The sequence below is a fragment of the Pseudoduganella flava genome, from assembly GCF_007830495.1.
GTDB lineage: Bacteria > Pseudomonadota > Gammaproteobacteria > Burkholderiales > Burkholderiaceae_D > Rugamonas > Rugamonas flava.
The window spans coordinates 229,980-285,583 of record NZ_VLKW01000010.1 but is presented as its reverse complement, the minus strand read 5'-3'; the positions used below and the strand labels follow the sequence as shown (position 1 = coordinate 285,583).

At 66.9% G+C, this 55,604-nt stretch carries 53 protein-coding genes (2 of these 53 cut by a window edge); 31 read left to right on the top strand and 22 right to left on the bottom strand.

Features of this window, described 5'->3' with window-relative positions; all coding sequences use genetic code 11:
- The 11 genes from IP92_RS23335 to IP92_RS23290 all read right to left on the bottom strand — a co-directional run.
- Positions 1-690, bottom strand: partial view of a prepilin-type N-terminal cleavage/methylation domain-containing protein gene (locus IP92_RS23335; RefSeq protein ID WP_145879739.1) — the 5' portion only. Its footprint begins 24 nt before the window's first position; 690 of the gene's 714 nt are visible here — the first part of the coding sequence; it begins with the start codon at positions 688-690; its stop codon lies beyond the left edge, outside the window.
- Between the two features lie 3 nt (positions 691-693).
- Entirely contained in the window at positions 694-1,428 is a 735-nt protein-coding gene (locus IP92_RS23330; protein ID WP_145879737.1) for a hypothetical protein, read from the bottom strand.
- Positions 1,403-1,831: a hypothetical protein gene (locus IP92_RS30000; RefSeq protein WP_158206875.1), complete on the bottom strand. Its 429-nt coding sequence runs from the start codon at positions 1,829-1,831 to the stop codon at positions 1,403-1,405. Before IP92_RS30000 ends, IP92_RS23330 begins: the two co-directional genes overlap by 26 nt.
- Positions 1,828-2,538, bottom strand: a complete 711-nt coding sequence (locus tag IP92_RS23325) for a hypothetical protein (protein WP_145879735.1) — start codon at positions 2,536-2,538, stop codon at positions 1,828-1,830. Before IP92_RS23325 ends, IP92_RS30000 begins: the two co-directional genes overlap by 4 nt.
- Positions 2,526-4,079, bottom strand: coding sequence for a hypothetical protein (locus tag IP92_RS23320; RefSeq protein WP_145879733.1), 1,554 nt, complete (start codon positions 4,077-4,079; stop codon positions 2,526-2,528). Before IP92_RS23320 ends, IP92_RS23325 begins: the two co-directional genes overlap by 13 nt.
- Position 4,080: 1 nt before the next feature.
- Positions 4,081-5,286 carry a type II secretion system F family protein gene (locus IP92_RS23315; protein ID WP_145879731.1) on the bottom strand — a complete coding sequence of 402 codons (1,206 nt, stop codon included), beginning with the start codon at positions 5,284-5,286 and terminating at the stop codon, positions 4,081-4,083.
- A gap of 1 nt (position 5,287) precedes the next feature.
- A complete protein-coding gene (locus tag IP92_RS23310; protein ID WP_145879729.1) occupies positions 5,288-6,982 on the bottom strand; it encodes a GspE/PulE family protein in 1,695 nt (564 codons plus the stop codon).
- A gap of 5 nt (positions 6,983-6,987) precedes the next feature.
- Positions 6,988-8,814: a tetratricopeptide repeat protein gene (locus IP92_RS23305; protein WP_145879728.1), complete on the bottom strand. Its 1,827-nt coding sequence runs from the start codon at positions 8,812-8,814 to the stop codon at positions 6,988-6,990.
- On the bottom strand, positions 8,811-10,676 hold the full coding sequence (mshL, locus tag IP92_RS23300) for a pilus (MSHA type) biogenesis protein MshL (protein ID WP_145879725.1): 1,866 nt from the start codon (positions 10,674-10,676) through the stop codon (positions 8,811-8,813). Before mshL (IP92_RS23300) ends, IP92_RS23305 begins: the two co-directional genes overlap by 4 nt.
- Before the next feature lie 149 nt (positions 10,677-10,825).
- Positions 10,826-11,734, bottom strand: a complete 909-nt coding sequence (locus tag IP92_RS23295) for an ExeA family protein (RefSeq protein WP_145879723.1) — start codon at positions 11,732-11,734, stop codon at positions 10,826-10,828.
- A gap of 1 nt (position 11,735) precedes the next feature.
- Positions 11,736-12,470 (bottom strand): ABC transporter ATP-binding protein, encoded by a 735-nt coding sequence (locus IP92_RS23290; RefSeq protein ID WP_229418935.1) that lies wholly within the window; start codon positions 12,468-12,470, stop codon positions 11,736-11,738.
- A gap of 118 nt (positions 12,471-12,588) precedes the next feature.
- On the opposite strand from IP92_RS23290, the gene IP92_RS23285 reads away from it, so the two are divergent.
- The 16 genes from IP92_RS23285 to IP92_RS23210 all read left to right on the top strand — a co-directional run bounded on the left by IP92_RS23285 (position 12,589) and on the right by IP92_RS23210 (position 28,775).
- Positions 12,589-14,292 (top strand): GspE/PulE family protein, encoded by a 1,704-nt coding sequence (locus IP92_RS23285; protein ID WP_145879721.1) that lies wholly within the window; start codon positions 12,589-12,591, stop codon positions 14,290-14,292.
- A complete protein-coding gene (locus tag IP92_RS23280; RefSeq protein WP_145879719.1) occupies positions 14,292-15,524 on the top strand; it encodes a type II secretion system F family protein in 1,233 nt (410 codons plus the stop codon). Before IP92_RS23285 ends, IP92_RS23280 begins: the two co-directional genes overlap by 1 nt.
- Positions 15,521-16,018: a type II secretion system protein gene (locus tag IP92_RS23275; RefSeq protein ID WP_145879717.1), complete on the top strand. Its 498-nt coding sequence runs from the start codon at positions 15,521-15,523 to the stop codon at positions 16,016-16,018. The genes IP92_RS23280 and IP92_RS23275 overlap by 4 nt, the downstream gene beginning before the upstream one ends.
- 71 nt (positions 16,019-16,089) lie before the next feature.
- Positions 16,090-16,521, top strand: coding sequence for a type II secretion system protein (locus IP92_RS30740; protein ID WP_145879715.1), 432 nt, complete (start codon positions 16,090-16,092; stop codon positions 16,519-16,521).
- A 27-nt stretch (positions 16,522-16,548) separates the two neighbouring features.
- On the top strand, positions 16,549-17,106 hold the full coding sequence (locus IP92_RS23265; protein WP_145879713.1) for a prepilin-type N-terminal cleavage/methylation domain-containing protein: 558 nt from the start codon (positions 16,549-16,551) through the stop codon (positions 17,104-17,106).
- On the top strand, positions 17,103-17,648 hold the full coding sequence (locus IP92_RS23260) for a type II secretion system protein (RefSeq protein WP_145879712.1): 546 nt from the start codon (positions 17,103-17,105) through the stop codon (positions 17,646-17,648). The genes IP92_RS23265 and IP92_RS23260 overlap by 4 nt, the downstream gene beginning before the upstream one ends.
- Before the next feature lies 1 nt (position 17,649).
- Positions 17,650-18,501, top strand: coding sequence for a prepilin-type N-terminal cleavage/methylation domain-containing protein (locus IP92_RS23255; RefSeq protein WP_145879709.1), 852 nt, complete (start codon positions 17,650-17,652; stop codon positions 18,499-18,501).
- A complete protein-coding gene (locus IP92_RS23250) occupies positions 18,498-18,959 on the top strand; it encodes an agglutinin biogenesis protein MshP (RefSeq protein ID WP_229418934.1) in 462 nt (153 codons plus the stop codon). The genes IP92_RS23255 and IP92_RS23250 overlap by 4 nt, the downstream gene beginning before the upstream one ends.
- A gap of 12 nt (positions 18,960-18,971) precedes the next feature.
- Positions 18,972-22,133 carry a DUF6701 domain-containing protein gene (locus tag IP92_RS23245; RefSeq protein WP_229418933.1) on the top strand — a complete coding sequence of 1,054 codons (3,162 nt, stop codon included), beginning with the start codon at positions 18,972-18,974 and terminating at the stop codon, positions 22,131-22,133.
- A gap of 132 nt (positions 22,134-22,265) precedes the next feature.
- On the top strand, positions 22,266-23,207 hold the full coding sequence (locus IP92_RS23240; RefSeq protein WP_145879705.1) for a type IV pilus biogenesis protein PilM: 942 nt from the start codon (positions 22,266-22,268) through the stop codon (positions 23,205-23,207).
- Complete coding sequence (locus IP92_RS23235; protein WP_145879703.1) at positions 23,204-23,911, top strand: PilN family protein; 708 nt, start codon at positions 23,204-23,206, stop codon at positions 23,909-23,911. Before IP92_RS23240 ends, IP92_RS23235 begins: the two co-directional genes overlap by 4 nt.
- Positions 23,908-24,699 (top strand): type II secretion system protein M, encoded by a 792-nt coding sequence (locus IP92_RS23230; RefSeq protein ID WP_145879701.1) that lies wholly within the window; start codon positions 23,908-23,910, stop codon positions 24,697-24,699. Before IP92_RS23235 ends, IP92_RS23230 begins: the two co-directional genes overlap by 4 nt.
- Positions 24,684-25,052, top strand: a complete 369-nt coding sequence (locus tag IP92_RS23225) for an MSHA biogenesis protein MshK (RefSeq protein ID WP_229418932.1) — start codon at positions 24,684-24,686, stop codon at positions 25,050-25,052. The genes IP92_RS23230 and IP92_RS23225 overlap by 16 nt, the downstream gene beginning before the upstream one ends.
- A gap of 17 nt (positions 25,053-25,069) precedes the next feature.
- Positions 25,070-26,839 carry a pilus (MSHA type) biogenesis protein MshL gene (mshL, locus tag IP92_RS23220; RefSeq protein ID WP_145879699.1) on the top strand — a complete coding sequence of 590 codons (1,770 nt, stop codon included), beginning with the start codon at positions 25,070-25,072 and terminating at the stop codon, positions 26,837-26,839.
- A complete protein-coding gene (locus IP92_RS23215) occupies positions 26,839-27,732 on the top strand; it encodes an ExeA family protein (protein ID WP_145879696.1) in 894 nt (297 codons plus the stop codon). The genes mshL (IP92_RS23220) and IP92_RS23215 overlap by 1 nt, the downstream gene beginning before the upstream one ends.
- Entirely contained in the window at positions 27,729-28,775 is a 1,047-nt protein-coding gene (locus IP92_RS23210) for a tetratricopeptide repeat protein (RefSeq protein ID WP_145879694.1), read from the top strand. The genes IP92_RS23215 and IP92_RS23210 overlap by 4 nt, the downstream gene beginning before the upstream one ends.
- Positions 28,776-28,796: 21 nt before the next feature.
- Here IP92_RS23210 and IP92_RS23205 read toward each other — a convergent pair whose 3' ends face one another.
- The 3 genes from IP92_RS23205 to IP92_RS23195 are packed head-to-tail and all read right to left on the bottom strand — an operon-like array spanning position 28,797 to position 31,329.
- Entirely contained in the window at positions 28,797-29,633 is an 837-nt protein-coding gene (locus IP92_RS23205) for an HD-GYP domain-containing protein (RefSeq protein WP_145879692.1), read from the bottom strand.
- The gene (locus IP92_RS23200; RefSeq protein WP_145879690.1) at positions 29,634-30,821 is read right to left on the bottom strand and encodes a pyridoxal phosphate-dependent aminotransferase; all 1,188 of its coding nucleotides are present in this window, start codon (positions 30,819-30,821) and stop codon (positions 29,634-29,636) included.
- Between the two features lie 25 nt (positions 30,822-30,846).
- Positions 30,847-31,329 (bottom strand): putative toxin-antitoxin system toxin component, PIN family, encoded by a 483-nt coding sequence (locus IP92_RS23195; RefSeq protein ID WP_145879688.1) that lies wholly within the window; start codon positions 31,327-31,329, stop codon positions 30,847-30,849.
- Between the two features lie 38 nt (positions 31,330-31,367).
- On the opposite strand from IP92_RS23195, the gene yaaA reads away from it, so the two are divergent.
- The gene (gene yaaA / locus IP92_RS23190; protein ID WP_145879686.1) at positions 31,368-32,135 is read left to right on the top strand and encodes a peroxide stress protein YaaA; all 768 of its coding nucleotides are present in this window, start codon (positions 31,368-31,370) and stop codon (positions 32,133-32,135) included.
- Positions 32,136-32,606: 471 nt separating this feature from the next.
- Here yaaA and IP92_RS23185 read toward each other — a convergent pair whose 3' ends face one another.
- The gene (locus tag IP92_RS23185) at positions 32,607-33,410 is read right to left on the bottom strand and encodes an outer membrane protein assembly factor BamD (RefSeq protein ID WP_145879683.1); all 804 of its coding nucleotides are present in this window, start codon (positions 33,408-33,410) and stop codon (positions 32,607-32,609) included.
- A gap of 64 nt (positions 33,411-33,474) precedes the next feature.
- Here IP92_RS23185 and IP92_RS23180 point away from each other — a divergent pair, with 64 nt between their 5' ends.
- Together IP92_RS23180 and pgeF are read left to right on the top strand one after the other, a co-directional pair.
- Positions 33,475-34,569 carry an RluA family pseudouridine synthase gene (locus IP92_RS23180; protein ID WP_371860965.1) on the top strand — a complete coding sequence of 365 codons (1,095 nt, stop codon included), beginning with the start codon at positions 33,475-33,477 and terminating at the stop codon, positions 34,567-34,569.
- Positions 34,566-35,357 (top strand): peptidoglycan editing factor PgeF, encoded by a 792-nt coding sequence (gene pgeF, locus IP92_RS23175; protein WP_145879678.1) that lies wholly within the window; start codon positions 34,566-34,568, stop codon positions 35,355-35,357. The genes IP92_RS23180 and pgeF overlap by 4 nt, the downstream gene beginning before the upstream one ends.
- Before the next feature lie 2 nt (positions 35,358-35,359).
- On the opposite strand, the gene IP92_RS23170 is transcribed toward pgeF, so the two are convergent.
- Entirely contained in the window at positions 35,360-35,551 is a 192-nt protein-coding gene (locus IP92_RS23170; protein WP_145879676.1) for a hypothetical protein, read from the bottom strand.
- Positions 35,552-35,598: 47 nt separating this feature from the next.
- Here IP92_RS23170 and phaC point away from each other — a divergent pair, with 47 nt between their 5' ends.
- Both phaC and phaR read left to right on the top strand, forming a co-directional pair.
- On the top strand, positions 35,599-37,362 hold the full coding sequence (gene phaC, locus IP92_RS23165) for a class I poly(R)-hydroxyalkanoic acid synthase (protein WP_145879673.1): 1,764 nt from the start codon (positions 35,599-35,601) through the stop codon (positions 37,360-37,362).
- Positions 37,363-37,590: 228 nt separating this feature from the next.
- A complete protein-coding gene (gene phaR, locus IP92_RS23160; RefSeq protein ID WP_145879671.1) occupies positions 37,591-38,151 on the top strand; it encodes a polyhydroxyalkanoate synthesis repressor PhaR in 561 nt (186 codons plus the stop codon).
- A 4-nt stretch (positions 38,152-38,155) separates the two neighbouring features.
- Here phaR and IP92_RS23155 read toward each other — a convergent pair whose 3' ends face one another.
- Positions 38,156-39,064 carry a LysR family transcriptional regulator gene (locus tag IP92_RS23155; protein WP_145879668.1) on the bottom strand — a complete coding sequence of 303 codons (909 nt, stop codon included), beginning with the start codon at positions 39,062-39,064 and terminating at the stop codon, positions 38,156-38,158.
- A gap of 85 nt (positions 39,065-39,149) precedes the next feature.
- On the opposite strand from IP92_RS23155, the gene IP92_RS23150 reads away from it, so the two are divergent.
- From IP92_RS23150 to IP92_RS23120, 7 genes are all read left to right on the top strand, one after another.
- A complete protein-coding gene (locus IP92_RS23150) occupies positions 39,150-39,926 on the top strand; it encodes an NAD(P)H-dependent oxidoreductase (RefSeq protein ID WP_145879665.1) in 777 nt (258 codons plus the stop codon).
- 373 nt (positions 39,927-40,299) lie between these two features.
- On the top strand, positions 40,300-41,685 hold the full coding sequence (locus IP92_RS23145) for a GH1 family beta-glucosidase (RefSeq protein ID WP_229418931.1): 1,386 nt from the start codon (positions 40,300-40,302) through the stop codon (positions 41,683-41,685).
- Between the two features lie 81 nt (positions 41,686-41,766).
- Positions 41,767-43,044: an ABC transporter substrate-binding protein gene (locus tag IP92_RS23140; protein ID WP_145879663.1), complete on the top strand. Its 1,278-nt coding sequence runs from the start codon at positions 41,767-41,769 to the stop codon at positions 43,042-43,044.
- Positions 43,038-43,937, top strand: a complete 900-nt coding sequence (locus IP92_RS23135) for a carbohydrate ABC transporter permease (RefSeq protein WP_145879661.1) — start codon at positions 43,038-43,040, stop codon at positions 43,935-43,937. Before IP92_RS23140 ends, IP92_RS23135 begins: the two co-directional genes overlap by 7 nt.
- A complete protein-coding gene (locus IP92_RS23130; protein ID WP_145879659.1) occupies positions 43,934-44,845 on the top strand; it encodes a carbohydrate ABC transporter permease in 912 nt (303 codons plus the stop codon). Before IP92_RS23135 ends, IP92_RS23130 begins: the two co-directional genes overlap by 4 nt.
- 4 nt (positions 44,846-44,849) lie before the next feature.
- Positions 44,850-45,917: an ABC transporter ATP-binding protein gene (locus tag IP92_RS23125; protein ID WP_145879657.1), complete on the top strand. Its 1,068-nt coding sequence runs from the start codon at positions 44,850-44,852 to the stop codon at positions 45,915-45,917.
- A gap of 110 nt (positions 45,918-46,027) precedes the next feature.
- Complete coding sequence (locus IP92_RS23120) at positions 46,028-48,472, top strand: TonB-dependent receptor (protein WP_145879655.1); 2,445 nt, start codon at positions 46,028-46,030, stop codon at positions 48,470-48,472.
- 254 nt (positions 48,473-48,726) lie between these two features.
- Here IP92_RS23120 and IP92_RS23115 read toward each other — a convergent pair whose 3' ends face one another.
- Complete coding sequence (locus IP92_RS23115; RefSeq protein ID WP_145879652.1) at positions 48,727-49,752, bottom strand: substrate-binding domain-containing protein; 1,026 nt, start codon at positions 49,750-49,752, stop codon at positions 48,727-48,729.
- A gap of 91 nt (positions 49,753-49,843) precedes the next feature.
- On the opposite strand from IP92_RS23115, the gene rimO reads away from it, so the two are divergent.
- From rimO to IP92_RS23100, 3 genes are all read left to right on the top strand, one after another.
- Entirely contained in the window at positions 49,844-51,244 is a 1,401-nt protein-coding gene (gene rimO / locus IP92_RS23110; protein WP_145879651.1) for a 30S ribosomal protein S12 methylthiotransferase RimO, read from the top strand.
- A gap of 192 nt (positions 51,245-51,436) precedes the next feature.
- A complete protein-coding gene (locus IP92_RS23105; protein ID WP_145879648.1) occupies positions 51,437-52,606 on the top strand; it encodes a cystathionine beta-lyase in 1,170 nt (389 codons plus the stop codon).
- Positions 52,607-52,746: 140 nt separating this feature from the next.
- Positions 52,747-54,150 (top strand): hypothetical protein, encoded by a 1,404-nt coding sequence (locus IP92_RS23100; RefSeq protein ID WP_199271866.1) that lies wholly within the window; start codon positions 52,747-52,749, stop codon positions 54,148-54,150.
- 48 nt (positions 54,151-54,198) lie between these two features.
- Here the strand turns inward: IP92_RS23100 and IP92_RS23095 are convergent, their stop codons facing one another.
- The 4 genes from IP92_RS23095 to IP92_RS23080 form a co-directional block, all read right to left on the bottom strand.
- Entirely contained in the window at positions 54,199-54,555 is a 357-nt protein-coding gene (locus IP92_RS23095) for a DUF4870 family protein (RefSeq protein WP_145879646.1), read from the bottom strand.
- Between the two features lie 77 nt (positions 54,556-54,632).
- Positions 54,633-54,980: a GFA family protein gene (locus tag IP92_RS23090; RefSeq protein WP_145879644.1), complete on the bottom strand. Its 348-nt coding sequence runs from the start codon at positions 54,978-54,980 to the stop codon at positions 54,633-54,635.
- 94 nt (positions 54,981-55,074) lie between these two features.
- Positions 55,075-55,305, bottom strand: a complete 231-nt coding sequence (locus IP92_RS23085; protein WP_145879643.1) for a hypothetical protein — start codon at positions 55,303-55,305, stop codon at positions 55,075-55,077.
- A 2-nt stretch (positions 55,306-55,307) separates the two neighbouring features.
- Positions 55,308-55,604, bottom strand: partial view of a c-type cytochrome gene (locus tag IP92_RS23080; protein WP_145879641.1) — the 3' portion only. The gene runs 78 nt beyond the window's last position; only the last 297 of its 375 coding nucleotides appear in the window; its start codon lies off the right edge, out of view; its stop codon occupies positions 55,308-55,310.

Here is a 55,604-nt window from a genome sequence, read left to right as displayed (position 1 = left end):
CATCCGGTTGAACAGGATGTTCGGCGACACCCACACCACGTCGTCATCGAACGCGCCGCCCGGCAGCGCGGCGTTGTCGCTGCCGCCGCGCGCGATGAACGCGGTGCCGATGGGGTTCAGGTTGGCCTTCTCGTCGGCATTGCCGGTGCCCGCATCGGCGAGCCGCACGCCGAGGTCGGAGAATCCGCCATAGCCGTTCTTCCCGGTCGAGATGATCACGGCCGGGATGTCGTTCGGCGCCGTCGCGGCCACCAGGTTGCCGGCCGCATCGCGCGTGGCCACCGTGATGTCGCGCGGTGTCGACAGGCGGAACGGCGCGGCGCTGTCGGCGAAGTCCGGCGTCACGCTGTACAGGAAGATGCGGCCCCACGAATCCAGTTTCGCCGTGCCGAGCGTGGCCCATGGCAAGAAGCCGGTGCGGCGCTCGTTCGTGCAGCGGTCGCCCGCGCGGTCTTCCAGGCCGTTCGCGGCCGAGATGGCCGGGCAGGGCAGGTGGCCGTTGCGCACCGCGTAGCCGACCAGCGCCTCGCGCGCCTCGTCGAGCGCCTTGCGCGTGTCGGCAGAGCGGCGCTGTTCCAGCTGCGTCGACAACGGCGTGATCAGGCCGCCGATCAACAGGCCCACGACGATCAGCACGATCGCGATCTCGACCAGCGTGAAGCCGCGTTGGGTAAAGGGGCTTGCTTTCATCGTCTACGGCAGCACGCGCGCCGCCGCCATCCTTTCGTACAGGGTGTCCAGGGAAATATAGACCACGAGGTCGTCGAACGGCCCGCCCGGCACGGCCGGGTCGGTGCTCGCGGGGCGGCGGATGAAACCCGTCGTGGCCACGTCGTTGCCCTGTTCATCGGTGTTGTTGACGGAGCCGTTCGCCTGCGGCAGGCCGGCCGTGTTGGTGCCCAGGTTGTCGCGGCCTTGCGAATACACGACGGCGGGTGCGCACTGCGTGTAGACCAGGCACTCGGTGTATCCCGCTTCGTAGCGCAGCGCGCCGTTGCCGTCGCGCGTCTGCACGCGCTTCGTCGCAACGGAAAACAGCCGCTGGATCGGCGCCGCCGTGTAGCGCGGCGTGACGCTGTAGCGCAGCCGCTTGCCCCAGCTGTCCGCACCGTCGACGGCCAAGGTGACCCACGGCAGGAAGCCGCTGCACGCCGCTTCGTCGGTACACGGCGTGTCCCGTTCGCGCCCGTCCGTGGCGGAGATCGCGGGCCGCGGCAGCCGGCCATGGGTGGCCGCGAAGCCGACCAGCGCGTCCGTCGCCTCGGCCAGCACGGCCAGCGTGCGCTGCTCGCGGGCCCGCTCCAGCGTATTGCCGCCGAACGCCGAGATCAGCAGCGCGGCAAACACCGTGCTGGCCACGGCCAGCAGCAACAGCAGCACGGCGCCGCGCTGGCGGCGCGGGTCAACGCAAATCCGAGATCGTGCCATCGTCGGGGGAATAGCTCTGGCCCGGCTTCATCAGCAGCCGCCGGCCTGCCACGTCGACGGGCACCGGGGCGCCGGCCCGGTAGCGGCCCAGCCGGGTGTCGCGCGCTTCGCCGTCCAGCCAGACGGTGGCGCTGCCGTTGCTGCGGCGCACGACGCCGGACAGGCGCACCGGTGCCGGCGGCGGTGCCGGTGGCGGCGCGGCGGCAGGGGCGGTGGCAGTGGCGGCGGCCGGCGGCGCCGCTGCCGCACCGTTGGGCACCGGCGCACCGCTGTAGCGCTGCTGGTCGAGCTGCGCGCGCTCGGCGGACGTGGTGAACAACCGGCCGAACGCCAGCGGGTCCTGCGCCGCCGCCGGCAGGGCAACGGCGGCGGCAACGCATGCAACCAGTGCCGGTATCCTCATCGCACACCTCCCGTGCGGCGCGCGCCAGGCGTCAATGTCAGCCAGTTCAGCGTACAGTCGGCAGACAGCGCAGCCGGCAGCGCGGCCGGCGACGCGGCGGCGCTGCCGCCCCCTTGCCCCGCCTGGGCCGCGGCCGTGCGGCGCAGCGCGCACTGCTGCACCGTGAACACGCCCTGCTGGCGCAGGTCGCCGAGGAAGTTGAACAGGTCCATCTCGTGCAGCAGGTCCATGTGCAGGGTCATGCGGCTGCCGCGCAGCTGGTAGTCGCCCGTCGCGAGGCGGCCTTCGATCTTGTACGGCTGCTGCGGCTCGATCTCGTAGGTCAGCGGCAGCAGGCGGCGCCGTTCCTGGATCAGGCGGATCGCCTCGACCCAGTCGAGCCGGTTCTCGACGCCGACGAAATGGCGCCGCTGCAGTTCGACGAACAGCGGCTGGTAGGCGCGGATCTCCTGCTTTTCCGATTCCACGTAGACGTAGCTGCGGCGCGCCGCGTCGCGCGCGTCGCGCGCCCGTGCCTCGTCGTTGCGGGCCGCGACGAGCTGCCAGTAGCTCGCCACCGCGCAGGCGATGCTGAGGGTGGCCGCGACGGCAAACGTGATCACGGCGGGCCGCACCAGCGCGAAGTCGCGCACCCAGTAGGGCAGCGGCACGCGCGCCGGCACCGGCGTGGCGGGGCGGCTGGCGGAGTTCGGGGTCAGGGCGTCCATGTGATGTCCAGCGTGAATTTATTGCGATCCTGCCCGCCGCTGGGCGCGCCCACGGTGCCGGACAGCTTGACGTTCGGGCGGATGTCGAACGGCAGCTGCACGATCTCGACCGACGTGCGGGGCATCGCGGCCAGGCGCTGCGCGAACGCGTTCATGTCGCCCAGCACCTTGCGGTAATCCTCGGGCCCCGACACCACTTCGGCCTGCAGCCGCAGCGTCTGCGGCGGCGACTTGGGAATGCCCAGCGCCAGCGACGACGTCGGCGCGACCAGCGCGGGGCCGCCCACCGTGCCCGTTGCCTGCGCGGGCGCCCCGGGAATCACGGCGCGCCAGTCGAGCTGCGTCAGGCGGATCTCCGGCGACTGTTCCAGCGCGCTGCTGACCATGCCCATCATCTGCAGCGGCCATGGCCCCTGGCGGGCCACCATCTGGTCGATCGACACCGCCGCGCGCATGTTGACGGTGCGCTCGCCCGTCGACGGCATGCTCGACATGCTGTTGCGGTAGTTGGCGCGATAATAGGCCGTCTCGGAGCGCAGCGCCTCGGCATTGCCGTGCGCCAGCGCGTAGCCGGCCAGGTTGACGACCGACCAGGCCAGGCCGGCCACGGCCAGCACGGCGCTGGACGCGTACAGCGACAGCCGGGCGCGCCACAGCTTGTAGTAATTGCCCGCGACCAGGGTCGGATAATGGCTCTGCGGCGCATGCCGCGCCAGCATCGCCAGCAGCAAGTCCTCGGCCGCGCCGGGCGTCGTCTTCAGGCCCAGCGCCGGCGCCACCGTATCGAGCGGCACCACGCGGTAGATCGTGTCGGCGCCGCTCTGGCAACGCGCGGCCAGTTCATCGGCGCGCTCGGCGTCGGCCAGCACCAGCACATGCAGCACATCGCCCCGTTCCAGCAGCCGCACGCTGGTCAGGAATTGCTGGGTCTTGCGCGTCTCGGCGGGAATCGCCCGCACCAGGTCCTCGCCCGGCGTGGCCTGCACGAGGCGCGAGAATTTCAGCGCACCGCCCTGGAAATAGGTCTGGCGCAGGCCGGCCGTGTCGCGCGTCACGAGCAGCATGTGCGGCCGCTTCACTTCCAGGCGCTGCACCAGTTCGCGGCCCAGCACCGCGCACGAATAGATGCCTGCCAGCGGCGTCTGCATCAGTTCCATCGCGTCGACCCAGGCCGTCAGCAGCAGGGGATTCGTCAGCGCCGTGAACAGCACCACGTCGTCGCGCCGGCCTTCGTCGGCGCGGCCCTGCACGAGCGCCGTGCGGTACGGCGTGTCGCGGTAGTGCTGCGCGAGGCGCCGTTCGCGCAGCTTGCGGCCCGCGCGGCCCGGCACGTGCGGCAGCAGCAGCCGCGTGAAGTCCTCTTCGATCAGGTCCGTCAGCAGGAACGCGGGGCGGCTGCCGTGGCGGTCCAGGTATTCGAGGAAGTCGTCGAGCCCCGTGCGGGTGGCGGGGAACGCGTCCGGGCCGGACAGCACGCCGCGCTCCCACTGGTAGGCGAGGAGCTGGTCGCTGGCAAGGTAGAAGAGCTGTTTCGCGAGCATGTCAGATCCTGATCGCCGTGATCGTGTCGTAGATGGGGCCCAGCACGGACAGCATGATCCAGCCCAGCAGCAGGCCCAGCACCACCGTCATCGCCGGCTCGATCATCGCCTGCACCCGCTCGATCTGCTCGCGCACTTCGCGATTGTAGAAGTAGGCCACGTTGCGCAGCGCGCCATCGAGCGCGCCGGTCGCCTCGCCGACCTTCAGCATCCGTACCACCAGCGGCGGGAAGATGCCGGTATTGCCGAACGCCGATGTGACGCTGTGGCCTTCCGAGATCAGTTGCGCGGCACGGCGCAGCGCCGCGGCGACGACGCGGTTGCCGGCGATGCCTTCGGACAGCCGGATGCATTCGAGGATCGTGATGCCGGACGAGTACATCATCGCGAAGAACGTGGCGAAGCGGGCCAGGATGATCTTGTGCAGCACGGGCCCGACGGGCCAGATGCGCAGCTTGACACGATCGAACTGGAAGGCGCTGCGCTCGCTGCGGCGCAGCCACCAGCGGCCGCCGAAATACACGGCGAAGGGCAGCGCCAGCAGCACGTACCAGTAGCCGATGAAGACGTTCGACACGGCGATCAGCGCGCGCGTGTGCAGCGGCAGTTCCTGGCCCATGTTGCGGATGAAGCTCGTCAGCTGCGGCACCAGGTAGATCATCAGGAAGAACGTCACGGCCGTGACGACGACCAGCACGACGGAAGGATACGTGATGATCTTCTTCGTCTGCGCGGCCAGTTCGTCCTGCCATTTCAGGCTGTCGGCCAGGTTGCGGAACACCTCGTTGACCTTGCCGCTTTGCTCGCCGGCCTTGACGAGGCTCGTGAAGGTCTGGTCGAACGCTTCCGGGTAGTTCGCCAGCGCATCGGACAGCGGCACGCCGCCCTCGATGTTCTCGATCAGGTCCGTGATGATCTCGCGAAAGCGCGGGTGGTCCATCGAATCGCGCAAGTCGTTCAGCGCATCGAGGATCGGCACGCCGGCGCTGGCCATCTGCTCCATGTGGAAGCAGAAGTTGATCAGGTCGCGCCGGTCGATCGAGCGGCGGCCGAACGCGATCACCTTCTGGCGCGACTGCCGATAGTCGATCAGGTCAAGGTCCATCCTGGACAGGCGCAGCTCCAGGTCCGGCACGTTCAACGCATCCATATTGCCGGGCACGATCTGGCCCTGGGTATCCATCGCGCGGTAGATGTACTGCGGCATGTCAGGCCAGCCTGTCCGTCAGGTCGACGACGCGGGAAATCTCCTCGAGCGTCGTGACGCCCTGCAGCACGCGCCGCATGCCGTCGTCCACCAGCGAGCGGAAGCCGGCCGCGCGGGCTGCTTCGCGCAATTCGCGCACGGCGGCGCGGCGCGCCACCAGCTCGTCCAGGTCGGCGTTCATCCGCAGCAGTTCCATGATCGCCACGCGGCCCCGGTAACCCTGGTGCGCGCAGCGCTCGCAGCCGACCGCGCGGTAGATCGCCGCTGGCGGATCCTCGGCGCCGAGGCCGAGCAGCCGGCGTTCCAGGTCGTCCGCCGTGAACGGCTCGCGGCAGTGGGCGCACAGCCGGCGCACCAGGCGCTGCGCGATGATGCCGATGATGTTCCCGGCCAGGACGTCGGCAATGACGCCGATGTCGAGCAGGCGGGGGATCGCGCCGACGGCCGAATTGGTGTGCAGCGTCGAATACACCTGGTGGCCCGTCATCGCGGCGGCCAGCGCCATGTCGGCCGTCTCCTTGTCGCGGATCTCGCCAACGAGGATCACGTCCGGGTCCTGGCGCAGGATCGAGCGGATGCCGTCCGCGAAGCCCAGCTTGGCCGACTCGTTGACGGACGTCTGGCGGATCTGGTTCATCGGGTACTCGACCGGGTCTTCCAGCGTCATGATGTTGACGCCTTCCGTGTTGATGTGGTTCAGGATCGAGTACAGCGTTGTCGTCTTGCCGCTGCCCGTCGGCCCCGTCACGAGGATCAGGCCGTCCGGGCGGGCGATCATCAGCTTCAGCAGGTCGAGGTCCGGCTCCGCCAGGCCCAGGCCATCGAGCGGCACGATGCCCTTCTGGCGATCCAGCACGCGCAGCACGAAGTTCTCGCCGTGCGTCGTCGGCTGGGCGCTGGCGCGGAAGTCGATCTGCCGGCCGGAGAATTTGATCGAGATGCGGCCGTCCTGCGGTGCGCGGGTCTCGGCGATGTTCATGTTGCTGATCACCTTCAGCCGCACGGCCATCGCCGGCCAGTACGACTTGTGCAGGCTGCGGATCTGGCGCAGGATGCCGTCGATGCGGTAGCGGATGCGCAGGAAGCTGTGCTCCGGCTCGAAGTGGATGTCCGAGGCGCCGTTCTGCACGGCGTCCGCCAGCAGCGCGTCGATCAGCCGCACCATCGGGTGGCTATATTCATCCGCGGTGCCCGTGTACGACACCTCGCCCGTCTCGATCTCGTGCAGGATGCCGTCGATCGACAGCTCGAAGCCGTAATACTGGTCGATCGCCCGGTTGATGTCCGACTCGGCGACCAGCAGTGGCGTGATCGTGATGCCTTTCACGAGCATCGCGTGGATCTGGTCCAGCGCGACGATATTGCTGGTGTTCGACATCGCCAGCACGAGGTTGTCCTTGTCGCGCTCGTAGACGATCGGGAATACGCTGTAGCGCTTCGCCACTTCCTTCGGGATCAGCTTCAGCGCGATCGCGTCGACGACCAGGCTGTTCAGGTCGGCCGACTGCGTGTTGAGGTTTTCCGACAGCGCCTCGCGGATCGTGGCCTCGGTGACGAAGCCCAGGCCGACGAGCAGCTTGCCGAGCGGCTCGCGCTCGCGCTTCTGTTCGATCAGCGCGATGCGCAACTGGTCTTCGCTGATGACGCCTTTCTCGATCAGCAGCTTGCCGATCGGCAGTTTGACGGGTTCCGCCATCGCGCTCAGTTCCCAGCGCCCGGCTGCGGCATCGCCGGCGCCGGTTCCGGCACGGCAGCCGGAGGGAGCGCGGGCGCACTCAGTTCCTGCAGCCGCCGCTGGGCGACGGCGCGGTCGAACGTGGCAGGGCCGCCGGTGGCCAGGGACAGCGCGCGCTGGTAGTACTCGCGCGCCAGGCGCCCCTGGTTCAGGCGATCCAGGCCGATGGCCAGGTTGAACGCGTAGTCGGCATTGCCGGGCGCCGCCGTCCACGCGCGGAAGTAAGCCTGCTGCGCTTCCTGCCAGCGGCGCTGGCGGGCGTACAGGTTACCCAGCGCGAAATGCACTGGCGCCGCGTCCGGGTTGCTGCGCAGCGCGCCCTTCAGGCGGATCTCCGCTTCGTCGCCGTCGCCGGGGCGCAGCGCGACGAGGCCGGCCAGCGCCTCCGCATCGCGCGGGTTGAGCGCCAGCAGGCGCGCATAGGCGTCGTACGCATCGCCGTCGCGGTGCTCGCGCACGGCCAGCGCGGCGCGGCCCAGCAGCGCGTCGCGGTTGTTCGGCTCGGCGCGCAGCGCCGCTTCGTAATGCTGGCGGGCGCCGGCCAGGTCGCCGGACGTCAGCGCCGCGTAACCGCGCTGCACGGCCGGCTCGACGGTGCGTTGCGGCGTGCTGCGCGCCACCCGCATCTCGCCGGCCGCCGGCGTGGCGCCCGATGCGATGGGCGCCGCCGCCGTGCCGCCAGCCGGACCGGCACCGGCAGCTACGCCGGCCGCCGCCGAGGCACCGCTGGTGGCGGCCGCCAGGTTCTGGCTGCGCAGCTCACGCTCGGCCGCGTCGCGCATCGCCTCGCGGCGCAGTTCCGAATCGGGCATCGCCGCGAATTGGTCAGGCGTGGGGGTGACGGGGGCCTGCGCCGCCGGTGCCGGTGCCGCGGCAGCCAGCGGGGCGGGCGATGGCGGCGCCGGAGCAGGGACGTCCGACACGACGGCCGGCGCGGTCGGCGCTGCCGGCGTCACCGGCGTCACCGGCACCGGTGCCGCGGCCTGGCCCAGCGCCAGGTTCGGTGCGGCGGCCGGGCTGACGGGCAGCGCGTTCGGCGCGCCGGGCGGGGCGACGACGATCGGCGCCCCGTCGGGATTCGTGGCGCCCGTCGCGCTGGGCGGCGGCATCGGCACCATCGGCAGGCCGGCGCCGGGGCCCGGCCCCGTCAGTGCCTGCCGGTACAGGTAGGCGAACGAACCGAGGATGATGACGAGGATGCCGCTGAGCGCGCCGATGCGCAGCCGCGCCATGTCGACGCCGGCCGGCGCTTCGCGGCGCGGTTGCGGGGTACGCGGCCGGGCGCGGCGCTCGGGCGCACCGGTGCCGCGCGGATCGGTCGTATCCGCTTGCGGGCTCGGCGCAGCACGCGCATCCGCGACGGGAATGCTGCCCGGATCGGGTCGGCTGCGGGGCGCTTCGTGGCGCGCCTGCGGCGGCACCGGGTCGTGCACGGCCTCGCGGGCCGGCTCGATCGGCGGCGTGATCGGTGGGTTGAGCGGCGGGTTCAGCGGTGGGTTCAGCGGCGGATTGACCGGTGCACTCGGCGGCCGCGGGCTTGCGGCGGCGGGCGGCGGCATGTACGGTTCGGCGCGCTCGTCCAGCGGCTCCAGGCTCAGTTCCAGCGGCCGCGCGGCGGCGGGCTGCTCGGTACCGGTGGCGCCGCTCAGTGCCGCGGGGTTGTGGTCGTGCTCGTCGGCGTAACCAGGCTCGCGCTCCGTCAGGGTCGGCGGTGCGTCCGGCAAGTCTTCTTCCTGCAAGCCGCTCTGGCGGGCCCGCTCGGCTTTCTTCAACGCCTGCATCAGGAGGCTCATGGCATCCCCGCGGGCTGGGCCGAGCCGTACGGCCGCTCGTTCAGCGGCTCCTTGCCGGGCAGAAGGTGGCGCAGGTTGCGGTAGTCGCCTTCCATGCTGGCATCCTTGACGACGATGGCGCGAAGGAAGATCACCAGCTCCGTCTTCGCGGCGCCTTCGTTACGGTAGGCGAACAGGTTGCCCAGCACCGGCACCTGCGACAGCAGCGGCACGCCATCCTTCGTGTTGTCGACCGAGTCCTGCATCAGCCCTCCCATCACGGCGGTCTGGCCGCTGTACACCTTCAGCACGGATTCTAACTCGCGGGCCTGGATGACCGGCACGCGGCTCTTCACGTTCTGCTTGGACAGTTCGGGGTTCGGGTCCTCCACATAGCTGACGATGCGCGTGATCGTCGGGCGCACATTGATCGTCACTTCGCCATCTTCGGAAATCTGCGGCGTCACGCTCATCACGAAGCCGACCGGTACCGTCTCCACGCGCGATTCGTACGTGGCGGGCGCGGCGATGCCGCCGGACGAGTTCGTCACGGCCGGCGTCACTTTCAACGTGAAGAAGATGTTGTTGTCGACGACCTTCAGCAGCGCCGTCTGGTTGTTCAGCACGCTGATCTTCGGGCTCGACAGCACGTGCACCTTGCCGAACGATTCCAGCAGCTGCACGGCGCCGTCCAGGTTGCTGCCGTTGTACGTGAACGTGAACAAGCCTTGCGACGTGATGCCGGACAGCGGGTTCGTGTTGATCGTGCCCTGGCCGAACGTCACGCGGCTGCCCGCCACGCGCTGCCAGTTGATGCCTTGCTGGTACTGGTCCGACAGCCGCACTTCGAGCACGGTCGCCTCGATCATCACCTGCCGCTTCGAGGCAGCTTGCACGATGTCGAGGAATTCGCGCACTTTCTCGTGCTGCCGGCTGGTGCCGCGCACGGCGATCAGGCCGCTCTCGGCATTGACGATCACAGACGGCGCCACGCGCTGCGCCGCCGCGCGGCCCTGTGCGTTGGCGGCCTGCACGCCGGGATAGTTGGCGTCCGCCGGCACCGCGGTGGCACCGCCGGCCGGCGTGAATGCGCTCTGATAGCCGGGCTGCTGCGTGCCGGGTTGTTGCCCGGCCTGGCCTTGCTGACTTTGCTGACCGATCTGCTGCCCCGGCTGGCCTTGCTGGGCCAGCGCGCTGGTCTGCTCGCGCAGCTGCGCCAGCGGGTCCGTCAGCGGGTCGTTCAGGTTCGTCGGCCGCAGCATGTCGCGCAGGTTCTTTTCCAGCGTGTACCAGAAATTATTGTCGGCCCGGTTCGCCACAGCCGTCGTCGAATTGTTGTTGCCGGAGGTGAGCGTGCTGCCTGCGTTCGGAATCGTGCCGGCGCCCGTATTCGAGCCCGTATAGCTGGTGCCGGCGGACGAGCCCCCGGTCGTCGAGATCTGCGTGGCGATGTTGACGCTGCTGTTCGTCGTCCGCGCGATGTTCACGTAGTCGATGCGGTAGTTGCGCCAGTGCGGCTCGTCCGGCAGCACGATCAGGTTGTTGCCGTTGATCTCGTAGCGCATGTCCACTTGCTTGGCGATGCGTTCGAGCAGTTGCTGCAAGGTCTGGTCCAGCGCGTTCAACGTGACGGTGCCCTGGATCGACGGGTGGATGTCGACGTTCAGGCCCGCATCGCGCGCCAGCGCGAACAGCACGGATTCAACGGGCACGCGGTGCACGGTGACGCTGTAGGTCTCCACCTTCGCGGCCGGCTGCGGCGGCGGCAGCACGGCGCTTTGCTGCACGGGCTCGGGAATCGCACCGGCGGCAAGCGGCGGCTCGGCGCCGACGTGGGTTGGCGAAACGGGCAGTTTCGGTGCGGTACAGGCGCCCAGCAACATGCAAAGCACAACGCCCGCAGCTTTTTCCCCGCCTTTTTGTACGCCTTTTTTCACGCTTTTTCTCATTCAGGTGCTGGAGGAATTTTAATTTGCTGGACCGATAATAATCTTACATATTGGGCGGATGTGCAAATCCACCGGTGCTGTGCTTACCCGGCCATGACTCGCGCCAGCCACGCGGACAACGCGGCCAAGGCGGCCCCGAGCGCAACGGCCACCGTCCGCCGCCCGGGCCGGCGCGCCGTGACGAAGCGGCATTCGCGCTCGGCCAGCCGCACGTGGCGCGGCCCGACCACCAGCGCATCGTCGGCATATGCGGCCAACATGGCCTTGTCCGCCAGTATATTGATGCGGCGGATGATGCCCCGTGACGCACGCGCCACACGCCTTGCCGCCGCGGCCGTGAACAGCGCACCGTCCGGGTGGCCGGCCGCGCGCAGCCGGAACGCGAGGAACTCGCCGACCTGGCCCGGCGGCAGCAGCGGCACGACGAAGCTGTGCGTGATGCGCTCGTCCAGCTGGCGCATACGTGGCAGCGCGAGGTGCTCGTCCAGCTCGGGCTGGCCGAACAGCACGATCTGCAGCAGCTTGTGGCGCGATGTTTCCAAGTTCGTCAACAGCCGCACGGCTTCCAGCGTGTCGAGCGGCATCGCCTGTGCCTCCTCGACGAGCAGCACGACCTGGCGGCCGCCGGCATGGCGGGCGATCAGCTCGTCGTTCAGTTCGCGCAACACGCGGTCCGCGCGGCGCACATGTTCGCGGCCGGCGTCGATGCCCAGCTCGGCCGCGATCGCGTACAGCACCTCGTCGGGCCCGAGGCTCGGGTTGACGAGCCACAGCACGTCCACGTGGCGCGGCAGGCGGCTCTCGAGCATGCGGCACAGCATCGTCTTGCCGCTGCCGACTTCGCCGGTGACCTTGATGATGCCTTCGCCATGCTTCACCGCATACAGCAGCGCGGCCAGCATGTCGCCGCGCATATTGCCTTCGTAGAAAAACGCAGGGTCCGGCGTGATCGAGAACGGCGCCTGGCGCAGGCCGAAGTGGTTAAAGTACATATCAGCCGACCGCGTGCAGGAAGGCTTGTTCGAGGCTTGCCGCGCGATAGTGCGCGGCGCAGGCTGCCGGGGTGCCGGCAAAGGCGATGCGGCCGGCGTGCAGGATCGCGATGCGGTCGCACAGTTCGTCGACGTCGGCCAGCGCATGCGACGTCAGCAGCACCGCGGCGCCGCGCGCGCGCAGCGCCAGCACGGCTTGCTTGAATAACGCGCGGGCCTTCGGGTCGAGGCCGCTGGTGGGCTCGTCCAGCACGTACAGGTCGCGCGCCAGCAGCAACGTCGCGGCCAGGCCCAGCTTCTGCGTCATGCCCTTCGAATAATGACGGGCGGTCTGGCCGAGCGCGTCTTCGTCCAGTTCCAGTGCGCGCACCATTGTGCCGGTCGCCGCCGCATCGGGCCGTTCGCCGTGCAGCGCCTGCACGTGGGCGAGGAATTCAGAGCCGGTCAGGTGGGCTGGCGGGTTGAATCGTTCGGGCAGGTAGGCGAGGGGACGGCGTGCGGCCGGCCGCGTGTGCGGCACGCCGAACAGCGTGATGCTGCCGGCATCGAGCGTGCAGAAGTCCAGCAGGCAGCGCAACAGCGTCGTCTTGCCGGCGCCGTTGATGCCCGCCAGGCCGACGATCTCGCCCGGTGCCACGTCCAGGTCCACGCCGGCCAGGACCTGATGGCCCCGCTGGCGTTTGGCAACATGACGAAGGCACAAGGCCGGATCGGGCATCTGTTTCATGAAGTGCATGGAATGGCCGCCACTGTAGCAAAGAACGGACGCTTAGCGCCAGTGCCGGGCAGTGTTTTATAGCCGGTAAGCAACCATTGTTCTACAATGCCCCGTCACATAGAGGAGATGCACGGGTATGGCAAGGCCGGAAAAGGTACGTTTGGGCGAGATCCTGGTGCAGCAGAAACTGCTGTCCGAGGAGCAGCTCGGCCTCGCGCTGGCGGAACAGAAGCGCAGCGGCCGCAAGCTCGGCCGCGTGTTCGTCGACAGCGGCTATGTCACGGAAGAGCAGATCGCCGGCGCCCTGGCGCGCCAGCTGAACATTCCGTACATCAACCTCAAGTTCTACAACATCAATCCGGACCTGGTGCGCCTGCTGCCCGAAACGCAGTCGCGCCGCTTCCGCGCGCTGGTGCTGGAACAGCGCGATACGGGCATGCTGGTCGGTATCTCCGACCCGACGGACCTGTTCGCGTATGACGAGATCGCCCGCATCGTCAAGCAGAACGTCGAGCTGGCCGTCGTCAACGAGACGGAGGTGCTGGCCGCGATCGACCGCATCTACCGCCGCACCGAGGACATCACGGACCTGGCCCGCGAGCTCGAGCAGGAGATGGGCGACGTGTCCGTCGACTTCGGCGCGCTGGCCGCCAATCCGGGCCTGGAAGAAGCCCCCGTCGTCAAGCTGCTGCAATCCGTGTTCGATGACGCCGCCCAGGTGCGCGCGTCGGACATCCACATCGAGCCGCAGGAAAACCGCCTCCACATCCGCTTCCGCATCGACGGCGTGCTGCACCTGCAGACGCAGGCCGACATCAAGATCGCGCCCGCGCTGGCGCTGCGCCTGAAGCTGATGTCGGACCTCGACATCTCGGAAAAGCGCCTGCCGCAGGACGGCCGCTTCGCCGTGCGCGTGAAGAACACCCGGATCGACGTGCGTATCTCGACGATGCCGACGCAGTTCGGCGAATCGATCGTCATGCGTCTGCTGTCGCAAGGGAACACCAACCTGCGCCTGGACGCGATCGGCATGCCGCGCGAACTGATGGAGAAATTCCGCGGCATCGTGCAACGGCCGAACGGCCTCGTGCTCGTGACGGGCCCGACGGGTTCGGGCAAGACGACCACGTTGTACAGCGCGCTGGCCGAGCTCAATTCCGTCGAGAAGAAGCTGATCACCGTCGAGGACCCCGTCGAATACCGGCTGCCCGGCATCAACCAGGTGCAGGTCAACGACAAGATCGAGCTGGACTTCGCCCGCGTGCTGCGCTCGGCGCTGCGGCAAGACCCGGACATCGTGCTGGTCGGCGAGATGCGCGACCAGGAAACGGCGCAGATCGGCTTGCGCGCCGCAATGACGGGCCACCTGGTACTCTCGACCTTGCACACGAACGATGCGGCCAGCACGCCGCTGCGGCTGATGGACATGGGCGTGCCGCGCTACATGGTGGCCAGCTCGCTGCAAGCCGTGCTGGCGCAGCGCCTCGTGCGCGTGATCTGCGAAAGCTGCACGCAACCGTACACGCCGACGCCCACCGAGCGCGAATGGCTGCGCCTGGAACTGAACGATAAGGTCGACATGGCCCATTACTTCCACGGCAAGGGCTGCTCGCATTGCAACGGCATGGGGTACCGGGGCCGGACCGGCGTCTACGAGTTGCTGGAAATGACGAACGCCGTGGCCGACGCGGCCAACGACCCGGACCCGTCGCACTTCCTGAAGGTCGCGCAGCAGCAGATGGCGGGCTTCACGTTGCGGCGCCACGCCGTGCAGCTGGTGGTGCAGGGCCGCACGACGGTGGCCGAAGCCATGCGGATCAGTAACCAGCAAGAGGATTGATGCCTTTCTTTGCCTACAAAGCCAGGGACACGCGCGGCCAGCTGCTGCAGGGGATCCTCGAAGCGGCCGACACGGGCGCCGTCGCGGACCAGCTGATGGGCACCGGCGCAACGCCCGTCGAGATCACGCCGACGCGCGCGCCGGCCGGCGATGGGCAGGGCCTGTGGGCGCGGCTGACGGAAAAGAAAGTCACGCCGCTGGACGTGCAATTGTTCAGCCGGCAGATGTACACGCTGTTGAAATCCGGCGTGCCGATCATGCGCGGCCTGGCGGGGCTGCAGGAATCGGCGATCTCGCCGGCATTCGGCAAGGTGATCGGCGACCTGCGCGAGTCGCTGGACGCGGGCCGCGAGCTGTCCGCCGCGATGCGCCGGCACCCGGCCGTGTTCAATAATTTCTACCTGTCGATGGTGCGGGTCGGCGAAATGACGGGCCGGCTCGACGAGGTGATGCTGCGGCTGTTCGACCACCTGGAGTTCGATCGCGACATGCGCGGGCGCGTGAAGAGTGCGCTGCGCTATCCGATGTTCGTCGTGATCGCGATGGTCATCGCGATGTTCATCGTCAACATGTTCGTGATTCCCCAGTTCGTGAAGGTCTTCGAGAGCTTCCACGCGGAGTTGCCGCTGATGACGCGCATCCTCGTGGCCACGTCGAATTTCACCGTGCACTACTGGTACGTGCTGCTGGGCGCGGCCGTGGCGGCCGGGTTGGCGCTGCGCGGCTGGGTGCGCACGGAAGAGGGCCGGCTGCGCTGGGACCAGTGGAAGCTGCGGATACCCATCGCCGGCAAGATCATCCACAAGGCCACGATGGCCCGTTTCGCGCGCAGCTTCGCGCTGTCGTCGAAAAGCGGCGTGCCGATCGTGCAGGCGCTGACGGTGGTGTCGCAGACTGTCGACAACGCCTATCTGTCGCAGCAGGTCGACCGGATGCGCGACGGCGTGGAGCGGGGCGAGAGCATCCTGCGCACGTCAGTTACTGCCGGCATCTTCACGCCGATCGTGCTGCAGATGATCGCCGTCGGCGAGGAATCGGGGTCGCTGGACGATCTGATGGACGAGATCGCCCAGATGTACGAGCGGGAAGTGGATTACGAGCTGAAGACGCTGGCGGCGCAGATCGAGCCGATCCTGATCGCTTTCCTGGGCGTCATGGTGCTGATCCTGGCGTTAGGGATCTTCCTGCCGATGTGGAACCTGGGCCAGGCCGCGCTGCATCCAAAGGCATGAAGCTGCGTCAACAGGGCGCCACGCTGCTTGAATTCGCCGTCACGGCGGGCGTGTGGGCCATTCTTGCCGGGGTTTTGCTGTTTTACGTGCTGCGGTATCAAGCGTCCGCCGAGGTGGCCGGCGCGCGCTGGCAGGTCGAGCAGATGCGCAGCGCGCTGCTCGGCCGTGTGGTGGAGGCGAACCTCGCCGACCCGGCGCAGCAGCGCGCGCTGGCCGGGATCAACCCGGTGTCGTTGCTGCGCAACCCGCCAGCGGCCTATCTTGGCGAATTCGACAACGCCACATTTGCCGAAATTCCGCGCGGCAGCTGGTACTTCGACAGAAAACAACAGATTCTTGTATATTTATTCAACGGAAATAAAAGTTTTTTTGAGGATACTCCCGAACGGTGGGTGTTCCGGGTAGAATTCACTTGCTTGCCCACGAACAACGCCAAGCCGCCAGGAACGCCGGGAACGAATTGCGGCGTCGCCCTTCACCAGGTAGACGGTTGACCGGAATGTAAAGCCCATTTTTGTGTAGCTTCCGTCACACAACACATTCTTTTGTTACGTTGGAGATTCAAATGCAATTCAATCAAGCTTCCCGTGGTCAAGGCGGTTTCACCCTGATCGAACTGATCGTTGTCATCGTCATCCTCGGCATCCTGGCCGCCACCGCGCTGCCGCGCTTCTCCGATCTGGGCACCGACGCCCGCCGTGCCAAGATGAACGCCGCCCGTGGCGCCGTTGTCAGCGCAGCGAACATGGCCCATGGCCAGTGGCTGGCAGGCGGCACGAATGCCGCAGGTAACGTTAGCATGGAAGGCGTGAATATCGCCGTCAACGCAACGGGTTACCCCACCATCGGTGCAATCGCCACGGCTGCCGGCCTGGCCGCCGCCGACTACACGGTCAACGGCAACAACATCCAGGACGCCACCCGCGCAACCTGCCTGTTCACGTACGTGGAAGCAACCGGCACGGTCAGCGCCCTGAGCGGTGCGGGCACCTGCTAATTCGCCGAAAGTGATATGGTCGCCTGCATGACGGCCATTTCTCCCTCGCGCACTTCGAAACTGCCTGGCCACCGTGCCGGGCAGTTTGGGTTTACGCTCGTCGAACTGATCCTCGTGCTGGTCGTCACCGGCATCCTGGCGGCGGTGATGGCACCCCGTTTCTTCGATCGCGCCACGTTCGACACGACGAGCTATTCGAACCAGGTCACCGCGCTGATCCGTTACGGCCAGAAACAGGCGATCGCCCAGAACCGCAACGTGTTCGTGCGCCTGGACGGGGCCAGCGTGGCGCTGTGCTACGATGCCGCCTGCACCCAGCCGGTCACCGCCGCGGCCGGCAAGAATTCCGACAGCGCGAACACGCTGGCGCGATGCGGCAATCTGTCGACGTGGGCATGCGAAGGCGTACCGAATGGACTGGCGATGACTGCTGCCGCGATGTTCTATTTCGATCCCGCTGGCCGGCCGTTCTACCCGAACGACGGCAACACCAGCACGTTCGTGAACCGGCTCGCCGTGCAGGTCACCGGCGGTGGCCAGACGCGCGTCACGCTGGTCGAACAGGAAACGGGCTACACCCGATGATGCGTTCCCGTCAGCGCGGCCTGACGTTGATCGAACTGATCGTGTTCATCATCGTCATCAGCATCGCCGTCGTGGCAGTGCTGCAGGTGATCGGCCAGAACACGGCGCGCAGCGCGGATCCGATCCGCCGCAAGCAGGCGATGGCGATCGCCGAAGGTCTGCTCGACGAAGTGCGGTCGGCGGCGTTCACGTTCTGCGACCCGGCCGACCCCAATGCCCAGTTCGCGACCAGTGCGGCGCAGTGCGCGACGACGCCCGAAGGATTGGGCCCGGAAAAGGACAATGCGCGCCCGTTCGACAACGTGAGCGATTACGGGGCTGCGAACGGTGCCCCAGTGGTCTACGCGACCGACCTGGCCGGCACGAATTTCCCCGCGGGGTATGCGGCCACCGTCACTGTCACGCAGGCGGGCAATCTCGGGCCTGGCAGCGCCATGGTACCGGCAACCGACGCACTGCGCATCGTGGTCACGGTCACCTACGGCAACGAATCGGTGACCCTGGAAAGCTACCGCACCCGCTTTGCGCCGAACAACTTCTGACATGCGCCAACGCCACTCCCATCGTCATGCACGCGGCCAGGCCGGCTTCACGCTGGTCGAGGCGATCATCGTCATCGTCGTCACCGGCATCGTCGCGGCGATGACGGCCGCATTCATCCGGCTGCCCGTGCAAGGCTACATCGACACAGAGGCGCGTGCCGACATGGCCGATGCGGCCGACCTGGCGTTGCGGCGCATGAGCCGCGAACTGCGCCTGGCGCTGCCGTTCAGCATCGGCCTGTACAACGGTAACCAGACGATCCAATTCCTGCTGACGAAGACGGGCGCGCGCTACATCGATGCGGCGTTCCAGCCGCCCGCCACGCTGCTGCCGCTCGATTTCGTCGGCGGCAACCCCAGCTTCGACATCGTCGGCGCCGCGCCGACGGGGCGCCAGGCCATCGTGCCGGGCGACTACATCGTGATCGCGAACAGCGGCACGCCGCCGGCGAATGCGTATGCGTTCGGCGCCGGTGCCGACAACATCTCGCGCGTGGCCGCGATCAACGGCACGCGCGTGACGCTGCAGCAGAACCTGTTCGCCAGCACGCAGTCGCCGCAACAGATGTTCCAGGTCGTCACGGGCACGGTCACCTATGTGTGCACGCCGGCCGCCAACGGCGGCGGGACGTTGCAGCGCTATTACACGACGAACATCGTCTCCGGCGTCGGCAATCTGGCCGCGCTGGGCACGCCGGCCGTGTTGACGGGCATGGTGGCCGGCTGCGCGTTCAACAACGTGCCGCTGGCCGGCCGCGGCGGCGCGCTGATGACAATGGCGCTGACCCTGCAAAGGGCCGGCGGCGAATCGGCGCGGCTCGTACGGCAGACGCAATTGGATAACCCGATATGACATCCCGCGCGCACATGCTCTCCCACCTGAACCGCGTGCCGCGGCTGCGCCGCGCCGCCGGCGTCACCATCGTGACGGCGGTTTTCCTGCTGGTCGTGCTGGCCGGCCTGGGCGTGGCGATCGTTGCGCTGTCGACGGCGCAGCATCGCGCGTCGGCGCTCGATCTGCTGGGCACGCGCGCGTACGAGGCTGCCCGCTCCGGCGCGCAGTACGAGATGTTCCAGCTGAACCGCAACAACACGTGCGGCAACGTGAACTTCCAGGCGCCCGGTTCGCTGGCGACGATGACGGTGTCCGTCACGTGCAGCACGATTTCGGTGAACATGACGGACGGCAGCCAACAAGCCAAGACGACGATCGTCTCCACCGCATGCAATCAACCGACGGCCGCCGGCGCCTGCCCGAATCCGGCGCCCGGTGCCGACTACGTGCAGCGGGTCGTGCAAGTGGTGTTCTGACGAATGCGAACGATGATGAATCAACTCACTGCGCGACTGTATGCGGCGCTGCTGGCGCTGGTGCTGGGGCTGGCGGGGCAGGGCGCGCGCGCCGATACCCCGATCGTGCTGTTCAAGAGCTTTGCCGGCAATATCAACTTCACGGGCACCGAGGCGACGCTGCGCACGTCTTCCAATTACTGGGATCCCTGCGCCACGACGTCGTCCGTGTCGATGTATCTCGGCGGCCTTCCCAGCGGCGCCACGGTGCTCGCGGCCTACCTGTACTGGGCCGGCTCCGGTTCGACGCCCGACTATACGGTGACGTTCGACGGCAAGAGCATCACGGCGCCGGCGCCGCGCCAGTTCACGTCCAGCACCGTCGGCTACAACTATTTTTCCGGCGCGGCCGACGTGACGGACCAGGTCAAGGCGAAGGGCAACGGCTACTACTCGGCCGGCAACCTGACGATCGACAGGGAGTCGTACTGCGCCGTGTCCGGCGTGCTGGGCGGCTTCCAGCTGCTCGTCATCTACGGCCAGAGCAAGGAGACCTTCCGCGTGCTGAACGTGTACGAAGGCTTCCAGTACATCCGCTATTCGTCCGTCGAGCTGACCCTGGCGAACTTCCTGACACCCAGCCCGATCGGCACGCTGACGGGGCGTGTCGGCCATATCACGTGGGAGGGCGACCCGACGCTGTCGGGCGGCGGCGAAACGCTGCGCTACAACGGCGTCGAGCAGACCGACGCCTACAACGACAGCGGCAACCAGTTCAATTCCGTCAGCAACGTCAACGGCGATACGGCGTCGTACGGCATCGACTTCGACGCCTATACGGTGAAGTCGCCCATCATCGCGGGCGGCCAGTCGTCGGCCAAGACCACCTATACGTCGGGCCAGGACCTGGTGTTGCTCAACGCGGAGATCATCGCGGCGCCGAACGTGCCGGCCACCGACCGCGGCGTGACGTTGACGCTGAACGGCGCGCTGGTGCCGTCGGCGGCGACGACCTACACAATCTCCGTCGTCAACAACGGCCCGATGGACGAGGGCGGTCCGCTGATCGTGTCCGGCCTCTTGCCCGCGTCGCTGATTTTCGGCGGCGCGACCGGCACCGACTGGACCTGCACCGTCGTGTCGCAGCGGCTCACCTGCACGTATTCCGGCACGGTGAAGAGCAACACGACGCTGCCGCCGATCACGCTGACGGTGACGCCGGCCGAGGGCACCGCGGGCATGATCACGTTCGCCGTCTCGGTGGCCGGCAAACTGTTCGACTACTACGACGGCAACAACACGTCCACGGTGACGGCCCGCGTCGGCGCGCAGACGTTCACGCCGGTCTTCGTGTTTACCGATGCACAATGCGTACACAACGTGCCGTTCGGCGACCCGGCACAGCCGTGCAACCCGCTGTCGCTCGACAAGTGGAACGCGAACACCGACCTGCGGATGTGGATCACGTTCACGGCGAAAGGCGTGCCGACGGCGCTCGCCAACAGCAACACGACGTTGCCGATGCGCTTCGCGCTCAGCTGCGTGGACCCGACGACGCACGCCGGCGTGCAAGCCACCTACAACCTGCGCACCACCACGCTGACGCTGCCGCTATGCGCATCGAACGGCGTGATTCCCGACCAGACGTCGACCGCGTGGAGCGGCGTCAACAACATCCTGTTCCCCGGCGGCGTGCCGTCCAGCCGCGCGGCGAACGCAAAGGCCGAAACGGATCCGACCGATTTCATGCTGCGCTACCAGGACGTCGGCCGGATCGAATTGTTCGTCACCGATAACCAGGCACGCCTCGGTTCGACGGGATCGTTCGTGTCGCGCCCGACCAGCCTGCTGCTGCTGGCGCAGTCGCAGAACGCCGCGCGCGATCCGGCGAGCGCCACCGATCCGCCGTTCGTGGCCGCCGGCACGCCGTTCACAATGACGGTGCGCGCGCTGATGCCGGGCCTCACTAACGCGGCGCCGAACTTCGGGCGCGAGACGGACCCAGTGACAATCAAGGTACGCGTGCTGCCGGCGACGACGGCGGACGGCTCGCCGATCGATGCGATGGTGGCCGACGTGGCGACGAACCAGGCGTCCACGGAGCTGGCGTGGGGCACCAAGGTCGCGAAGACGGACAACCAGTTCGGCGCCTTCGCCGCCGGCATCGCCACCGGTACGTTCTACTTCGACGATATCGGCGTCATCAAGGTGAATTCGTCGCTGGAACCGAAGGCCGGCGAGAAGGAAGGATCCTACCTGGGCAGCGGCGACGTGACGGGTAATTCGATCAACGTAGGCCGCTTCTACCCGTCTGCCTTCGCGACGATCGTTACCGGCACGGTGACACCCTGTGTGACGGCCGCGGCGTGCCCCGCGTTGGCGACGACTCCCGTGTCGGCGATCGGCACGATGGCCTACGCTGGCCAGCCGTTCAGTGTGCGGGTCGAGGCGCGCAATGCCAAGGGCGCCAAGGTCAACAACTACCGGCTGTCGCTGGCGCAGGACGTGGCGCTGTCGCCATGGACGCAGCCGAACGGCAGCACGCAGCAGGTGTTGCCGGCCACCTCGTCGTTCACGAATACGGCGATCGCGGCCAGCGTCTTCACGCAGGGCGCCGCGACGGTCAGCCCGACCTACGCGTTCCCGAGCAATGTGATGTACAAGCGCACCGCGCCGGCGGCCAACAACTGGCCGCAGCCTGTCTCGGTGTACGTGCGGGCGGTCGAGACGACGGGCAGCGACAACGTGACGTCCAAGCGCGACGCCGCCACGGTGGAGGGCGGCGTGCGCATCGTCGCGGGCCGCATGCTGGTGCCGGACATGCGCGCCAGTGCGCTGCAGCCGCTGTCCGTGACGATCAAGCCGCAGATGTTCGGCACGCTTGCCGGTGTGGCCGGCTGGTACGACATGGACAAGGATTCCTCCACCACGTTCACGGCGGCGAATGTGAAGTTCGAGGCGTGCAAGAATCTGCCGGGCGCGAGCGGCTGCAACGTGGTGCCGGTGGTCGATCCGGCCACGGTCGGCCAGATCACGAACGGCAGCGGCATCGTCAAGCTGAAGGCGCCGGGGGCCGGCAAGACCGGCATCGCGCCGATGTACCTGGATGCGCCGCTGTGGTTGCCGAGCACTACTGGCAACCTGACGTTCGGCACCGTGACGAGCCCTTACACGTACCTGCGGGAAATCTACTGAGCCTTTTTTTGATCAAAAGGCGAAAAAAATGTCGCGCACATAGCTTATTGCTACCGGAGCGCGTGTGAATCTTGAATATAATCAAGCCACTGCAACGTTTTTTGCAAGCATTACCCAATATCGAGACGGCGGATGGCGTTCTGGCGCAAAACTAAGAAAAAACAGGGCTGGCTCGCGGTGTGCGCGGGGGCGGCGGGTGTCAGCGCGGCCATCGTCGAACGGCGCACGGATGCCAGGCCCACGGTGCTGGCGGCGGCATGGCACCCCGGTGCGCGCGCCGAGGCCGCGGGCCTGCTGGCGCGCGTCGGCAAGGAGCTGGGCGCGGCCGAGCGTTACTGCTCCAGCGTGCTGGTGCCGGGCGAATACCAGCTGCTCGCGGTCGAGGCGCCGAACGTGCCAGCAGGTGAATTGAAGACGGCCGTCGGCTGGCGCCTGAAGGACTTGATCGACTTCCCCGTGCCCGAAGCCACGATCGACGTGCTCGACATCCCGCCCGCGCCGAACGCGCCCGCGCACAACCACCAGGTGTTCGCCGTGGCCGCGCGCAACGGCATCATCGAGGCGCTGCAGAACCTGTACACGGAAGCGAAGGTGGATCTCGCCGCGATCGACATCGCCGAGACGGCGCAGCGCAACATCGCCGCGCTGCTGGAGCCCGATGGCCGCGGCCTGGCGATGCTGGCGTTCGACGACAACGGCGGCATGCTGACGGTGACGTTCCGCGGCGAGCTGTACCTGGCGCGCCGCATCGACATCACGCTGGCCCAGGTCGAAGGGCCCGCTGAACAGCGCCAGCACCTGTACGACCGCATCGCGCTGGAGCTGCAACGCTCGCTCGACAACTTCGAACGCCAGTACCAGCACGTGGCGGTGGCCAAGCTGGTGCTGGGCCCGACGGGCGGCAGCAGCCTGCACGACTACCTGTCCGCGAACCTGTACCTGCCCGTCGACCTGCTCGACCTGGACACCGTGTTCGACCTGGCGCAGGTGCCGGAACTGCGCGATGCCGCGCAGCAGGCGCGCTTCTTCACGGCGCTGGGCGGCGCGCTGCGCGACGAAGGGGCGGTGGCATGAGCCAGCAGATCAACCTGTTCAACCCGCGCTTTCGCAAGGAAAAGCGCTACCTGACGGCGCCCGCGCTGGCGCTGATGGTGGGCGCGGCGCTGTTCGCATCGGTGGCCGTCGCGGTGGCCGCGCGCAGCCGCGTGACCGTGCTGGAAACGGAATCGGCCAGGCTGCAGGCGGCACTGCGCGAAGCGGAGGTGCGCAAGCAGACCACGCTGTCGGCGCTGGTGCCGCGCGCGAAGGATGCGACGGTGGACCAGCAACTGGCGCGCGCCGAGCAGGAGCACCGGGCGCTGCGCGGCGTGGCCGACATCCTGGAACAGAACCGCGTCGGCGATCCGCGCGGGTATTCGGCGTATTTCGAGGCGCTGGCGCGCACGCACGTCAGCGGCCTGTGGCTGACCGGCGTCGACGTGGACGGCAGCGCGGCCGACATCGGCCTGCGCGGCCGCGCGCTGAGGGCGGAGCTGCTGCCGGGTTACCTGGGCAGCTTGGCGCGCGAACCGGCGCTGCAGGGCAAGGCGTTCGGCAGCGTCGAGATCGCGCGGCCCGCGCCGGTGACGGTGCCGGCGGCTGCGGGAGCAACGGCGGTCGACCCAGCGCCGGCCGCGGCTCCTGCGGCGCCGGCCGCACCGGTGCAGGTGGTCCCGCCGTACATCGAATTCTCGTTGCGCTCGTCCGGCGACAAACCAGCAGCGGGGGGCGCGCGATGAAAGCCATGTGGCTGAAATGGGCGGCACGCATCGATGCGCTCAGCCTGCGCGAGCGGGCCATGGCCGGTGCGGCCGCGGTGGCGGCCGTGATCTTCATCGTCTACATGGGCTTCATCGAACCGGCCCATACGCAGGAGCGCACGCTGCGCGCCGCGATCCTGCAGCAGCGCGCCCAGCTGGCCGGTATCGACGTCGAGATCGCGCAGAAGCAGGCGGCGGCACAGGCCGACCCGGATGCGGCGGCGCGCAAGCGGCTGGCCGTGCTGCGCACCGAGAACGATGCGTTGCGCGCCACGCTGCGCAACGCCCAGCGCGGCCTCGTGCAGCCGAACCGCATGAGTGCGTTATTGCAGCAGATGGTGCAGCAGAACGGCCGCCTGAAACTGGTGTCGCTGAAGACGCTGCCGCCCGCTGGCACGACCGATGGCCGTTTCGCCGACGGCGGCGCACCGGCCGAAATGGGGCCGGCCCCGGCGGCGGGGCCCGTGCTGCCGGTCACGCCGCTGACGACGACCCCGCCGGGCGTGGCGCCGGCGCCGCTTTCCGCCCCGCCTTCCCCAGCGACGGCGGCGTCCGTGGCCGAGGAACCTCTGCTGTATCGGCACGGCGTGCGGATCGTGCTGCAAGGCGCCTACGCGGACATGGTCGCGTACATGCGCGCGCTGGAGCGCCTGCCCGTGCAGGTGTTCTGGGGCAAGGCGGCACTGGATGCCACCGAACACGACAAGACAACGTTGACCTTGACGTTGTACACCCTGAGCCTGGACGAGAAATGGATCGCTTTGTAATACTGATGCTTGCCGCGCTGCTGGCCCCGTTGTTGGTCCATGGGGGCGTGGCGGCGCAGACGGCCGACCCGACCCAGCCGCCGCCGGGCCTGATGCCGCGCGCCGAGGGCGAGCCGGAGCCGGGCCCGCCGCCGGGGCCGGAGCTGCAATCCGTGCTTGTCTCGCGCGAGCCAGGAGGGCGCCGCGTCGCCGTGATTAGTGGCGAAATGGTACGGCAGGGCAGCCGCTGGCAAGGCGCGCTGGTCGAGAAGGTGGGCGAGAACGAAGTGGTGCTGCGGCGTGGCAAGGCGCGCCAAGTGCTGCGCCTGTATCCGAAACCGGCAGCGGCGGCAACGCGCACGGAACAACAATGAAGACAACGACTACCACGATGCGAACTCTGATCACGCTGGCGGCCGCCGCCGTGCTGGCCGGGCAACTGGCCGGCTGCGATACGGCCGGCCGGCGCACCACCTACGACACGATCCGCGGCGACGTGCGCGACGCGGCCGCGAAGGCCGCCGCGCAGCGCGACCGCGCACCCGATCCCGTCGAAGCGGCGCTGCTGCCGCCGGCACCGGCGCTGGCCGCCCAACTGCCGAAGGCGCGCGCCGTGCTGGACGAGCGCTTCAACGTCGCGTTGAACAATGTGCCGGCGCAGCAGTTCTTCAACTCGATCGCCACGGGCACCCGCTACAACATGCTGGTGTCGCCCGAGGTGACGGGCACGTTGTCCGCGAACCTGAAGGACGTGACGATCTTCGAGGCGCTCGACGCCGTGCGCGAACTGTACGGCTACGACTACAAGGTCGAAGGCAACCGGATCTACATCCGCCCGCTGACGATCCAGACCCGGATGTTCAAGGTGAACTACCTGACGGGCAACCGGCGCGGCATCTCGAACGTGCGCGTGTCGTCCACGTCGATCAACTCCGTGCCGCGCAATAACCAGAACGGGCAGAACGGCCAGTCCGGCACGGGTACGGCCGACCAGAACCAGCAGCAGAACGAGAACGGCCAGCAGGAAGGCGGTGTGCGCTCCGTGCAGGACGATGCCAGCAACGTCAAGACCACGTCCGAGGCGAACTTCTGGGTCGAGCTGCGCGCCGCGCTGGAGGCGATCGTGGGCGCCGGAGACGACGGCCGCAAGGTCATCATCACGCCGCAATCGGGCGTCGTGCTGGTGCGCGCGATGCCGCCGCAACTGCGCGCCGTGGACGAGTACTTGAAGGCCACGCGCCTGGCCGTCGAGCGCCAGGTGATCCTGGAAGCGAAGATCCTCGAAGTGCAGCTGAACAGCGGCTTCCAGTCCGGCGTCAACTGGGCCGCGTTCCGGCAGGCGGGCAACAGCGCCGGCGGCGTCGGCATCATCGGCCCGGGCGGCGTGCTGACGACGCGCGATGCGGCCGGCGCGTTCCCGCAACGGAACGGCAACGGGCTGTCCGGCACGCCGGGCAGCAACCTGGTGTCGGCGGCCGACGCGCTGGGCACGATGTTCGGCCTCGCGTTCCAGACCAGTAATTTCTCGGCGATGATCTCGTTCCTGGAATCGCAGGGCACCGTGCACGTGCTGTCCAGCCCGCGCATCGCGACGATGAACAACCAGAAGGCCGTGCTGAAGATCGGCACCGACGAATTCTTCGTGACGGGCATCTCGACGACGACGAACTCGAACGTGACCGGCAACACGGTGACGCCGAACGTCATCGTGCAGCCGTTCTTCTCCGGCGTGCTGCTGGACGTGACGCCGCAGATCGACGAGGAAGGCCACATCATGCTGCACGTGCACCCGTCAGTCAGCAACGTCACCACCGTCAACAAGACCGTCAGCCTCGGCACCGCCGGCTCGGTGAACCTGCCGCTGGCGGCGTCGTCGACGTCGGAGATGGACAGCATGGTGCGCGGCCGCGACGGCGAGATCGTCGCCATCGGCGGCCTGATGCGCCAGGCGACAACCAGCGACCAGTCGCAGCTGCCGGGCGTCGGCAGCGTGCCCGTGCTGGGCGCGCTGTTCCGCAACAAGGACAGCGTCAGCCAGAAGCGCGAGCTCGTCGTGCTGATCAAGCCGACCATCGTCGACGATGCGGGCAGCATGACGCAGGAGATGCGCGACACGGTGCGCCGCATCGAGCAGCTCGATCCGAACAACCGGGGCAAGTGATGTACGAATCCCACTTCGGCCTCGCGGAAGTGCCGTTCTCGATCACGCCGGATACGAGCTTCTTCTTCGGCAGCCCGCATTCGCAGGAAGCGCTGAACACGCTGCTGGTTGCGGCGCGCTCGGGCGAGGGCTTCATCAAGATCACGGGCGAGGTGGGGACCGGCAAGACGCTGTTGTGCCGCAAGTTCATGGCGACCCTGGGCGACGAGTTCATGACGGCCTATGTGCCGAACCCGTACCTGGAGCCGCGCGCGCTGATGCTGGCCGTGGCCGACGAACTGGAAATCGCGCTGCCGCGCGACGTGGACCAGCACCAGCTGGTGAAGTCGCTGACGATCCGGCTGCTGGAGCTGGCCGCGCGCGGCAAGCACGTGGTGCTGTGCGTGGACGAGGCGCAGGCGCTGCCGACGGAGAGCCTGGAAGCGCTGCGCCTGCTGACGAACCTGGAAACGGAAAAGCGCAAGCTGCTGCAGATCGTGCTGTTCGGCCAGCCCGAATTGAACGCGCACCTGGCCGACCCGAAGATCCGCCAGCTGGCCCAGCGCATCACGTTCCACTACCACCTGGGCGCGCTGTCGCGCGACGACCTGGATTACTATCTGGCGCACCGCCTGCGCGTGGCCGGCTTCACGGGCGCGCGGCTGTTCAGCCAGCGCGCCGTGCGCCGGATCTACCGCGCCACCGGCGGCATTCCGCGCCTCGTCAACATCGTCGCGCACAAGGCGCTGATGCTGGCGTATGGCGAGGGCCGCCAGCTGGTCGAGAAGCGCCACGTCGCACTCGCCGCCGGCGACACGCTGGGCGCGCGTGCGCCGCTGCGCTGGCCATGGATGGCGGGACTGGCCGCGCTGGCCGCCGCCGCATGCGGCATCACTGTGGCGTTGACAAGATGAGCCTGATAAACAAGATGTTGCAAGACCTGGATGCCCGCGGCGGCGCACCGCGCGCGGCCACCGGCGACGTCCGCCCGGTCGCACCGGATCGGACAGCACGCACGGCACGCACGGCGATTGCCGCCGGCGCCGGTGTCGGCGCGCTGATCGTGGCCGTGGGTGCCGGTGTCTGGTACTACGTGAACCGTACGCCGGCGGCGCCGGTGCCCGTGGTTGCGGCGCCTCCGGTTGCCGCGCCAGTGCCGACGCCGGTGCCGAAGTCGGTGCCGGAATCGCCGCCCGCGCCGGCCGCACCCGCGGCCGATCCGACGGTTGCCGAGGCGGCGCCAGTGCCCGCACCCGAACCGGCACCGCGTGCAGCGCCCGAGGCCGTGCCCGCCGAGGCGGCTGCGCCGAAGCCGCGGCGGGAGCGCAAGGCAGCCGCCGAACCCCGTCCAGCCCCGGTTGCCGACGCCATGCCGGCGCAAGGCGTAACGACGACCCCGCAACAGCGCGCCGAAAATGCCTACCGCCGCGGCCTGGCCGCCGTGCAGGATGGCCGCGTGCAGGATGCCATCGCGGCGCTGGAACAAGCCGTGCAGGCCGAGCCGCGCCACGAGGCCGCGCGCCAGACGCTGGTGGGCCTGCTGATCGAGAACGGCCGCGTCGACGATGCGATCCGCCAAGCCGCGCTGGGCCTCGGCATCAATGCGAATCAGCCGCAACTGGCGATGGTGCTGGCGCGGCTGCAGCTGGAGCACGGCGGCCCGGCCGTCGAGACGCTGCGGCGCACGCTGCCCCATGCGACGGACAATGCCGCCTACATGGCCTTCCTGGCCGGCGTGCTGCAGAAGCAGCGGCGCTACGCGGAAGCGGCCGAGCAGTACGAGGCGGCGCTGCGGCTGCAGCCGAAGAGCGGCGTGTGGTGGATGGGGCTCGGCATTGCACGGCAGGGTGGGCAGCTGCCGGGTGCGCGCGATGCGTACTTGAAGGCCAAGGCGGCCGGGCTGACGCCGGAGCTGCAGGAATTCGTCGAGCGCAAGCTCGCGCAGCTGGACTCGTAGTCGAGCCGAGCCGCGCCCCGGTCACAGGCTGGCCAGCGGCCCCCACACCTGTTTCATCGACACGCGCACGTCGCAATCGTCATCGCCCAGCGCGCACGCGATCGGCGCGCGGCGCGGCAGCGCCACCGGCAACGCGCGGCCTGCCGCATCCCGCAGGCACAGCACCTCCGGCTGGCCGCCGTCGCGGTGCAGTACCACACCCGTCTCGCCACCCTCCAGCCTGACCACGGTGCCCGGCGGGAAGGGGCCGATCTCGCGCCGGAACGCGTCGGCCAGGCCTTCGTCCGGGGCATCGGCCAGCACGCGCGCCAGCGCATCGTCCGGCAGCAGCGAACGGCGGTAGTTGCGCGCCGAGATGCCGGCGCAATAACGGTCCGCCATCCGCAGCAGCCGCGCGCCCGTGGCCAGCACGGGCTCGTCCGGCGCGTGGCCGGGCGCGTGGGCCAGCAGCTGGCGCGTGAACCAGTCGTGTTCCGCCTCGGCGCTGCGCACGGTGTGCGGGCCCGCTTCGTGGCGGCCCGTCGTGTGCAGAGCCAGCGCGGCGGAGGTGAGGGTCAAGAGGTGGACGGGGCGCACGCGCAGGTGGCGCGCCGTGAGTGCCGCGATCACGGCCGTCTCCACGCTGTGCCGCAGTGCATAGGTGCCGCCGATCTGGTTGCGCAGCACGCAGGCCAGCGCCACGTCGTGCGACAGGTCCAGCGCATGCAGCAGCTCACGCGCCAGCGCGCGCCAGCTCTCGGCGGCGGGTGATTCCTGCATCGATTCAAGGCGGCGCTGCACGGCGTTCAGGCCGCGCAGCACGGATGGCGGCGGCAGGCGCGCCGGGTCCTCCAGTTCGTCGATGCCGGGTGCGGACATTCAGATACGGGCCAGCCGCTCCAGTGCCGAGTGCAGCGTCTCGTCCTTCTTCGCGAAGCAGAAGCGCACGATGCCGGACTCGCGCGCCTGGCGGTAGAACGGCGAGACGGGGATCGCCGCGACCTTGATCTCGCTGGTGAGCCATTCTGCGAACGCGCTTTCCGGCAAGTCCGAAATCGCGCCGTAGCGTACGCACTGGAAGTAGGTGCCGTCCGCCGGCAGCAGTTCGAAGCGGCTGCCGGCAAGGCCCGCACGGAACAGGTCGCGCTTCTTCTGGTAGAACGCCGGCAGTTCCAGGTACGGCGCCGGGTCGGCCATGTAGGCGGCGATCCCGTGCTGCATCGGCGCGTTCACACTGAACACGTTGTACTGGTGGACCTTGCGGAACTCCGCCGTCAACGGCGCGGGCGCGGCCACGTAGCCGATCTTCCAGCCCGTCGTGTGATACGTCTTGCCGAAGCTGGAGACGACGAAGCTGCGCGCCGCCAGCACCGGATGCCGGCTCATCGACGCATGCCGTTCGCCGTCGTAGACCATGTGCTCGTAGACTTCGTCCGACAGGATCAGCACGTCCGTGCCGCGCACGATATCGGCCAGCGCCTGCAGGTCGGCATCGCGCAGCACCGTGCCGGTGGGGTTGTGCGGCGTGTTGACGACGATGAGGCGCGTCTTCGCCGTGACGGCGGCCTGCACCTGGTCCCACGGCACGCGGTAGCCGGCGTCGTCCAGCGTCATCGCGACCGGCACGACGATGCCGCCCGCCAGCTCGATGGCCGGCATGTAGCTGTCGTACGCGGGCTCGATGACGATCGCTTCGTCGCCCGGGTGGACGGCGCACAGGATCGCCGTCGTCAGCGCCTGGGTGGCGCCGGCCGTCACGGTAATCTCGGTATTCACGTCGTACGCGTGGCCGTACAGCCTGGCGATCTTCGCGGCGATCGCCTCGCGCAGCACGGGCGCACCCGTCATCGGCGGATACTGGTTGTGGCCGGCACGCATCGCGTCGGCCACCATGTCGACAAGCCGCGGATCGCAGGCGAAATCGGGGAAGCCCTGGCCCAGGTTCACGGCGCCGTGCTGCTGCGCGAGCGCTGACATGCGGGTGAACACGGTTGTGCCGACGGCGGGAAGCCGGGTAGGCAAGTGCGGTGTCGGGGAATTCGGAGTGGTCGGCTGCTGGTCGTTCATCGTGTGCGGTCCGAAGGATGTCGCTTCATTCTAGCGCAGCATCGGGCGCCGCGGGGAGCGTCCATTTCTCCGGTGGGATGACGTCGAACATGCCGGCGTTGCGCAGCCGTTTCGCGAGCTTCAGCAGCGCCTTGTCCTTCGTGATCAGCACGCGGGCGCCGGCATCGCGGGCCACTTCGAGGAACTTCTGGTCGTCCTTGTCGGTGCAGACGGGCAGGCGCACGCCGGACTCGGGCGGCGCGACGACCTTGATCAGCGCGTCGAAGCGCTCGGCGCTGGCCGGGCGCGTGCTGTCGTCCAGCGGCAGGTGAGGGTAGTGCAGCACGATGCGGTATTCGTCGCGGCAGTCGGCGCGGGTGACGGCTTCGACGGCGCCGCTTTCCAGCGCGGCCAGCAGGGCCGCCCAGCGCGGGTCGCGGAAGACGAACAGGTCGAGGCAGACGTTGGTGTCGATGACGATGCGAATGGATGAGCTCGTCGGCAGGGTTGGGGGTAAAGCGGGTATCATGTAGGAAATTCTTGTTTTGCAGTATGGTTCCGAATGATATGCTGATAGTGCTTTCCCCCGCAAAGAGTCTCGACCTCGACACCCCTCCCACCACCGACATCGCCACCCGCCCCGCGTTCCTGGATCACTCGGCGCAGCTGATCGAGCGGATGCGCGAATTTTCGCCGCATGAACTGGCCGAACTGATGGACCTGTCCGACGCGCTGTCGACGCTGAACGTCGCCCGTTACGCGTCGTGGACGACGGACACGGCGCACGCCCGCCAGGCCGTGATGACGTTCAACGGCGACGTCTACGACGGCCTGGACGCGCGCACGATGACCCCAACCCAGCTGGACTACACGCAGGGCCGCGTGCGCATCCTGTCGGGCCTGTACGGCCTGCTGCGGCCGCTGGACCTGATCCACCCGCACCGGCTGGAAATGGGCACGCGGCTGAAGAACGCACGCGGCAAGGACCTGTACACGTTCTGGGGCGACCTGATCACCGACGCGCTGAACGGCGTGGTGGCGGAGCAGGGCGCCAAGTGGCTCGTCAACTGCGCATCCGAGGAATACTTCAAGTCCGTGCGCCCGGCCAAGCTGGCCGTGCCGGTGATCACGCCCGTGTTCGAGGAATATAAGAACGGCAAGTACAAGATCATCTCGTTCTACGCCAAGCGGGCACGGGGGATGCTGGCGCGGTATGCGGCCTTGCATTCGATTACCGATCCGCAGGAGTTGAAGAAGTTCGATGTGGATGGGTATGCGTTTGCTCCTGAAGCGTCGAATGACGGGACTTGGGTGTTCAGGCGGAAGGTGGCTTAGTCTATGCTCGAGTTCGTGTCCTCTGGGGTCAGACCCCGACGGGACACGGGCTCGGCTGTGCAACCGGGTTGTTGAGCTCGTGTCCCTTTGGGGTCAGACCCCGACAGGACACCGACAGGACACGGGCTCGGCGGTACTGAATGCTGTTGTTGAGCTCGTGTCTACCTTGGGGTCAACCCCTGTTTTTGGACACGGACTCTGCGGCAACGGATTGGAGCGCGCCCTACCTTGGTAGAGAATGTCTACCCCTCACGTGTGGTGGGCGAACAGGCAGGGAGCCGCGGGCTCGCCTGTCCCAGCCGATGGCCTGCAGGCCATCGTCGCTGAGCGGGCGCCGAGCAGTGCTCGGCGAAACCCCCGCTCAGCCCCGGCGGGGCGGATGCGCCCCGAAACCCCGGCTCTCTGCCCAGGCCTAGGCTTGCAAGCCTAGGCCGCTGAGTCGGCGCGGCGCATGCGCCGCGAAACCCCGACTCAGCCCCAGAACTTCCACCAGCGTCGCTCGGGCTTGGGGGCGCCCTCGTCGAGGAACTTGCTGTTCGGGTAGTTCAGCTTGAAGACGCGCAGGGCGTCGTCGCGCAGGGTGACGTTGCCCAGCTTGTCGTAGCTGCGGATCATGATCCACAGCGCTTCCTCGATCGACGGCGAGTCGCGGTAGTCGCGGATCGCGTCCTGGGCGCGGTTCGCGGCGGCCAGGTAGGCGCCGCGGCGGTAGTAGTAGCGCGATACGTACACTTCGTACGTCGCCATCGCGTTGATCAGGTACTTCATCCGATCGATCGCGTCCGGCGTGTATTTACTGTTCGGGAACTTGTCGACCAGCGCCTTGAACGCGGCGAATGCTTCGCGGGTCGCTTTCGGGTCGCGCTCGGCCGGGTCCTGTTCGTAGATGAAGTTCAACAGGCCGATCTGGTCGTTGAAGTTGATCAGGCCGCGCAGGTAGTACATGTAATCGACGTTCGGGTGGTTCGGGTGCAGCTTGATGAAGCGCTCCACGGCCGCCAGGGCCTGGGCCTGGTCCTGCGCCTTGTAGTAGGCGTAGGCCACTTCCATCTGCGCCTGCTGCGCATAGACGCCGAACGGATAACTCGCTTCAAGCTTCTCGAACAGCTGGATTGCCCGCTCGTAGTGCTGGCCGGCCAGTTCTTCCTTGGCCTCCGAGTATAATTTCGTTGCGGACCAACCTTTGGTCTCGTCCGCCTGTTCCGGCAACAGGCCACAGGCCGATAAGCTGAACAATACGACGGACGCTGCGACTACCTTCAATTTTTTTTGCATGTTCGCGTGCAAGAAGACGTTTAAACAAGATACAACCTGGCTGATTATAGCCGATGGGAATGCTGTGATATTGAATCGTGAGCCGAATCCGGCTGAACAATTGCCCGACACCGATTTCGAGACCGACTTTGAAGGCGAATTCATCGCCGACGACGCCGGCCCCGCCGATCCGCTGGCGCCGATCGAACTGCAGCTGACGCCGGACGTCTGCGGCGAGCGCCTCGACAAGATCGTCGCGAAACTGGTGCCGCAATTCTCGCGCGGCCGGCTGCAAAGCTGGATCGAGGAAGGCTTCGTCACCGTCGACGGCAAGCCGGCCAAGGTGCGCGCCACCGTGTACGGCGACGAGAAGATCGTCGTGCTGCCGCAGGCCGCGCCGGAAGACGTGGCGTTCACGCCCGAGCCGATCGACATCGATGTCGTCTACGAGGACGACAACCTGATCGTCATTAACAAGCCGGCCGGCCTCGTCGTCCATCCGGGCGCCGGCAACTGGTCCGGTACCTTGCTGAACGGCCTGCTGCACCGTTGGCCGCAGCTGGGCGGCGTGCCGCGCGCCGGCATCGTCCACCGCCTCGACAAGGATACGAGCGGCCTGATGGTCATCGGCAAGGACTTGCCGACCCAGACCGATCTCGTGCGCCAGCTGCAGGCGCGTAGCGTCAAGCGCGAATACTGGGCGCTCGTGTGGGGCACCCCGCGCCTGTCCGGCACGGTCGATGCGCCGATGGGCCGGCACCAGCGCGACCGCGTCAAGATGGCCGTCTCGACGGGCTTCGGCGCCAAGCCCGCGATCACGCATTACGAGCGGCTCGTGTCCGGCGAGCTGGACCGCCGCCCCGTCAGCCTCGTGCAATGCCGCCTGGAGACGGGCCGCACCCACCAGATTCGTGTGCACATGGCCCACCTCGGCTATCCTCTGGTGGGCGACTACGTGTATGGCAAACCGCACCTGACGGGCGTGTTCCACCGCCAGGCGCTGCAGGCGCGCCGGCTCGGCCTTGTGCATCCCGTTACCGGCGAGCACTGCGAATGGCAGATCCCGCTGGCGGACGACTTCCGTGCGCTGCTGGACGAGGCCGGCATCGAAGAGCCGGACGAAACCGCGCTGCACGGCGACGACAATTTCGACGAAGACGACTACGACGACGAAGAATGAACGCGAAAAACGCGACGCAATGGCTGCTGCCCGACTGGCCAGATGTCCCGGACAATGTGGGCGTCCTGTGCACGACCCGGCGCGGTGGCGTCAGCCCGCCGCCGTATGACGACGGCCAGGGCAAGGGCGGCCTGAACCTGGGCACCCATGTGGGCGACTCGCCCAAATGCGTCGAGCGCAACCGCGACATCCTGCGCGCCGAACTGCCTGCCGAGCCCGCCTGGCTGACGCAGGTCCACGGTACCGTCGTACTGGATGCGGCGGCGATCAACCCGGAAGCCGATCCGCCGGTCGCGGACGCCAGCTATGCGCGCGAGCGCGGCATCGTCTGCGCGATCCTGACGGCCGATTGCCTGCCGGTGCTGCTGTGCGACGTGAAAGGCAAAATCGTCGGCGCCGCGCACGCCGGCTGGCGGGGCCTTGCCGACGGCGTGCTGCAAAGGACGGTCACGGCGATGCGCGACGCCGGGGCCGGCGAGCTGATGGCGTGGCTCGGCCCGGCCATCGGCCCGAACCGCTTCGAAGTGGGGCAGGAGGTGCTCGACACGTTCCTGCAGCGCGGCACAATGGAGGAGGCGTCCGTGCGCGATGCTTTCACGCCGATCGCCGCGCGGCCCGGCAAGTACCACGCCGACCTGTATGCGCTGGCGCGCGTCGCGCTGTACGGCATGGACGTGCCGCGGGTGTGGGGCGGCGACTTCTGCACCGTGTCCAATTCCGGCCGCTTTTACTCCTACCGGCGCGACGGTGTCACGGGGCGCCAGGCCAGCCTCATCTGGCTGCGGTAACGTCAGGGTTCCGGCGTATCCCTGCGCGCCGCCGCACGGCGGCGTTTGCGCCGCCTGCCGCCCGTCACATAGAATAGAATCCCGAGTGGAAGAGCGCAGTACAGCAGGAAAGTCATGATGCCTGCGACGATCGTCGGTTCCGTCAGCGCCATCAACAGAACGACGTAAATCCAGGCAAGTGCAACGATCAGCATTGGTAGTTTCGGTTGGATTTGACAGATCAATTCTAAATGGAATGCACATGAATATGCCCGACGCGCAGACGATGGCCAGCTGGATGAACCCTGAGCAGTGGAAGGCCTGGATGCCGCCCGCTAGTTTTCCCGCCAATTTCCCGGCGGGTTTCCCCGGCAATCTGCCCGAGAGTTTCGCCGCCCATCTTCCGCCGAATTTCCCCGGCCTCGCGATGCTGCGCGACGCCGGCGCCACGTTCCGGCCGGACGTGCTGGAGACGCTGAAGAACGAATACATGGCCGAACTGGGCGCGCTGTGGCAGCAGGTCCTGGAGGGCAAGACGCCCGAGATCCGCGACCGCCGCTTCGCCGGCGACGCGTGGAAGGCCAACCCGATCACCGCCTTCAACGCGGCGGCCTACCTGCTCAATGCCAAGTTCCTGCTGGCGATGGCGGACGCCGTCGAGGCCACGCCGCACCAGAAGCAGAAGATCCGCTTCGCCGTGCAGCAGCTCGTCGATGCGATGTCGCCGGCGAACTTCCTGGCTACCAATCCCGAGGCCCAGCAGAAGCTGATCGAGACGAAGGGCGAAAGCCTGACGCGCGGCTTGAAGAACATGCTGGCCGACATGCAGAAGGGCCACATCTCGCTGTCCGACGAAAAGGCGTTCGAAGTGGGCCGTAACCTGGCCACGACGGAAGGGCAGGTCGTCTACGAGAACCCGCTGTTCCAGCTGCTGCAGTACAAGCCGCTGACGGAGACCGTGAAACAGCGCCCGCTGCTGATGGTCCCGCCGTGCATCAACAAGTTCTACATCCTCGACCTGCAGCCGGAAAACTCGCTGGTGCGCTACGCGGTGGAGCAGGGCAATACCGTGTTCCTCGTCTCGTGGCGCAACCCGGACGCATCGCTCGCGAAGACGTCGTGGGACGACTACACGGAGCAGGGCGTGATCGAGGCGATCCGTGTGGTGCAGGAGATCACGAAGGAGCCGCGGCTGAACACGCTGGGCTTCTGCGTCGGCGGCACGCTGCTGTCGACCGCGCTGGCCGTGCTGGCCGCGCGCGGCGAACAGCCGGCGGCCAGCGTGACGCTGCTGACGACGTTCCTGGACTTTTCCGACACGGGCGTGCTGAACGTGTTCGTCGATGAGCCGCAAGTGCAGCTGCGCGAACAGGCCCTCGCGCACGGCGGCCTGATGCCGGGCCGCGACCTGGCCAGCACGTTCTCCAGCTTGCGCCCGAACGACCTGGTATGGAACTACGTGCAGTCGAACTACCTGAAGGGCAACGAGCCGCCGCCGTTCGACCTGCTGTACTGGAACTCCGATTCGACGAACCTGCCGGGCCCGATGTTCTGCTGGTACCTGCGTAACACGTACCTGGAGAACAAGCTGAAGGACCCGGGGCGCGTGAAGGTCGGCGGCGTCCCCGTGGACCTGGGCACGATCGACGCGCCGGCGTTCATCTACGGCTCCCGCGAGGACCACATCGTGCCATGGACGTCCGCTTATGGCTCGATGAACATCCTGAATCCGGGCAAGCGCGAGGCGAACCGCTTCGTGCTGGGCGCATCGGGGCACATAGCGGGCGTCATCAATGCGCCGTCCAAGAACAAGCGCAGTCACTGGATCAGCGACGGCCGCCCGGAAGACCCGGAGGCGTGGTTTGCCGGCGCGACGGAACAGCCAGGCAGCTGGTGGCCGCAATGGGCCGCGTTCCTGGCGGAACACGGCGGCAAGGACGTCAAGGCCCGGACCAAGCTGGGCAGCGCGAAGTACAAGCCGATCGAGCCTGCGCCGGGCCGTTACGTGAAGGAAAAGGCTGATTAAGCCGAGAAACGGTTGGAAACGATGCCGGCTTTTCCCGGATGGTGTGCTGGTTGCGTTGCAATAACGCGTTCTTAATGCCAATTTCATATAACGCAACGTACATTGCGCGAAATTTTCACTCTATAATAGGGTGCGCAGGGCTAGTGAAAGCGAACTCTCGGTTCGCTTTTTTTTCGAAGTCAACACGGTATGCGCTGCGGCGCAATATGACCACCAATCGGACTTGTGATGAGTAGTGTAAAGAAAACTGCCGAACGCCTGATCAAGAAGTACCCCAATCGCCGGCTCTACGATACGCAGACCAGCTCGTATATCACGCTCACCGACGTGAAGCAGCTGGTGCTGGACAATGAGCCGTTCACGGTGGTTGACGCGAAGTCGAACGAAGACCTGACCCGCAGCATCCTGTTGCAGATCATTCTCGAGGAAGAGGCCAGCGGCGCGCCGATGTTTTCGACGGACGTGCTGGCCCAGATCATCCGCTACTACGGGCACGCGATGCAGGGCATGATGGGGACTTACCTGGAAAAGAACGTCCAGGCGTTCACCGACATCCAGCGCCGCCTGACGCAAAGCGCCGCCAATTTCGACGGCAAGACGTTCAGCCCCGAGATGTGGACCCAGTTCATGAACGTGCAGGCGCCGATCATGCAGGGCATGATGAACAACTACATCGACCAGAGCAAGAGCCTGTTCGTGCAGATGCAGGAGCAGATGCAAAACCAGAGCAAGAACCTGTTCGGTGCTTTCCCGTTCGCCGTGCCGCCGGCACCGACCGACAAGAAGTAATCCCTTAGTCTCGCACCGCTGCGGCGACATGCTCGCGCAGCCAGCGGTGCGCCGGATCGCGATGCAGGCGCTCATGCCACAGCATCGCCATCTCGTAGCCCGGCACGTCGACCGGCGCTTCCACCACCCGCAAATCCTGTGATCCCTGCAGCTGGCGCGCCAGGCGCTGCGGCAGCATCGCGACAAGATCCGTCTGCGCGACGGCCGATGCGACGAACAGGAAATGCGGCACCGACAGCACGACACGCCGCTGCGCGCCCACCTGGGCCAGCGCCGCATCGGTAACGCCCTCGAAGCCGCCGCCGTCGGGCGACACGATCGCGAAGTCGAGCGCGCAGAACTGCGCCAGCGTGGGCCGGCGCTTCAGGCGCGGATGGCCGGCGCGGCCCACCAGCACATAGCGTTCCGCGAACAGCGTGCGCCGGCGCAGGCCCGGCGGCGAGCCGGCGACGGTGTGGAAGGCAAGATCGATGTCGCCCTGTTCGGCCTGGCGGGCGATGCGGGCCGGATGCATCTCGACGACGGCCAGCCGCGTGCCCGGCGCGGCCGCGCGCAGGCCGGCCAGCGCGGGCAGCACGACGGTCGACTCGCCGTAGTCCGACGCGGCCACGCACCACGTCTGGCTGGCCGCGGCCGGGTCGAACGGCGCGGAGGGCGCCACCGCCTGTTCCAGCGATTCGAGGGCCTGGCGCAGCGGTGCCCGCAGCTCCTCGGCGCGTGCCGTCGGGCGCATGCCGCGCGGACCGGGCAGGAGCAGGGGATCCTTGAGCATGTCGCGCAGCCGCGCCAGCTGTACGCTGATCGATGGCTGCGACAAGTGCAAGCGTGCCGCGGCGCGCGTCACATTGTGCTCCTCGAGCAGGACGTCGAGCGTGACGAGGAGGTTCAGGTCGAGGCGGAGCAGATTGATCATGTCTATGGCTCGTATTCTGGTAATTCATTTCTAATATACCGCGTGCACGCCTATCCTGCTTCCATCCCAACCAAAGGAGGAAAGCATGAACGTGTTGTATGTGTACGCCCACCCGGAGCCGCGCTCGCTGAACGGCGCGCTGAAGGACTTCGCGCTGCGCCACCTGCGCGCCGCCGGGCACGAGGTGCAGGTGTCGGACCTGTATGCGATGAACTGGAAGGCCACCGTCGACGCCGCGGACAGCAAGGAACCGCCGGAAAGAGGGCGCTTCGACCCGTCGCACGCATCGCAGCGAGCGTTCCAGAACGGCTGGCAGAGCGACGACATCGTCCGCGAGCAAGAGAAGCTGCGCTGGGCCGACGTGGTGATCTTCCAGTTCCCGCTGTGGTGGTTCTCGATGCCGGCGATCATGAAGGGCTGGATCGAGCGTGTCTACGCGTACGGCTTCGCGTACGGCGTCGGCGAGCACTCGGACCGGCACTGGGGCGACCGCTACGGCGAAGGCACGCTGGCCGGCAAGCGCGCGATGCTGGTCGTCACCACGGGCGGCTGGGAATCGCACTACAGCCCGCGCGGCATCAACGGTTCGCTCGACGAGCTGCTGTTCCCGATCCAGCACGGGATCCTGTACTACCCGGGCTTCGACGTGCTGCCGCCGTATGTCGTCTACCGGGCCGGCAAGATGAACGAAGAGCGTTACGCCACCGTCCGCGACGGCCTCGCGGCCCGCCTCGACACGCTGGCAACGACCGCCCCGATCCCGTTCCGCCGCCAGAACGGCGGCGACTACGCGATCCCCGCCCTTACGCTGCACGACGACCTGGCCCGCGGCGAGCACGGCCTGCGCATCCACACGCGCTGACACCGCGAAGTTGCCAAACTTCGGGGTCAGACCCCGTTTTTCGGAAACATTTCCCAAATTCGGGGACTGTCCCTCGTTTTTGGCAACTTTTTGCTTGCTGCCGGGCTATCTCCGCCTAACCGGTGCATTTTGCCGCGAACGTGCGGCAATTTCGCCCGTTGGCCGGATCCCATCGGAAATAATTTCCAAAAACGAGGGACAGTCCCCCGTTGTTTAGCGACCAGCTCAGCAGGGCATTGTAGGCTTTTTGCCACGATGGGAAACCTTTCCAAAAAGTGTTTGACGGGGGAAAAATATCACTGATAGTATTGGCAACATCGAAGTGGAAGCGCTTCCACTTGTGCTTCCCAGACTCATCAGCGAAGGAGTTTTTGTGGTTCACAATGCATTGCACGCTCAGGTGGCGGAGACCTTCGACGCGCCGCCGGACTCCGTCCTGTGGCGCAAGGACTTCCTGCTCGGCGTCGCCACCGCCGCCTACCAGATCGAGGGCGCCGTGGACGAGGATGGCCGCCTGCCGTCCATCTGGGATACCTTCTCGGCCACGCCCGGCAAGGTGCTGCATGGCGACACCGGCGCCGTCGCTTGCGACCACTACCATCGCTGGCGCGACGACGTGGAACTGATCGCATCGCTCGGCGTCGAAGCCTACCGCCTCTCGATCGCGTGGCCGCGCGTGATGGATGCCGCCGGCCGGCCGAACGAGACGGGCATCGCGTTCTACCGCAACCTGCTGCAAGCGCTGCGCGAGAAGGGGATCCAGACGTCGGTCACGCTGTACCACTGGGACCTGCCTCAGCACCTGGAAGACGCCGGCGGCTGGCGCAATCGCGACACGGCGTATCGCTTCGCTGAGTACGCGGACCTGATGAGCCGTGAGCTGGCGGGCCTCGTCGATTTCTGGTCGACGTTGAACGAGCCATGGTGCTCGGCGATGCACGGCTACGGCACCGGCCACCACGCGCCCGGCCGCACCAGCGTCGTCGAGGCCAACCAGGCGATGCACCACCTGCTGCTGGGCCATGGCCTGGCGCTGCAGGCGCTGCGCCGCAACGACCCCGCTTCGCAGAAGGGCATCGTCATCAACGTCGGCCGCGGCACGACGGATGGCGACACAGCCGCGGACCGGCGCGCCGCGGAACTCTTCGAGATGCAGCACAACGACTGGGTGCTCGACCCGCTGCTGAAGTGCCGCTATCCGGCCGCGCTGTATGAAGAGCTGTGGCAGGACGCCGCGCCGCCGGTGCACGATGGCGACCTGGCGCTCATCGCCGCGCCGCTCGACTTCCTGGGCATCAATTACTACTTCCGCACCAATGTGCGCGCCGACGACAACGGCGGCTACGTGGAAGTGCCATTGGAAGGCGTCGAGCGCACGCAGATGGGCTGGGAAGTGCACCCGGACGGCCTGCGCGACCTGCTGGTCGGCTTCCACGGGCGGTATGCGAACCTGCCACCGATCTACATCACGGAGAACGGCATGGCCTGCGACGACGAGGTGGTGGACGGCCAGGTCGTCGACGGCCAGCGTATCGCGTTCCTGAACCGCCACCTGGCCGCCGTCGACCAGGCCGTGAAGGCCGGCGTCGACGTGCGCGGCTACTTCATCTGGTCGCTGATGGACAATTTCGAGTGGGCCTTCGGCTACGAGCGGCGCTTCGGCATCGTCCACGTCGACTATGCCACGCAGCGCCGCACCGTCAAGCGCAGCGCCCAGCTGGTGCGCGACTTCCTGGCACAACGAAGAGGGAGACCTTAAAGCCCTTCTGCCGGCAAGCCTGTTTCACTTATCATAAGCATCCCATACCAAAAAGGCGCCTCGATGCGCCATGGAGACAAAATGAACAAGGCTATCCCTGGCGCGGTGGCCGCGGCGCTGGTGCTGCCACTTGTGCTGCCACTGGCGCTGCCGCCGGCGCAGGCGGTGCAGCCGCCGCCCGCCGCGCCGCTGAGGGCCACGGTGTCGCACTGGTGGACTTCGGGCGGCGAGTCCGCGGCGATCCGCCAGTTCGCCGACGCGTTCACGCGCGCCGGCGGGCAATGGATCGACCAGGCCGTGGCGGGCGCCGACCAGTCGCGCGCGTCGACGATCAACCGCATCGTCGGCGGCAATGCCCCCGTCGCCGCGCAATTCAACACGTCCAAGCAGTTTCGCGACATCGTCGACCAGGGCTTGCTGAACAACGTCGACGACGTGGCTGCCCAGGGCAGCTGGGACAAGGTGCTGCCGCAGACGATCATCGACGTCATCAAGATCAACGGCCATTACTATGCGGCGCCCGTCGACATCCACATGCCGGCCTGGTTCTTCTACTCGAAGGCCGCGTATGCAAAGGCCGGCATCAAGGCCGAGCCGAAGAGCTGGGACGAATTCGTCGCCCAGCTGGACAAGCTGAAGAAGGCCGGCCTGATCCCGCTGGCGTTCGGCGGCCAGGTGTGGCAAGAGAAGATCCTGTTCGACGCCATCTTCGCGCTCGTCGGCGGCTCCGAGCTGTACCTGAAGATCTACCGCGACCGCGACATCAAGGCAGTGCATTCGCCGGCGTTTCGCGACGTGCTCGTGAAGTTCAAGGCACTGCGCGGGTACACCGATCCGGGCTCGCCGGGCCGCAACTGGAACGATGCGACGGCGCTCGTCGTGTCCGGACGGGCCGGCGTGCAGATCATGGGCGACTGGGCCAAGGGCGAGTTCACGTCGGCCGGGCAGGTGGCCGGCAAGGACTTCGGCTGCTTCCCCGGCTTCGGCGCCAAGCCGCCGTACATGGTGGCCGGCGACGCGTTCGTGTTCCCGAAGACGGCGAAGCCGCAGATCGTCAAGGCGCAGAAGCTGCTCGCCGCCGTGATGACGGCGCCCGGCCCGCAGGCCGAATTCAGCGCCCGCAAGGGTTCCATTCCGATCCGGCCGGACGTCGACATGACGAAGCTGGACCTGTGCGCGCGCATGGGCATCGAGATCATGCAGGACAAGTCGCGCCAGCTGCCGAACGCGGAGATGCTGCTCGACCCGGACCTGAACGGCGCACTGCAGGACGTGCTGACCAATTACTGGAACCGTAACGAAACGCCGGAACGCGCCCAGCAGGCGTTCGCCCAGGCGATCAAGGACAACACATGGTAGCCGTGCGCCGCCCCGGTTCCTCGCTCGCGTGCTTCTCGGCCTATCTGGCGCTGGTGCCGATGGCCGCCGTGGCACTCGGCGCCTACGTGCTGACGATCCTGTGGACGGCCCGCGTCTCGGTATCGTCGAGCCGCATCTTCCCGGCCGGCGACTTCGTCGGCCTGGGCCAGTACGAACGCCTGTTCCGCAACGCGCGCTGGCTGCTGTCGCTGGAGAACCTGGCCGTGTACGGCCTGCTGTTCATCGCCGCCTGCCTCGTGCTGGGCTTCCTGCTGGCCGTGTTCATCGACCAGAAGGTGGCCGGCGAAGGCATGCTGCGCACCGTGTTCCTGTATCCGTATGCGATGTCGTTCGTCGCCACGGGGCTCGTGTGGCAGTGGATCCTGAACCCGGAGCTGGGCGTCCAGCAGGTGGTGCGTCACCTCGGCTTCGACACGTTCGCGTTCGACTGGATCGTCCAGCAGGACAAGGTGTTGTACACGATCGTCATCGCCACCGTCTGGCAGGCGTCCGGCCTTGTGATGGCGCTGTTGCTGTCCGGCCTGCGCGGCATCGACGAAGAGCTGTGGAAGGCCGCCCGCATCGACGGCATCCCGAAGTGGCGCGTGTACGTGTCGATCGTGCTGCCGATGCTGTGGCCGTCGCTGTCGACGGCGTTCATGCTGCTGTTCGTGATGGTCGTCAAGCTGTTCGACGCGGTCGTCGCGATGACGCAGGGCGGCCCTGGCACGGCCAGCGAAGTGCCGGCCAAATTCATCATGGACTACCTGTTCGGCCGCGCCAACATCGGCCTCGCGTCGGCCGCATCGATCGTGCTGCTGCTGACGGTGCTGGCGATTGTCGCACCGCTGTACTACGCCCGCGGCAAGGCGGCGCAGAGAGGACGCTCATGAAGCGCGACATCGAACTGGCAGTGCAACCGCCCGCCGTCGCCCGCCCGCCGCGCCGCAGCCACTTCACGCCGGCGCGCATCGGCATCTACCTGTTCCTGATATCGGCCGCGCTGTTCTTCCTCGTGCCGCTGTACGTGATGCTGGTGACGTCCGTGAAGCCGATGGCCGAGATCCGGCTGGGGAACATCTTCGCGCTGCCGCTGGCGCCTACCGTCGAGCCGTGGCGCAATGCGTGGCAGGCCGCCTGCACGGGACTCGAATGCGAGGGCATCCGCGGCGGCTTCTGGAATTCCGTGAAGATCACGGTACCCAGCGTCGTGCTGTCGATCGCGCTCGGTGCCGTCAACGGCTATGCGCTGTCGTTCTGGCGGCCGCGCGGCGCGAACCTGCTGTTCGCCGTGCTGATGATCGGCGCGTTCATTCCCGGGCAGGTGATGCTGTATCCGCTGGTGCGGGCGCTGGCAGCCGTGGAGCTGTACAGCAGCCTGCCCGGCATCGTCATCGTCCATATCGTGTTCGGCATGCCGATGATGACGCTATTGTTCCGCAATTACTACGCGGCCTTGCCGCAGGAGCTGTTCAAGGCGGCGCGCATCGACGGCGGCGGTTTCTGGCGCATCTTCTTCGCGCTGATGCTGCCGATGTCGACACCGGTGATCGTCGTCGCGCTGATCATGCAGGTGACGAACATCTGGAACGACTTTCTGCTGGGCCTCGTGTTCGCCGGCTCGGACAACCTGCCGATGACGGTCCAGCTGAACAACATCATCAACACGACGACGGGCGAGCGGCTGTACAACGTCAACATGGCGGCGACGATCCTGACGTCGCTGGTGCCGCTCGCGCTGTATTTCTTTTCCGGCCGCTGGTTCGTCCGCGGTATCGCCAACGGCGCAGTGAAGGGGTAATCCTATGGCCAACGTCTCCATCCGCAACCTGCAGATCCAGCTCGGTGCCAACAAGGTGATCGACGCGCTCGACCTCGAAGTCGACGCGGGCGAATTCATCGTGCTGCTGGGGCCTTCCGGCTGCGGCAAATCCACGCTGTTGCACAGCATCGCCGGCTTGAACGACGCCGCCGGCGGCCAGATCCGCATCGGTGGTCGCGACATGACCTACGCGGACCCGAAGGATCGCGGCATCGCGCTCGTGTTCCAGTCCTATGCGCTGTACCCGACGATGAACGTGGAGCGCAATATGTCGTTCGGCCTGCGCATCAACGGCACGCCGAAGGCCGAGATCGAGCGGCGGGTGGCACGGGCGGCCGAGATGCTGCAACTGGGCCCGCTGTTGAAGCGCAAGCCGGCCGAGCTCTCGGGAGGCCAGCGCCAGCGTGTGGCGATCGGCCGCGCGATCGTGCGGCAGGCGGACGTGTTCCTGTTCGACGAACCGCTGTCGAACCTGGACGCCAAGTTGCGCACGGAGCTGCGCCGCGAACTGAAGACGCTGCACCGCCAGCTCGGGGCGACGATGATCTACGTGACCCACGACCAGGTCGAGGCGATGACCCTCGCCGACCGGATGGCCGTGATGAAGGGCGGCGTGATCCAGCAGTTCGATACGCCCGATGCGATCTACCGGGCGCCGGAAAACCTGTTCGTCGCGACCTTCCTCGGTTCGCCCGGCATGAACCTGTTCGAAGGCCGCATCGATACGCGCGGCGGCCTGCGCTTCGTCACCGAGCACATGGCGCTGGACGTGGCGCATTACCCGTTTCGCCAGCCGCCCACGGATGGCCAGCGCGTCGTGCTAGGCGTGCGGCCGGAGGATGTCGACGTGGCCGCCGATGGTCATGCTGACGGCTTTTATCGCGCGCCGGTAGCGCTGGTCGAGGCGATGGGCGCGCACCGCGTCGTCTGGCACAGCTTCCACGGCACGCAGGTCGCGGCGATCGTGCAGGACGACCGGCCGGGCGGCGCGTTCGCGCTACGCGGTGGGCAGATCTCGCTGTTCGACGCGACGACGACCCAGCGCCTGTAAGTTCTCATTCCAGTTTCGCAGTGCATCCGCCATGCGTGAGCGGCAGGGACGGCTCACGCCTGCGTTTTCAACGTAGTCCATCCACCAACCGGGAAGAAGAGGGCAGACCGATGAAACAGAACAGGAAGACCGCGCTGGCGCTGGCCGTCGCGGCGGCAATGCAGGTACATGGGGCAACCGCGCAGACGGATACCGGCGGGGCGACCGGTGCCACGGCCGATAACGCGACCGCGTCCGGCGGTGGCCTGGAACGCATCGTCGTCACGGCGAACCGGCGCGACCAGCTGGTGCAGGATACGCCGCTGGCCGTGTCGGCCTTCACGCAGGATACGCTGCAGAATAACCAGGTCAAGGATCTCGCTTCGCTGACGTCGCTGGTGCCGAGCCTCGTCGTCGAGCCGCACAGCGATTCGGGGGGCGTGCACGTGTACCTGCGCGGTGTCGGCTCCGCGAATCACACGGAGCTGGGCGACCCGGCCGTCGCGTTCTATGTCGATGGCATCTATCTGCCGCGTCCCCAGGGCGCGACGGCGCTGATGTACGACCTGTCGCACGTCGAGGTGGCGCGCGGTCCGCAGGGCACGCTGAACGGCCGTAACTCGACGGCCGGTGCCGTCAACCTCGTCTCGGCCGCGCCGAACACGCAGAAGATGCTGGGTGCCGCATCGGTCGTCGTCGGCGACTATCACCGCATCCAGACGCAGGGCATGATCAATATCCCGTTCTCGGACAACGTGGCGCTGCGCGTCGCGGCGATCAAGGACAGCCACGACGGCTACGTGGACTTCGCGCAAGGCTCGAACGTGCCGCCCGGCGCGAAGAAATACGGCGCGCAGGACCAGGCGGGTGCCCGCGCCACGTTGCTGTGGAAGATCCTGCCGACGTTGAAGGCCACGTTCATCGCCGACTACTACGAGGACAAGGGTGCCGGCAACGTCTACCTCGCCGTCGAGCCGGGCAACCGCGACCGCTGGAGCACGGTGATCGACACGCCGGGCACCCTGAACCAGTCGATCACTACCTACAAGACGAAGTGGAACTGGGCGCTGAACGATTACGTGGACGTGCAGTACCTGGGCAGCTGGAGCCGCCTGAAACGCAGCAATGCGAGCGATGCGGACGCTGGCCTGTACCTGGGCTTCAAGGCCGAGAACCGCACCGAGTGGGGGCAGTTCGACAGCCATTCCAACGAGCTGCAGTTCAGGTCGAGCGAGGGCGGCACGGTGGAATGGGTGGCGGGGCTGTTCGAGTTCGGCGAGAAGAACAAGATCCGCTTCGACATCGACCGCAGCCAGATTTCCGAGGCGGCGTTGCGGCAGGACCTCGCCAACGGCAACGTGATCTTCGTGCAGCCGACGGTGGGCGAGTATGCGTCGGCGATGTCGTTCATCCAGGGCGACCGGCAGCTGAAGTCGAAGGCCGTGTTCGCGCAGGGCAGCTGGAACCTGAACGAGCAATACAAGCTGACGGCCGGCGCGCGCTACACGAAGGACCACAAGTTCGACCGCGGCGGCCAGAACTGGGCATGCCCGAACTGGCCGGACAACGCGCCGCGCGGCACGGCGGTGTTGACACCCAATCAGATCGCGCAGCTCGTCACGCCGGGCACGGGCCTGATCAACACGCACAATATCGGGCCGGGCGGCATCGTCACGGTGGCGAACTGCGGCAATACGCCCGGTGACAACACGGCCGACCTGAAATACGGGCAGGCGACGTGGCTGGGTCGTGTCGAGTACAAGCCGGCACGCGACATCCTGACGTTCGCGTCGGTGACGACGGGCTTCCACTCGCCGGCGATCGGCGACGGCGGCGCGACGACGAAGCCGGAAAAGCTGACGAGCTACGAGATCGGCGTCAAGTCCGACCTGCTGAACCGGGCGCTGACGCTGAACGTCGACGCGTTCTGGATGAAGTACAAGGACAAGCTGGAGTCGCAGGTCGTCAATAACACGCTGCAGAACTTCAACGCGGCCGGTGCCACCGTCAAGGGCGTCGAAGCGGAATTCGCGTGGCGGCCGACGAACGCCGCCCGCATTTCCGGCAACGCGACGTGGCTGAAGGCGACATACGACAGCTTCCTGTCGTGCGACGTCGACGCGGCCCGCGCGAACGGCCAATCGTGCGGCACGACGGCGCCGGCGGAGGACGTGGGCGGCTCGGAACTGAAGCACGCGCCGCGCTTCGCGACGACCTTGATGGCCGAACACGACTTCACGGTGGGCGCTGGCCGCCTGACCCCGCGCGTGCAGGCCCACTACGAAACGAAGTCGTTCGTCGGCGCCGGCGCGTTCAACCGCGATGTGCCGGGCCACCCGGGCGTCAAGCAGCAGCAGGCCTACACGACGGTGGACGTGTCGCTGCGCTGGGAGCCGCTGAACAAGGCCTACACGGCCGAGCTGTTCGTCAACAACGCGACGGACAAGGAAGTGAAGTACGACGCGATCGAAGTCTGCACGCAGGTGGGCGCCCCCTGCCAGCCGAACCAGCAGATCTGGGCCGCGTACTACAACCAGCCCCGCACGCTGGGGGCGCGGCTGTCGATGAAGTTCTGAAGCACCCGGCCCGGAACCGTCGAGCTGGTCGCAAAACAACAGGGGACTGTCCCTCATTTCAGGAAATATTTCCAGATTCGAGGGACTGTCCCCGATTTTAGGAAACTTTTTGGGTTTCACTCTGGCGCGACGAGAATCGCGCCTGCTCAGCTGGTGTGAAAACAACGCTTTTTGCTGTCGAGCTGGTATCGAAACAACAGGGGACTGTCCCTCGATTTTGGAAATATTTCCTAAATTGAGGGACAGTCCCCGATTTAAGGAAACACAGGTTGGGGTGGCGGCTTGGCGACCGACCCGCGCATCGTCACCGTTACCGGGAATTCGCGGGCGATGGGGTAGTCGGTGCCGTAGCACTGGTTCGCCAGCCAGCGCACCGCGTTTTGCGTCAGCTCGCGGATCGGGATGTGGATCGATGTCAGGCCTGGTGCCGTGAACGCGGCCGAGTAGTCGTCGTCGTAGCCGATCACGGAGACGGCACTAGGCACAGCGACGCCGCGCCGGTGCAGGCAGGCGAGGGCGCCGACGGCCATTTCGTCGTTCGCGCAGAACAGGCCCGTGAATGGCCGGCCGGCCGCCAGCAGCGCCTCGGTGGCCGCATAGCCGCCTTCGCGGGAAAAATCCGAGTCGATGCGCAGCACGTCACCCGCGGCGATGCCGTGTCGCGCCAGTTCGCCGAAGAACCCGTGCAGACGGGCGGCGTTGTCGCTGGCGCCAAGCGGCCCGGCGATGACGGCCAGCGTGCGGTGGCCATGCTCGAACAGCGTGCGGGCGGCGAGGGCGCCGCCGTGAGCGTGGTCCGGGCAGAACGCGGCCTCCGGCAGCGTCGGGCATGTGCGGTTCAGGAACGCGATGCGGGGATGCAGCCGGTGCAGCATCACGAGGTCGTCGTCGTGCAGGTCGTGGCCCAGCACGACGATGCCGTCGCAATCGCGCCCGATCAGGAACTTGACGGCTTCGATGGCTTCTTCGCGCGGCGGCAGCGGGCCGCACCCGGTCGCGACGACCACGTGCCGGCGCAGCGCGCGCAGTTCCACGTCGGTTTGCTTGAGAATGGTGCCGTAATACGCGCCAAAGAATGTGGGGGCATAGACGCCGATGATGCCCAGCGATTGGGCTGACAGCGAACGGCCGATCGACGATGGGCGGAAGCTCAGCTGCTCCACGGCGGCCTGCACGCGGCGCAGCGCGTCCGCAGAGACGGGGCCGGACCCGGAGATCGCGCGCGATGCGGTGGACATGCCGACACCGGCAAGGGCTGCGACATCCTTCAACGTGGCCACGCGGTCTCCCGTGATTGCGACGGGCTATGGTAGCACGCGCTACGGTCAGGTAAAATAGCGGATTGGTCCCGACATTCGTTGCGAAACAAACATGCAATCTCAGCCACTTTCCCGTCTCAACAAGCCCGCCGAACCTGGCGCCGCCACGCCTGCTCCGAAGGTCGGTTTCGTATCGCTCGGCTGCCCGAAGGCGCTGGTCGACTCCGAACAGATCCTCACGCAGCTGCGCGCCGAAGGCTACGAGACCGCCAAGTCGTACGACGGCGCCGACCTCGTGATCGTCAACACCTGCGGCTTCATCGACGCCGCCGTGCAGGAATCGCTCGATGCGATCGGCGAGGCGCTGGCCGAGAACGGCAAGGTGATCGTCACGGGCTGCCTGGGCGCGAAGAAGGATACGGACGGCAGTGACCTGATCCAGAAGATCCACCCGAAGGTGCTGGCCGTGACGGGCCCGCACGCGGTTGGCGAGGTGATGGCGTCGGTGCACACGCACCTGCCCAAGCCCCACGAGCCGTTCATCGACCTCGTGCCGCCGCAGGGCGTGAAGCTGACGCCGAAGCACTATGCCTACCTGAAGATCTCGGAAGGCTGCAACCACCGCTGCTCGTTCTGCATCATCCCGTCGATGCGCGGCGACCTCGTGTCGCGCCCGATCGCGGAGCTGATGCTGGAAGCGGAAAACCTGTTCAAGGCGGGCGTCAAGGAACTGCTGGTGATTTCGCAGGACACGTCGGCCTACGGCATCGACGTCAAGTTCCGCTCCGGCTTCTGGAACGGCCGCCCCGTCAAGACGCACATGACGCAGCTGACCGAGGCGCTCGGCCAGCTCGCCAAGCAGTACGGTGCGTGGGTGCGCCTGCACTATGTGTACCCGTACCCGCACGTGGACGAGATCATTCCGCTGATGGCGGACGGCCACGTGGTGCCTTACCTGGACATCCCGATGCAGCACGCGCACCCGGAAGTGCTGAAGCGGATGAAGCGCCCGGCCTCCGGCGAGAAGAACCTGGAGCGCATCCTGAAGTGGCGCCAGATGAACCCGGACCTGACGATCCGCTCCACGTTCATCGCCGGCTTCCCGGGCGAGACGGAAGCCGAATTCGAATACCTGCTGGACTTCCTGAAGGAAGCGCAGATCGACCGCCTGGGCTGCTTCGCCTACTCGCCGGTCGAAGGTGCGACGGCCAACGCGCTGGACAACCCGGTGCCGGAAGAAGTGCGCGAAGAGCGCCGCGGCCGCGTGATGCTGCTGCAGGAAGAGATCTCGAAGCAGCGCCTGAAGGCCAAGGTCGGCAAGACGGTCAAGGTGCTGATCGACGAGCTGACGCCGTCCGGCGCCATCGGCCGCTCGGCCGCGGACGCGCCGGAGATCGACGGCGTCGTGCACGTGAAGAAGCCGTTCGAGCCGCACAAGAAGCTCGCTGTCGGGCAGTTCTACGACGTCGAGATCACGCGCGCCGATGCGCACGACCTCTGGGGCGAATCTTGAGCCCAGTGGGCTCAAGATTCGTAGCCAAGGCGTGAGCCAGTGGCTCGCGCTTCCTCGCCAAGGCGTGAGCCCGATGGGTTCAGGCTTCGTCGCCAGGAGCTGAGCCACGGCGTCAGCGGAAGCAGTCGTCGGACGGCCTGACGGTTAAAATAAAAGGCGGACCACCCGGTCCGCCTTTTTTCATTCCGCGCCATGACCGACAAGACCATCTCTCTGCAAACCTCGCTGATCCACAACGACTACACGCCGCCGGCCGGCTTCGGCGCCTTCCCCCCGGCGATCCACCACGCCTCCACGGTACTGTTCCCCAACGTGCAGGCGATGCGGTCGGGCGACTGGCGCGAGAAGAACGCCTATACCTACGGCCTGCACGGCACGCCGACGACGTTCACGCTGGAAGCCCGCCTGGCCGATATCGAAGGCGGCAAGCACTGCCTGCTGGCGCCGTCCGGCCTGGCCGCGATCTCGATGGTCGACTTCGCGCTGCTGAAGACGGGCGACGACATTCTCCTGCCGGACAACATCTACAACCCGAACCGCGTGCTGGGCAACTGGCTGCAGGAGTCGATGGGCATCACGGCCCGTTACTACGACCCGCTGATCGGTGCCGGCATCGCCCAGCTAATCCAGCCGAACACGAAGCTGATCTGGGCCGAGGCGCCCGGGTCCGTGTCGATGGAAGTGCCCGACCTGCCGGCGATCTGCGCCGCCGCGAAGGCACGCGGCGTGATCGTTGCCCTCGATAACACGTGGTCCGCCGGCATCGCGGTGCGCGCATTCGACCTCGGCGTCGACATCGTCATCCAGGCGCTGACGAAGTACCAGTCGGGCGGGGCGGACCTGCTGATGGGCGCCGTCATCGTGCGCGATGCGGCGCTGCACGACACACTGAGTCTGTCGCATATGCGCCTGGGGTATGGTGTCGGCGCCGACGATGCCTACCTCGTGATGCGGGGACTGCCGACCTTGAAGCTGCGCTTCGATGCGCACGATGCGGGCGCCCGCCAGGTGGCCACATGGCTGAAGGGCCGCCCGGAGATCGCCAAGGTACTGCACCCGGCGTTCGCGGACTGCCCCGGCCACGAGCACTGGAAGCGCGACTTCACGGGTGCGGGCGGCCTGTTCTCCGTGCTCTTCGATGCGCGCTACACGGAAGAACAGACGGACCGCTTCGTCGATGCATTGAAGCTGTTCCAGATCGGCTACAGCTGGGGCGGCCCGAACAGCCTGTGCGTGCCTTACCGGATGCAAGCGAGCCGCCGCAACTGGGGGGAGCAGGGCACGCTGGTGCGTTTCAATGTCGGCCTCGAAGATCCGACCGACCTGATCGCGGACATCGAACAGGCGCTGGCCCGACTCTGAGCTGCGGCATTAGTTCCAGCCTATCCTTGCGATCAATCAATACAATCGTTCACAGTCTTTCAATTTATGCATGCGAATGCTTAAATGTACACAGGAGAATGCTGAGCCCGACTAAGTTGAACCACAACAAAGGAGGAGATATGAAGGCTTCCTGGATCGCATGCGCAGTCACGCTGGCGCTGGCCCCCACGGTCGTGTGGACACAGGAGGGCAAGCCCAAGCCTCCTCCGGCGCAAAGCCCCACCAGCTACATGAAGGTGGACATCACGGAACCGTTCCAGGTGACGATGGAGCGGATGAAAGCTGCCCGGCCCGCGATCGAGCGCCGCCAGCAGGAATTGCTGGCGCAGCGCTACGACCTGGCCAACCGCCCCGCGAAAGGCGTCACGATGTACCGCGGCAAACCGGTGCAGGAAGGCGTGCGGGTCAAGCTGCCGAAGGGCGTCACGTGGCAGCAGCTGGCCGCGATGAGCCCCGACGACATCAAGCAGCGCGACCTGTTCCCGGCCGGCTTCCTGCCGCTGCCGCACCCGAACCATCCGGAAGGCGGCATGCTGTTCCCGCAGTTTCACATTGACGCGATCCTGAAGCAGGAGCAGCGCGACCTGAACCGCTTCGACCTGGCGTTCGACCTGCCCGACCACGTGCTGCCCGAGTTCCCCGCGCCGATGTTCTTGACGACGCACCCGGAAATGGGCGACGTCACCCAGGGCAAGCTGCTGACGATCGATAACTTCCACGAGATCTTCAATGGCCTCTTGAACCCGAAGCAGATCGAAGGCCTGCGCCTGCTGCTGACGCCATTCCCGCAGCAGCAGTTCAACCAGACCGAGGACCGCCGCTCGGTGCGGCCCAGCCGCGGCGTCGCGTGCCTGGACTGCCACTCGAACGGTCACACGAACGGCTCGACGCACCTGGTCGGCGACATCCGGCCGCAGGAACTGCGCCACCGGATCGAGACGCCGACCTTGCGCGGCCTGAACGTGCAGCGCCTGTTCGGTTCGCAGCGCGCGCTGAAGACGGTCGAGGACTTCACAGAGTTCGAACAGCGCGCCGCCTATTTCGACGGCGATCCCGTTATCGCGACGAAGAAGGGTGTCAACGTGCTGGAGCGGGGCAGCCAGGTGCACTTCATGGCCGAATTCCAGGCGCTGATGGACTTCCCGCCGGCGCCGAAGCTGAACGTGTACGGCAAGCTCGATGCGGCCAAGGCGAGCCCACAGGAACTGCGCGGCCAGGAAATCTTCAACGGCAAGGGACAATGCGTGACGTGCCACGCGGCGCCGTACTACACGGACAACCTGATGCACGACCTGAAGACGGAGCGCTTCTACAAGGTCAAGATGGTGAACGGCATGAAGGTGGTCGGCGACGGCAAGATCAAGACGTTCCCGCTGCGGGGCATCAAGGAATCGCCGCCGTACCTGCACGACGGCCGCCTGATCACGCTCGAGGATACGGTGGAGTTCTTCAACCTCGTGCTGGAGACGAAGCTGTCGGATAACGAGAAGGCCGATTTGGTGGCGTTCCTGCGCACGCTGTAATGAAACAGGGCCGCGTGCGCGGCCCTGTTCGATGCCTTCGAACGAGCGTCAGATCGGCTCGTTGTTGTTCAGCGCGACCCAGCCGCGGATCAGCCGGTAAGCCTTCCACAGCCACGCGACGCCGAACACGATCCACGCGAACAGCACCCCGATGATCGTGACGACGAGCAGCCAGCCGATCGCCATCCAGAACACGTACCACCAGAACGACCGGATCTGCCAGCTGTGATGGCTGTACACGAACGTGCCTTCGGCCTGCGAGCGCTGCACGTAGTTGAGGATCAGCGGAATGAACGACAGCGCGCCGAGCGTGAACAGCAAGCTGACCGCGTGGCCGACGTACAGCCAGAACGCCCAGTTCTTGGCCGAATCGGTACGCGCATCGAGAACCAGTTCCTGTGCCATCTTGCACTCCATGTAGTGAACGAGTGGCACAGTCTATAGCAAATCTGCCAACGCGGGCACCCCGCAGCCAGGCTTCGTCAGTGATTGCGCCCGTCATAATGCTGCACGGGGATCGCCTCCAGGTCGATGCCCTCGATGCAGCGCAGGTTGATCGCGGCCATCGCATTGCCCTGCGGGTCGGTGCCCTCGCCATACGGGTGGATGCCGCACGTGGGGCAGAAGCGGTGGCGGATCACGTGCTTGTTGAACGTGTAGGTGGCCGCGTTCTCGTCCGGCGTCTTCAGTTTCAGGTCGGTGCGCGGCACGAACCACATCAGTGCGCCCTTGCGCTGGCAGATCGAGCAATTGCATGCCAGCGCGCCGGCGATCGTCCCTTCGATCTCGAATGCTACATTGCCGCAGTGGCAGCTTCCCTGGTAAAGCATGGTCTCCTCCTTGGTATCGTTCAAGCCAGTTGCCGTTCCAGCACCAGTGCCAGCTTCACTCGCCGGCATCACTCTCCGGCATCACTCTCCGGCATCACTCTCCGGCATATTCGGCCGCGGCCTTGGCGGACCACAATGCCTCCTGGTGCGACGGATAGGGCTCGTCGTAACCGTCGATGCTGCCGTCCGCGGCGACGAACCACAGTGCCCAGCCGCCGTCGACGGGCTGGATCGCGATGTCGCCCGGCTTGCATTGCGTGGCCGGTTCCTCGGTGGCGTCGAGGGTGACGATACGGGTGCCGCGGTGGGTGATGGTAGTGGACATGATCATCGATATTGGCGCAGGTAGGCAAGCAGGTTGGCAATCTGGCGTTCGTCGCCGATGCCCCAGAACCGCATCTTCGTGCCCGGAACCACGTCGCCCGGGTCGCGCAGGAAGGCGGCCAGGGTGCTGTCGTTCCAGACGATGCCGGACTTCTTCATCGCCGCGGAATACCGGTACTCGGTGCTGCCGGCGCGGCGGCCGAACAACCCGTTCAGGTGCGGCCCGAAGCCGGCGCGGGCTTGCGGGCCCACCTGGTGACACGATGCGCATTTCCTGAACGCGGCCGCGCCGGCGGCGGG

What these genes read in the sequence shown, in the direction of transcription:
- IP92_RS30000 (WP_158206875.1), bottom strand. Translation starts at nt 1,831, where the DNA reads ATGAGGATACCGGCACTGGTTGCATGCGTTGCCGCCGCCGTTGCCCTG.
- pgeF (WP_145879678.1), top strand. Translation starts at nt 34,566, where the DNA reads ATGAACGCGAAAAACGCGACGCAATGGCTGCTGCCCGACTGGCCAGAT.
- IP92_RS23155 (WP_145879668.1), bottom strand. Translation starts at nt 39,064, where the DNA reads ATGATCAATCTGCTCCGCCTCGACCTGAACCTCCTCGTCACGCTCGAC.
- IP92_RS23230 (WP_145879701.1), top strand. Translation starts at nt 23,908, where the DNA reads ATGAAAGCCATGTGGCTGAAATGGGCGGCACGCATCGATGCGCTCAGC.
- IP92_RS23170 (WP_145879676.1), bottom strand. Translation starts at nt 35,551, where the DNA reads ATGCTGATCGTTGCACTTGCCTGGATTTACGTCGTTCTGTTGATGGCG.
- IP92_RS23120 (WP_145879655.1), top strand. Translation starts at nt 46,028, where the DNA reads ATGAAACAGAACAGGAAGACCGCGCTGGCGCTGGCCGTCGCGGCGGCA.
- IP92_RS23210 (WP_145879694.1), top strand. Translation starts at nt 27,729, where the DNA reads ATGAGCCTGATAAACAAGATGTTGCAAGACCTGGATGCCCGCGGCGGC.
- IP92_RS23090 (WP_145879644.1), bottom strand. Translation starts at nt 54,980, where the DNA reads ATGCTTTACCAGGGAAGCTGCCACTGCGGCAATGTAGCATTCGAGATC.
- yaaA (WP_145879686.1), top strand. Translation starts at nt 31,368, where the DNA reads ATGCTGATAGTGCTTTCCCCCGCAAAGAGTCTCGACCTCGACACCCCT.
- IP92_RS23195 (WP_145879688.1), bottom strand. Translation starts at nt 31,329, where the DNA reads ATGATACCCGCTTTACCCCCAACCCTGCCGACGAGCTCATCCATTCGC.
- IP92_RS23325 (WP_145879735.1), bottom strand. Translation starts at nt 2,538, where the DNA reads ATGGACGCCCTGACCCCGAACTCCGCCAGCCGCCCCGCCACGCCGGTG.
- IP92_RS23225 (WP_229418932.1), top strand. Translation starts at nt 24,684, where the DNA reads ATGGATCGCTTTGTAATACTGATGCTTGCCGCGCTGCTGGCCCCGTTG.
- IP92_RS23280 (WP_145879719.1), top strand. Translation starts at nt 14,292, where the DNA reads ATGCCTTTCTTTGCCTACAAAGCCAGGGACACGCGCGGCCAGCTGCTG.
- IP92_RS23250 (WP_229418934.1), top strand. Translation starts at nt 18,498, where the DNA reads ATGACATCCCGCGCGCACATGCTCTCCCACCTGAACCGCGTGCCGCGG.
- IP92_RS23200 (WP_145879690.1), bottom strand. Translation starts at nt 30,821, where the DNA reads ATGAACGACCAGCAGCCGACCACTCCGAATTCCCCGACACCGCACTTG.
- IP92_RS23085 (WP_145879643.1), bottom strand. Translation starts at nt 55,305, where the DNA reads ATGTCCACTACCATCACCCACCGCGGCACCCGTATCGTCACCCTCGAC.
- IP92_RS23310 (WP_145879729.1), bottom strand. Translation starts at nt 6,982, where the DNA reads ATGGCGGAACCCGTCAAACTGCCGATCGGCAAGCTGCTGATCGAGAAA.
- IP92_RS23100 (WP_199271866.1), top strand. Translation starts at nt 52,747, where the DNA reads ATGAAGGCTTCCTGGATCGCATGCGCAGTCACGCTGGCGCTGGCCCCC.
- phaR (WP_145879671.1), top strand. Translation starts at nt 37,591, where the DNA reads ATGAGTAGTGTAAAGAAAACTGCCGAACGCCTGATCAAGAAGTACCCC.
- IP92_RS23235 (WP_145879703.1), top strand. Translation starts at nt 23,204, where the DNA reads ATGAGCCAGCAGATCAACCTGTTCAACCCGCGCTTTCGCAAGGAAAAG.
- IP92_RS23295 (WP_145879723.1), bottom strand. Translation starts at nt 11,734, where the DNA reads ATGTACTTTAACCACTTCGGCCTGCGCCAGGCGCCGTTCTCGATCACG.
- IP92_RS23105 (WP_145879648.1), top strand. Translation starts at nt 51,437, where the DNA reads ATGACCGACAAGACCATCTCTCTGCAAACCTCGCTGATCCACAACGAC.
- IP92_RS23205 (WP_145879692.1), bottom strand. Translation starts at nt 29,633, where the DNA reads ATGTCCGCACCCGGCATCGACGAACTGGAGGACCCGGCGCGCCTGCCG.
- IP92_RS23125 (WP_145879657.1), top strand. Translation starts at nt 44,850, where the DNA reads ATGGCCAACGTCTCCATCCGCAACCTGCAGATCCAGCTCGGTGCCAAC.
- IP92_RS23185 (WP_145879683.1), bottom strand. Translation starts at nt 33,410, where the DNA reads ATGCAAAAAAAATTGAAGGTAGTCGCAGCGTCCGTCGTATTGTTCAGC.
- IP92_RS23130 (WP_145879659.1), top strand. Translation starts at nt 43,934, where the DNA reads ATGAAGCGCGACATCGAACTGGCAGTGCAACCGCCCGCCGTCGCCCGC.
- IP92_RS30740 (WP_145879715.1), top strand. Translation starts at nt 16,090, where the DNA reads ATGCAATTCAATCAAGCTTCCCGTGGTCAAGGCGGTTTCACCCTGATC.
- IP92_RS23315 (WP_145879731.1), bottom strand. Translation starts at nt 5,286, where the DNA reads ATGCCGCAGTACATCTACCGCGCGATGGATACCCAGGGCCAGATCGTG.
- IP92_RS23140 (WP_145879663.1), top strand. Translation starts at nt 41,767, where the DNA reads ATGAACAAGGCTATCCCTGGCGCGGTGGCCGCGGCGCTGGTGCTGCCA.
- IP92_RS23320 (WP_145879733.1), bottom strand. Translation starts at nt 4,079, where the DNA reads ATGCTCGCGAAACAGCTCTTCTACCTTGCCAGCGACCAGCTCCTCGCC.
- phaC (WP_145879673.1), top strand. Translation starts at nt 35,599, where the DNA reads ATGAATATGCCCGACGCGCAGACGATGGCCAGCTGGATGAACCCTGAG.
- IP92_RS23255 (WP_145879709.1), top strand. Translation starts at nt 17,650, where the DNA reads ATGCGCCAACGCCACTCCCATCGTCATGCACGCGGCCAGGCCGGCTTC.
- IP92_RS23135 (WP_145879661.1), top strand. Translation starts at nt 43,038, where the DNA reads ATGGTAGCCGTGCGCCGCCCCGGTTCCTCGCTCGCGTGCTTCTCGGCC.
- IP92_RS23095 (WP_145879646.1), bottom strand. Translation starts at nt 54,555, where the DNA reads ATGGCACAGGAACTGGTTCTCGATGCGCGTACCGATTCGGCCAAGAAC.
- IP92_RS23215 (WP_145879696.1), top strand. Translation starts at nt 26,839, where the DNA reads ATGTACGAATCCCACTTCGGCCTCGCGGAAGTGCCGTTCTCGATCACG.
- IP92_RS23290 (WP_229418935.1), bottom strand. Translation starts at nt 12,470, where the DNA reads ATGCACTTCATGAAACAGATGCCCGATCCGGCCTTGTGCCTTCGTCAT.
- IP92_RS23330 (WP_145879737.1), bottom strand. Translation starts at nt 1,428, where the DNA reads ATGGCACGATCTCGGATTTGCGTTGACCCGCGCCGCCAGCGCGGCGCC.
- mshL (WP_145879725.1), bottom strand. Translation starts at nt 10,676, where the DNA reads ATGTTGCTGGGCGCCTGTACCGCACCGAAACTGCCCGTTTCGCCAACC.
- IP92_RS23285 (WP_145879721.1), top strand. Translation starts at nt 12,589, where the DNA reads ATGGCAAGGCCGGAAAAGGTACGTTTGGGCGAGATCCTGGTGCAGCAG.
- rimO (WP_145879651.1), top strand. Translation starts at nt 49,844, where the DNA reads ATGCAATCTCAGCCACTTTCCCGTCTCAACAAGCCCGCCGAACCTGGC.
- mshL (WP_145879699.1), top strand. Translation starts at nt 25,070, where the DNA reads ATGCGAACTCTGATCACGCTGGCGGCCGCCGCCGTGCTGGCCGGGCAA.
- IP92_RS23305 (WP_145879728.1), bottom strand. Translation starts at nt 8,814, where the DNA reads ATGAGCCTCCTGATGCAGGCGTTGAAGAAAGCCGAGCGGGCCCGCCAG.
- IP92_RS23240 (WP_145879705.1), top strand. Translation starts at nt 22,266, where the DNA reads ATGGCGTTCTGGCGCAAAACTAAGAAAAAACAGGGCTGGCTCGCGGTG.
- IP92_RS23150 (WP_145879665.1), top strand. Translation starts at nt 39,150, where the DNA reads ATGAACGTGTTGTATGTGTACGCCCACCCGGAGCCGCGCTCGCTGAAC.
- IP92_RS23265 (WP_145879713.1), top strand. Translation starts at nt 16,549, where the DNA reads ATGACGGCCATTTCTCCCTCGCGCACTTCGAAACTGCCTGGCCACCGT.
- IP92_RS23260 (WP_145879712.1), top strand. Translation starts at nt 17,103, where the DNA reads ATGATGCGTTCCCGTCAGCGCGGCCTGACGTTGATCGAACTGATCGTG.
- IP92_RS23245 (WP_229418933.1), top strand. Translation starts at nt 18,972, where the DNA reads ATGATGAATCAACTCACTGCGCGACTGTATGCGGCGCTGCTGGCGCTG.
- IP92_RS23275 (WP_145879717.1), top strand. Translation starts at nt 15,521, where the DNA reads ATGAAGCTGCGTCAACAGGGCGCCACGCTGCTTGAATTCGCCGTCACG.